Source organism: Paucisalibacillus algeriensis, from assembly GCF_000577245.1.
In the GTDB taxonomy this organism is placed as follows: Bacteria; Bacillota; Bacilli; order Bacillales; family Amphibacillaceae; genus Ornithinibacillus.
In genome coordinates this window covers 173,014-230,684 of the sequence record NZ_CBYO010000016.1, presented here as the reverse complement: position 1 = coordinate 230,684, position 57,671 = coordinate 173,014, and the positions used below count along the sequence as shown (strand labels likewise).

The 57,671-nt window shown below is 36.6% G+C and carries 47 protein-coding genes and 1 pseudogene (2 of these 48 only partly in view); 17 read left to right on the top strand and 31 right to left on the bottom strand.

The window, feature by feature from the left end; all coding sequences use genetic code 11:
* From fdhA to TY11_RS13205, 12 genes are all read right to left on the bottom strand, one after another.
* On the bottom strand, nt 1–1,007 hold the 5' portion of the coding sequence (gene fdhA, locus TY11_RS13260) for a formaldehyde dehydrogenase, glutathione-independent (protein WP_042147132.1). Its footprint begins 244 nt before the window's first position; only the first 1,007 of its 1,251 coding nucleotides appear in the window; it begins with the start codon at nt 1,005–1,007; the stop codon falls past the left edge of the window.
* A 290-nt stretch (nt 1,008–1,297) separates the two neighbouring features.
* The gene (locus TY11_RS13255) at nt 1,298–1,876 is read right to left on the bottom strand and encodes an asparagine synthetase B family protein (protein ID WP_042146906.1); all 579 of its coding nucleotides are present in this window, start codon (nt 1,874–1,876) and stop codon (nt 1,298–1,300) included.
* Nucleotides 1,877–2,019: 143 nt separating this feature from the next.
* Nucleotides 2,020–2,730: a class I SAM-dependent methyltransferase gene (locus TY11_RS13250; protein WP_042146905.1), complete on the bottom strand. Its 711-nt coding sequence runs from the start codon at nt 2,728–2,730 to the stop codon at nt 2,020–2,022.
* 64 nt (nt 2,731–2,794) lie between these two features.
* Nucleotides 2,795–3,742, bottom strand: a complete 948-nt coding sequence (locus TY11_RS13245) for a dipeptidase (protein ID WP_042146903.1) — start codon at nt 3,740–3,742, stop codon at nt 2,795–2,797.
* A gap of 58 nt (nt 3,743–3,800) precedes the next feature.
* Nucleotides 3,801–4,517, bottom strand: a complete 717-nt coding sequence (locus tag TY11_RS13240; protein WP_042146901.1) for a gamma-glutamyl-gamma-aminobutyrate hydrolase family protein — start codon at nt 4,515–4,517, stop codon at nt 3,801–3,803.
* A 73-nt stretch (nt 4,518–4,590) separates the two neighbouring features.
* Nucleotides 4,591–6,006, bottom strand: coding sequence for an SLC13 family permease (locus TY11_RS13235; protein ID WP_052345833.1), 1,416 nt, complete (start codon nt 6,004–6,006; stop codon nt 4,591–4,593).
* Nucleotides 6,006–7,502 carry a tripartite tricarboxylate transporter permease gene (locus TY11_RS13230; protein WP_042146899.1) on the bottom strand — a complete coding sequence of 499 codons (1,497 nt, stop codon included), beginning with the start codon at nt 7,500–7,502 and terminating at the stop codon, nt 6,006–6,008. The genes TY11_RS13235 and TY11_RS13230 overlap by 1 nt, the downstream gene beginning before the upstream one ends.
* Before the next feature lie 12 nt (nt 7,503–7,514).
* Nucleotides 7,515–7,973, bottom strand: a complete 459-nt coding sequence (locus TY11_RS13225; protein WP_042146898.1) for a tripartite tricarboxylate transporter TctB family protein — start codon at nt 7,971–7,973, stop codon at nt 7,515–7,517.
* Between the two features lie 86 nt (nt 7,974–8,059).
* Nucleotides 8,060–9,064: a tripartite tricarboxylate transporter substrate binding protein gene (locus TY11_RS13220; RefSeq protein WP_042146896.1), complete on the bottom strand. Its 1,005-nt coding sequence runs from the start codon at nt 9,062–9,064 to the stop codon at nt 8,060–8,062.
* Between the two features lie 171 nt (nt 9,065–9,235).
* Nucleotides 9,236–9,910 carry a response regulator gene (locus TY11_RS13215; protein WP_042146894.1) on the bottom strand — a complete coding sequence of 225 codons (675 nt, stop codon included), beginning with the start codon at nt 9,908–9,910 and terminating at the stop codon, nt 9,236–9,238.
* Between the two features lie 10 nt (nt 9,911–9,920).
* Nucleotides 9,921–11,504, bottom strand: coding sequence for an ATP-binding protein (locus tag TY11_RS13210; protein ID WP_369797413.1), 1,584 nt, complete (start codon nt 11,502–11,504; stop codon nt 9,921–9,923).
* Nucleotides 11,505–11,681: 177 nt separating this feature from the next.
* Entirely contained in the window at nt 11,682–11,885 is a 204-nt protein-coding gene (locus TY11_RS13205; protein ID WP_081755920.1) for an alpha/beta-type small acid-soluble spore protein, read from the bottom strand.
* Nucleotides 11,886–12,154: 269 nt separating this feature from the next.
* Between TY11_RS13205 and TY11_RS13200 the strand changes: the two genes are divergently transcribed.
* Complete coding sequence (locus TY11_RS13200) at nt 12,155–14,167, top strand: LuxR family transcriptional regulator (RefSeq protein ID WP_042146892.1); 2,013 nt, start codon at nt 12,155–12,157, stop codon at nt 14,165–14,167.
* Between the two features lie 19 nt (nt 14,168–14,186).
* Here the strand turns inward: TY11_RS13200 and TY11_RS13195 are convergent, their stop codons facing one another.
* The 3 genes from TY11_RS13195 to TY11_RS13185 all read right to left on the bottom strand — a co-directional run bounded on the left by TY11_RS13195 (nt 14,187) and on the right by TY11_RS13185 (nt 17,276).
* Nucleotides 14,187–15,527, bottom strand: coding sequence for an FAD-binding oxidoreductase (locus TY11_RS13195; protein WP_042146890.1), 1,341 nt, complete (start codon nt 15,525–15,527; stop codon nt 14,187–14,189).
* Between the two features lie 290 nt (nt 15,528–15,817).
* Entirely contained in the window at nt 15,818–16,687 is an 870-nt protein-coding gene (locus TY11_RS13190) for a hypothetical protein (protein WP_042146888.1), read from the bottom strand.
* 91 nt (nt 16,688–16,778) lie between these two features.
* Complete coding sequence (locus TY11_RS13185; RefSeq protein WP_042146886.1) at nt 16,779–17,276, bottom strand: hypothetical protein; 498 nt, start codon at nt 17,274–17,276, stop codon at nt 16,779–16,781.
* Nucleotides 17,277–17,501: 225 nt separating this feature from the next.
* Between TY11_RS13185 and TY11_RS13180 the strand changes: the two genes are divergently transcribed.
* Nucleotides 17,502–17,816, top strand: coding sequence for a hypothetical protein (locus tag TY11_RS13180; RefSeq protein ID WP_042146885.1), 315 nt, complete (start codon nt 17,502–17,504; stop codon nt 17,814–17,816).
* Between the two features lie 154 nt (nt 17,817–17,970).
* Here TY11_RS13180 and TY11_RS19885 read toward each other — a convergent pair whose 3' ends face one another.
* Nucleotides 17,971–19,014 carry a C39 family peptidase gene (locus TY11_RS19885; protein ID WP_052345832.1) on the bottom strand — a complete coding sequence of 348 codons (1,044 nt, stop codon included), beginning with the start codon at nt 19,012–19,014 and terminating at the stop codon, nt 17,971–17,973.
* Nucleotides 19,015–19,075: 61 nt separating this feature from the next.
* Nucleotides 19,076–20,929 carry an asparagine synthase (glutamine-hydrolyzing) gene (gene asnB, locus TY11_RS13170; protein WP_042146884.1) on the bottom strand — a complete coding sequence of 618 codons (1,854 nt, stop codon included), beginning with the start codon at nt 20,927–20,929 and terminating at the stop codon, nt 19,076–19,078.
* Between the two features lie 733 nt (nt 20,930–21,662).
* Here asnB and TY11_RS13160 point away from each other — a divergent pair.
* The gene (locus TY11_RS13160; RefSeq protein ID WP_042146882.1) at nt 21,663–22,127 is read left to right on the top strand and encodes an SRPBCC family protein; all 465 of its coding nucleotides are present in this window, start codon (nt 21,663–21,665) and stop codon (nt 22,125–22,127) included.
* Between the two features lie 72 nt (nt 22,128–22,199).
* Here TY11_RS13160 and TY11_RS13155 read toward each other — a convergent pair whose 3' ends face one another.
* The gene (locus TY11_RS13155) at nt 22,200–22,463 is read right to left on the bottom strand and encodes a YciI family protein (protein ID WP_042146881.1); all 264 of its coding nucleotides are present in this window, start codon (nt 22,461–22,463) and stop codon (nt 22,200–22,202) included.
* A 98-nt stretch (nt 22,464–22,561) separates the two neighbouring features.
* Between TY11_RS13155 and TY11_RS13150 the strand changes: the two genes are divergently transcribed.
* Nucleotides 22,562–23,020 carry a YndM family protein gene (locus TY11_RS13150; protein WP_042146880.1) on the top strand — a complete coding sequence of 153 codons (459 nt, stop codon included), beginning with the start codon at nt 22,562–22,564 and terminating at the stop codon, nt 23,018–23,020.
* Nucleotides 23,021–23,275: 255 nt separating this feature from the next.
* Here TY11_RS13150 and TY11_RS13145 read toward each other — a convergent pair whose 3' ends face one another.
* The gene (locus TY11_RS13145; protein ID WP_042146878.1) at nt 23,276–23,518 is read right to left on the bottom strand and encodes a hypothetical protein; all 243 of its coding nucleotides are present in this window, start codon (nt 23,516–23,518) and stop codon (nt 23,276–23,278) included.
* 200 nt (nt 23,519–23,718) lie between these two features.
* Entirely contained in the window at nt 23,719–32,820 is a 9,102-nt protein-coding gene (locus TY11_RS13135) for a carboxypeptidase regulatory-like domain-containing protein (protein WP_042146874.1), read from the bottom strand.
* Nucleotides 32,821–33,117: 297 nt separating this feature from the next.
* Between TY11_RS13135 and corA the strand changes: the two genes are divergently transcribed.
* The 4 genes from corA to TY11_RS13115 all read left to right on the top strand — a co-directional run bounded on the left by corA (nt 33,118) and on the right by TY11_RS13115 (nt 39,354).
* Entirely contained in the window at nt 33,118–34,065 is a 948-nt protein-coding gene (gene corA / locus TY11_RS13130; protein ID WP_042146872.1) for a magnesium/cobalt transporter CorA, read from the top strand.
* Nucleotides 34,066–34,233: 168 nt separating this feature from the next.
* A complete protein-coding gene (locus TY11_RS13125; RefSeq protein WP_231495821.1) occupies nt 34,234–35,823 on the top strand; it encodes a hypothetical protein in 1,590 nt (529 codons plus the stop codon).
* A gap of 116 nt (nt 35,824–35,939) precedes the next feature.
* On the top strand, nt 35,940–38,414 hold the full coding sequence (locus TY11_RS13120; protein ID WP_042146868.1) for a tetratricopeptide repeat protein: 2,475 nt from the start codon (nt 35,940–35,942) through the stop codon (nt 38,412–38,414).
* 154 nt (nt 38,415–38,568) lie between these two features.
* Nucleotides 38,569–39,354, top strand: coding sequence for a hypothetical protein (locus tag TY11_RS13115; protein ID WP_042146866.1), 786 nt, complete (start codon nt 38,569–38,571; stop codon nt 39,352–39,354).
* Nucleotides 39,355–39,391: 37 nt separating this feature from the next.
* Here the strand turns inward: TY11_RS13115 and TY11_RS13110 are convergent, their stop codons facing one another.
* Genes TY11_RS13110 through TY11_RS13100 form a run of 3 tightly spaced genes read right to left on the bottom strand, consistent with a single transcriptional unit; the run spans nt 39,392 to nt 40,803 of the window.
* Nucleotides 39,392–39,649, bottom strand: a complete 258-nt coding sequence (locus tag TY11_RS13110; protein ID WP_042146864.1) for a hypothetical protein — start codon at nt 39,647–39,649, stop codon at nt 39,392–39,394.
* Nucleotides 39,650–39,671: 22 nt separating this feature from the next.
* Entirely contained in the window at nt 39,672–40,286 is a 615-nt protein-coding gene (locus TY11_RS13105; RefSeq protein WP_042146862.1) for a hypothetical protein, read from the bottom strand.
* A gap of 28 nt (nt 40,287–40,314) precedes the next feature.
* Nucleotides 40,315–40,803, bottom strand: coding sequence for an NUDIX hydrolase (locus tag TY11_RS13100; protein WP_052345831.1), 489 nt, complete (start codon nt 40,801–40,803; stop codon nt 40,315–40,317).
* Nucleotides 40,804–40,945: 142 nt separating this feature from the next.
* Between TY11_RS13100 and TY11_RS13095 the strand changes: the two genes are divergently transcribed.
* Both TY11_RS13095 and TY11_RS13090 read left to right on the top strand, forming a co-directional pair.
* Nucleotides 40,946–41,812, top strand: a complete 867-nt coding sequence (locus TY11_RS13095) for a YitT family protein (protein WP_042146859.1) — start codon at nt 40,946–40,948, stop codon at nt 41,810–41,812.
* Between the two features lie 46 nt (nt 41,813–41,858).
* Nucleotides 41,859–42,103, top strand: a pseudogene (locus tag TY11_RS13090) (shikimate kinase); the annotation flags it as partial.
* A gap of 5 nt (nt 42,104–42,108) precedes the next feature.
* Here TY11_RS13090 and TY11_RS13085 read toward each other — a convergent pair.
* Nucleotides 42,109–42,474: a DUF3006 family protein gene (locus tag TY11_RS13085; RefSeq protein WP_042146857.1), complete on the bottom strand. Its 366-nt coding sequence runs from the start codon at nt 42,472–42,474 to the stop codon at nt 42,109–42,111.
* Between the two features lie 295 nt (nt 42,475–42,769).
* Between TY11_RS13085 and TY11_RS13080 the strand changes: the two genes are divergently transcribed.
* The 4 genes from TY11_RS13080 to TY11_RS13065 all read left to right on the top strand — a co-directional run bounded on the left by TY11_RS13080 (nt 42,770) and on the right by TY11_RS13065 (nt 46,260).
* Nucleotides 42,770–44,038 (top strand): MBL fold metallo-hydrolase, encoded by a 1,269-nt coding sequence (locus TY11_RS13080; protein ID WP_042146855.1) that lies wholly within the window; start codon nt 42,770–42,772, stop codon nt 44,036–44,038.
* Between the two features lie 18 nt (nt 44,039–44,056).
* Nucleotides 44,057–44,317 carry a DUF3006 domain-containing protein gene (locus TY11_RS13075; protein ID WP_042146853.1) on the top strand — a complete coding sequence of 87 codons (261 nt, stop codon included), beginning with the start codon at nt 44,057–44,059 and terminating at the stop codon, nt 44,315–44,317.
* Between the two features lie 123 nt (nt 44,318–44,440).
* Nucleotides 44,441–45,232 (top strand): SDR family oxidoreductase, encoded by a 792-nt coding sequence (locus TY11_RS13070; protein WP_042146851.1) that lies wholly within the window; start codon nt 44,441–44,443, stop codon nt 45,230–45,232.
* Between the two features lie 95 nt (nt 45,233–45,327).
* On the top strand, nt 45,328–46,260 hold the full coding sequence (locus TY11_RS13065; RefSeq protein ID WP_042146849.1) for a nuclease-related domain-containing protein: 933 nt from the start codon (nt 45,328–45,330) through the stop codon (nt 46,258–46,260).
* Between the two features lie 562 nt (nt 46,261–46,822).
* On the opposite strand, the gene lhgO is transcribed toward TY11_RS13065, so the two are convergent.
* The 6 genes from lhgO to TY11_RS13035 all read right to left on the bottom strand — a co-directional run bounded on the left by lhgO (nt 46,823) and on the right by TY11_RS13035 (nt 54,559).
* Nucleotides 46,823–48,019, bottom strand: coding sequence for an L-2-hydroxyglutarate oxidase (lhgO, locus tag TY11_RS13060; RefSeq protein WP_042146847.1), 1,197 nt, complete (start codon nt 48,017–48,019; stop codon nt 46,823–46,825).
* 21 nt (nt 48,020–48,040) lie between these two features.
* Nucleotides 48,041–49,486, bottom strand: a complete 1,446-nt coding sequence (locus TY11_RS13055; RefSeq protein WP_231495820.1) for an SLC13 family permease — start codon at nt 49,484–49,486, stop codon at nt 48,041–48,043.
* Nucleotides 49,487–49,681: 195 nt separating this feature from the next.
* On the bottom strand, nt 49,682–51,655 hold the full coding sequence (locus TY11_RS13050) for a TRAP transporter permease (protein ID WP_042146845.1): 1,974 nt from the start codon (nt 51,653–51,655) through the stop codon (nt 49,682–49,684).
* Nucleotides 51,652–52,164 (bottom strand): DUF1850 domain-containing protein, encoded by a 513-nt coding sequence (locus TY11_RS19880; RefSeq protein ID WP_052345829.1) that lies wholly within the window; start codon nt 52,162–52,164, stop codon nt 51,652–51,654. The genes TY11_RS13050 and TY11_RS19880 overlap by 4 nt, the downstream gene beginning before the upstream one ends.
* Nucleotides 52,165–52,183: 19 nt before the next feature.
* Nucleotides 52,184–53,161, bottom strand: coding sequence for a TAXI family TRAP transporter solute-binding subunit (locus TY11_RS13040; protein WP_042146843.1), 978 nt, complete (start codon nt 53,159–53,161; stop codon nt 52,184–52,186).
* A 333-nt stretch (nt 53,162–53,494) separates the two neighbouring features.
* Nucleotides 53,495–54,559: an AbrB family transcriptional regulator gene (locus tag TY11_RS13035; protein WP_042146841.1), complete on the bottom strand. Its 1,065-nt coding sequence runs from the start codon at nt 54,557–54,559 to the stop codon at nt 53,495–53,497.
* A 174-nt stretch (nt 54,560–54,733) separates the two neighbouring features.
* Between TY11_RS13035 and TY11_RS13030 the strand changes: the two genes are divergently transcribed.
* The 3 genes from TY11_RS13030 to TY11_RS13020 all read left to right on the top strand — a co-directional run bounded on the left by TY11_RS13030 (nt 54,734) and on the right by TY11_RS13020 (nt 57,069).
* Entirely contained in the window at nt 54,734–55,198 is a 465-nt protein-coding gene (locus tag TY11_RS13030; RefSeq protein ID WP_042146838.1) for a DUF2243 domain-containing protein, read from the top strand.
* Entirely contained in the window at nt 55,195–56,013 is an 819-nt protein-coding gene (locus tag TY11_RS13025) for a cytochrome c oxidase assembly protein (RefSeq protein WP_042146836.1), read from the top strand. Before TY11_RS13030 ends, TY11_RS13025 begins: the two co-directional genes overlap by 4 nt.
* A 78-nt stretch (nt 56,014–56,091) precedes the next feature.
* Nucleotides 56,092–57,069 carry a proline dehydrogenase family protein gene (locus TY11_RS13020; RefSeq protein ID WP_042146833.1) on the top strand — a complete coding sequence of 326 codons (978 nt, stop codon included), beginning with the start codon at nt 56,092–56,094 and terminating at the stop codon, nt 57,067–57,069.
* Nucleotides 57,070–57,170: 101 nt separating this feature from the next.
* Here TY11_RS13020 and TY11_RS13015 read toward each other — a convergent pair whose 3' ends face one another.
* Nucleotides 57,171–57,671, bottom strand: partial view of an amino acid ABC transporter ATP-binding protein gene (locus TY11_RS13015; RefSeq protein WP_042146831.1) — the 3' portion only. 222 nt of this gene lie beyond the right edge of the window; 501 of the gene's 723 nt are visible here — the last part of the coding sequence; its start codon lies beyond the right edge, outside the window; the stop codon is at nt 57,171–57,173.

The window sequence follows — 57,671 nt, the reverse complement described above, 5'->3', positions numbered from 1 at the left end:
GCAAAACCAAGTCCAAAACGAATTTTCAACGTTCCTTCTTTGGCATCATCATCGCTAGCGCCTGGATCTCCAGTTACATATAAACCAGGAATACCAAGTCGACCACCAGCTTTAGTTACATCCATAATAGAGTTAAGTACGGTCGCCGGAGCTTCACCGGCATCTCTTCCATGGCCACTTGCTTCAAAACCTACTGCATCAATTGCACAGTCAACCTCTGGAACCCCTATGATTTCTGTAATTTGTTCTCCTAGATTATCATGTTCTCTAAGGTTAATCGTTTCACAACCAAAGCTTCTTGCCTGAGCCAATCGTTCTTCAATTAAATCACCAACAATAACGACCGAAGCACCTAATAATTGAGCAGAATGTGCTGCTGCTAAACCAACAGGACCTGCACCAGCAACATAAACAGTTGACCCCATCTTTACTCCGGCACTAACGGCACCATGATATCCAGTTGGAAAAATATCAGATAACATCGTTAAATCCAATATTTTATCTAATGCTTGTTCACGATCAGGGAATTTTAATAGTTGGAAATCAGCATATGGTACCATCACATATTCTGATTGCCCTCCAACCCATCCACCCATGTCTACATAACCATAAGCAGAACCTGGACGATCAGGATTAACGTTCAAACATATATGCGTATCTTGTTTTCTACAATTCACACAACGACCACAGGCAATATTGAATGGTACAGAAACAATATCGCCCTTCTTAATAAATTCCACATCACCTCCAACCTCTATTACTTCACCAGTAATCTCATGGCCTAATACAAGTCCACTAGGTGCTGTTGTACGACCACGAACCATATGTTGGTCGCTACCACAAATATTTGTAGTGATTACCTTCAAAATGACCCCATGGTTACATTTTCGCCCAACATTCAGTGGATTTACCCCAGGTCCGTCACGAAGGACTAAATCTGGATAACCAATATCCCTTACTTCAACCTCGCCTGGTTTGTTATAAACTACTGCCTTGTTACTCACAATACCACTCCTTTTTAATAAATTGGATGTCGTTGTAAGCGCTGACAATCTACCCCAAATATAACATCACACACTAATTAATTCAATAATTGATTTATTTAATATCTTTATAATATTCTTGTTTCTCCGACATAAAATTTCAACTTTTATAAGATTGATATCGAAACTGGGACAACCTTCAAATCATTAATTGGACACTTTAATGGTAAAATATGTAACCACAGAAATTGATCAAATATAATAAGAAGTTCCTCTATAATAGAAAAAAGGCAGTGATCGCTGTCAGTGCCTTTTTACTTATCTAGATTATCCCATTCTGTAATAATTTTATTGAAAAATATCATTGAATGTCCTGCACGCAATTCTCTAATACTCTGTGGAGTTACAGTATGATATTTCTCTAATACATTCTTATCGGTGCCAAATAAGAGAAGACTGTGATGTTGAAAATAATACAATGGTCCATATTGAAAACATGTCATAAAAAGCTCTTGCTTAACATCATCCCAAACAGTAAAAATAAAATTACCATCTAAATGAGTCAAACAATTTTCTTTTGATTCAATATAAGCAGTTAATGCTACCTCTGCTTCAGAAAAATTTTGAAAGGTATGCCCTTTCTCCAAAAGTTTCTTACTTACATCCTCGATATTATCTAAGTTACCACTAAATGCAATAGCGTACATATTCCCATTTGCTTTCTTTTGTACTAACCCATCACCTTTCACACCTTTATAGCCGAACCCAACAAAGGTGCTAAACCAAACATTTGCAGAACCCCTCGTTGTTAACGAATCAGTTATATCCGCTAGTATATCTCGCTTTTCTCTTACGAAGTTTCTTAAATCAACAATACCGGTTATTCCACACATGCTTGCATGTTCCTCCTCACTCAAGTTGTGAAATGACTTTACCGGCATTCCCCTGTAATAAGGAAAAAATGCTTTATTCATCATATGCAACAAAGCGAAATGGCATACCAATTAACATAACAGTATATGACTGGAAACTTTTCCTATGCAGAATTAGTGGACTTGATAATCAAAAACTGTGGTCTCTTTAATAAGACTTCATATTTTTCAGGTGCATACTCTTTAAATGTTTGGGTTGGTTGTGGTTCTATTATTTTTTCTAGTAAAAAATAACGTGATGTTGTATTTATGATGTATTGAAGTGGTCTTCGATAGAAAGGAACTTCATATGTTTTTCCATCCTTGTTCCAGTTATCGATAATTAGCTCCGTAGAATAGTACTGTTTTTCCTTAGTCCAGCTTATATCTGTAAAAGGGTGATGGACTGAAAATAGTAATGTACCATTGGGTTTAAGCACACGCTTAATTTCCTGAAAAGTGTGTTTCCAATCCTTGAGATAATGCAGGGTTAGTGAACTAATAATATAATCAAATGTATTGTCCGTAAAAGGCATGTGTGCTTCCAGGTCCATACATATAACGTTGACATTACCAACTACTCGCCTTTTGGTGGCATTGACCATTTCGGGACTAATATCAATAGCAACAACAGTTGCCCCTCTTTGAATTAATTGCTCTGTATACCACCCTGCAGCACATCCTGCATCCAGTATTTTTTTATTAGAAAGATCCTTTGGCAACTCATTTAACATGGCTGGTCTTTCATACTCTGTATTATACAAGCCTTCCTTATCAACTGTTTTTTCATAAACAGTCGAAAGTTGATTAAATATTTCTGTTACATGTCCTTTCATTTCCTCACCTCTTAAAATTGAAGATGGATAAGGTATAAGGTTAGGACCTTATACCGGTTAATCATTAATTTAAATAGTGATTCAAAAAATTCTGATGTGCGAACCCCTTAACTTCTTCTTCTGAAAAGTGTTTTAGTAGTTCATTAATGAGATTTTGATATTTAGAAGCATTCTCTAAATCCGTAACAAAAGAAGAAATCCCATCAAAATCAGATCCTAGTCCAATATGTTGAATTCCCCCAAGCTCACATAAATAATCGATATGACGAATCAAGTCATCTATTGTAGCGTCTCTTCGCTCGTGATTAATAAAAGGTGGCCAGAAGACAACATGGATCATAGCATCTCGTTCAAACATTGCTTTTATTTGTTCATCATTCAAATTACGAGGATGTTGACACAAAGCAAAAGCGTTGGAATGGCTCGCAATTGGGTACTTTGCAGTTTCCATCACATCCCAAAAAGCTTTTACAGAAAGGTGTGAAACATCTGTTAAAACACCATGTTCATTGTTTAACTGGACTACTTCTCTACCAAAAGAAGTTAAACCAGCACCCCTCGGTTCTTCCACACCATCTGCACATAGATTTGCGTTATTCCAAGTTAATCCAATAGAAAGTACACCAAGTTGATATAGCATTCGTAATTTTACAAGGTCATTCCCAAATGCATCTGCACCTTCCAATGTCAAAACAGCACCTATTTCTCCATCTCTTAAGTCCCTTATTTCCTTCCACTTTTTGATATGCTTCATTTCAGGGTTTTTTCCTAGAATTTCATTATAAAAAATATCAATTTGCTCAAGGGCATGTTGCCATTTTTCGTTAGTAGGGACATCTGGCATCATAAAAATTGCAAAAAACTGTACATTTATCTTTCCTTTTTTTAAATATTGAAGATTCGTGTTTAGCTCTTGTGAATCTTTGAATTGGAGTTGTGTTTTCGAAAATGGTATTCGTTTTAATTGTTGTAGTTTTAATAAAGCATCACAATGAGTATCGATAACTTTCAAATAGATGCTCCTTTCTATTTGGGGTTGTGGTTTCTATTTTTGGGATTATGCTCTTCATTCACGAATTACCTTTACAAGCCTCAATAAACCCATTAAAAATAGCTTCCGAAGCTTCATCATCACTAACTAACATGCTCTCCGGATGCCATTGAACAGCCAAAACAAATCGATGTTTTGTGCTTTCTATGGCTTCGATCACCCCATCACTAGCCAGCGCACTTACTTGAAGGGGATTAATCACGTTACGATTAGCTTGATGATGTCTACTATTTACTTTCATTCTAGTTTTTCCAGTCAATTCCTTCAACAATGATCCTTCTAAAACATCCACATAATGTGACCCATGCATCTTTGGTGCCTTTTGCTGGTGCTGCAGGAGTTCACCGGGTATTTGTGCATAAATATCCTGATACATATCGCCACCAAGCGCAATATTTAATGTCTGACTTCCACGACAAACACCCATAATTGGTTTATCTAATTCTAGTACTCTTTTCATCAGCTCTATTTCAAATAAATCCCGTTCTGGAATAATGATCCCTAATTTTGGATGTGGCTCCTCTCCAAATATTGTTGGATCAATATCATATCCACCGGTTGCGTATAATCCATCTAATTTTCTAGCAATCTCTAAAATATCATCTTTATTTTGAGAATATGAGAGCAAAAATGGAACCCCACCTGCCCTGTTAATAGCATTCACATTATCTTTAGACGTATAGTAAACATCCTGTTCCAAATCTGTAGAAGTAACAACACCAATTAACGGCTTCAATTATGGCATCCTCCTTAGGAATATCCTTTATCTTCTATTCTACCATATGACGCACAAGCTAAATTCATTATCTCTACCAATATAAAAACGCAGTTAATACAGACACAACCATAAAAAATAAGCTAGTTGCTACACCAATTAAATAATGCTCTTTTTTGGTAAAAACACCTGTCTGAAATCCATAATATACCGCAGTTGAATGAATTGGTAGCACCATAACACTCCCCGTTACCATCACGGTAAGAAATGCTAATTTCATAGGTTCTATCCCTAATATATCAGCATATGACATGACAATTGGAAAAATAACAATGATTGCCGAAGACGGGACGATAAAAAAGAAGCGTAATATAAAAACAATACTTGCGATAATCAACAACATTCCTAGTAATTCAATATTATCAGGAACAAATCCGATTAATAACTTAGCCAATTTCGATGCTGTTCCATTTTCCTGAATTAGAATACCCAATGAGAAAGACGCACCAAGCATTAAGAAATTTTCCCAATCAAAATCTCGAATTACCTTATTTGTCACCAGTCCCATCTTCGGAATAGCATAAAAAACCACAAGCAGCATTGGCGGAAGCAAAATAGGGAAATCTTGATCGACTACAATCCATGTTACAATCATACAAAGAAATGCAACGACAACAACCCAAGTTTTGGACGTAATCGTTTCATATTCCTGATTTTGTACACCTAAAGTATCATTCCGTACAAATTTATCTTCATCTGGAGTCGTATATTTCAAAAACTGCCACACAAATAACAAAAAGATTAAAGAACCGATCCACAAAGGAGGTGCAATGATTAAAAACCAGTCTATCCATCCAAAATTCCCTATTTCAAAATCCCGAATTAATTGCGAGGCAAGAATGGGAAATCCTCCACCTGTATAGATGACCATTGTAGCATTTTGATTCATCATCCCAATGATGTAAACACAAAACTTCATAAATAAACTTTTATCCGAATATCCATAAAAAGAATTAAGACGTCTTAGCAGCGGCAATAATATCTTAAATCTTGCTACTGCAGATGGTAATAAAATCGGCGAAACTAACATAAAAAGCGGTAGTCCTATAAAAATAGCCTTTGGACCACCTTTGCTTACCTTGAATAAAAATCGCGCAATAATACGATCGATTCTTACCTTAACTAGAGCTTGACTAATAATTGAAAGCATTAACACAAAGTATAATGCAGAAGTGGAAAATCCAGAAAGTGCGTTTTCGATATCATCTACTAAATGAAATACAAGCATTAACGATAAAATTAATATGCTACTTGCACTACTTGGAATTGGATTAACAATCCACAAGAACATGGCAATAAAAAGTAATACTAATGTCCACTCCTGTTCACTTGAAAATTCAAGGAAGAGGTTGGATTGTTCAAAGCCTAAAAACATAAAACAAGCCATACCTAATAGTAGGTATAGCATTGTTTTTCTATTCAAGTGTAATTCTCTTAGTACCCGTTTCATCATTGTATTCCTTTTCGTTTACGACGGTAATGACCTACAATTGGGAACAAAAATGATAAGAAGCCAACAATCAATAGACTTATAGCAATTGGACTTTCCACAAAAATCATGTAGTTTCCATTTGAAATCGTTAAGGATTGTCTGAACGCTTGCTCCATCATACCACCCAAAATGAAAGCTAGAATAAATGGAGGTGCAGGGAAAGAAAATAGACGCATCAAGAATCCAACTACCCCAAATAACAGTAGCATATACAAATCAAATGTATTAAAGCTAATTGCATATACCCCTATAATACTAAACATGATTACCAACGATATTAATAAAGGACGTGGTATCTTTAGTATTTTTGAGATATAAGGAATTAATGGTAGATTTAAGATTAGTAGAAAAACATTCCCGATATACATACTTGCAATAATTCCCCAGAAGATTTCCGGACGATCGGTCATTAATAATGGTCCAGGTTGTACGTTGAGTACTAAAAATGCACCTAACATGACCGCGGTTGTTCCTGAACCAGGGATACCTAAACTTAATAGAGGAACAAACGCACCACTTGTTGCTGCATTATTGGCTGTTTCCGGTGCTGCAAGACCTTTTATTGAACCCCTCCCAAATTCTTCAGGATTCTTGGAAATTCGCTTTTCCGTTATATATCCTATAAAAGAAGCAATGGTTGCTCCTGCCCCCGGTAACACACCTAATAAAAACCCAAGGAAAGACTGTCTAGTCATTGGACCTCTCATTTCCTTAAATTCATCTTTCGTTATTTTTAAACTTCCTATTTTACGCTTATTTTCAAAGTATAAATCCTTTCGATTAATAATTAATGTACAGACCTCTGCAAGGGCAAATAACCCTAAAGCGATTACTAAGAAATCCAAACCTTCTAGTAGATTTACATTTCCAAATGTAAATCTCTGTGTACCTGTTTGTGGATCAATTCCTATTGTTACGACCATAAACCCTATTACTGCCGAAATTAATGCTTTAATAGTTGATCCTTCTGATAGACTTGTAATAGCAGTAAGACCTAAAAACATTAATGCAAAATATGCCGGTGGGTCAAATGAAATTGCTACGCTTGATAGCATCGGTGCAAACAACATTAATAATATTACACTGACTGTTCCACCAACAAATGAAGAAATTGCTGCTATTGCTAGTGCCTTCCCAGCTTTCCCCTGCTGTGCCATTGGATAGCCATCAAATGCGGTTGCAACAGTTCCAGACACTCCTGGTGCATTTAATAGAATAGAGGATGTTGATCCACCGAATATAGCACCGTAATAAACGCCCGCCATCATTACAAGCGCAGGAGCTGGATCCATCCCAAACGTAATTGGAATCATAACAGCGATTGCACTAATTGGACCAAGACCAGGTAACATTCCAATAAATGTACCAACAAGAACCCCAATCAATACAAATAAGATTCCTTCAAGACTTAAGGCTACTTGAAAACCAGATAAAATACCTTCTATTGATCCCATATTCTCACTCCTTTAAAACGGCAAAATTCCTTGTGGTAGATTTATTTGTAAAAACTTAGTAAACATAATATACATAAATAGTGGAAATAAAATGGATACTAACGCATTGGTGACAGGCTTTTTATACCCTAAAAACCAAGAACAACCAAAGATAAAAATAGCAGTTGTTACAATAAAACCTAATATTTCTAAAAAGAAGATAAATAGAAACACAAAGCCAAAAACTGCTAAAAGTGTACCAATATCTTTCTTCGGAATTTTCCTTCGAGCTTTCTGTTCCTCTGTATCCGAATCCTTGGCAAAAAACAACCCAATTGATAGAGAAATTAGAATAAATCCAAGGCCTTTAGGGACAACGTCTGCATCAATTACCGTATAAGCAAACGAAGGTAACTGATAGGCAAGTACAAGATATACAATTGCTAATACAAGTAAAACAAGACTTATTCGTTGATTTAATGTTTTAAACATATATTCACCACCTATAAAAATCGATTGTTTCCTTAAACAAATGGAAGTCAATGACCTAATATCATTGACTTCTCAAATGTGATCACTTATTGACCTAATCCTAACTCATCAAGTAGTGCCCCTATGGTTTCGTATTGCTCATCTAAGAATGCCTTATATTCTGCACTATCCATGTACATTTCATCCCAACCATATTGGTCACGAATAGCTCCAAATTCCTCGGAATCACTTAATTCTTTAAATTTCTTTTCATAATAAGCAATTGCTGCCTCATCCATGTTTGGAGGGCCAAAGAACCCACGCCAGTTAACAAATGATGCATCGATTCCTTGTTCTATTGCCGTCGGGAAGTCCTTAAGTGTTTCACCAGTTAGTCTTTCCTCTGCCGTAATACCAAGAACTTTGATAGTACCGGCTTTTACTTGTTCAACTGTTTCTGCCACACCTGTTGAAAAAACTTCAACACTACCATTCAGTAATTGAGTCAAACCAACACCGTCTGGATCCGTTACATATTTAATTTTTGTTACATCAACACCTGCAGCTTTTGCAATTTGAACAAATTGGATATGGTCCATACTTCCAGGAGAAGATGTTCCTACTACAGCAATGCTTTCGGGATCTTCTTTCATATCCTCAAATAAATCGTTTAAGCTATCCCAAGGTGCATCTGCACGGACTGCGAAAGCGCCATAATCAGCGATTACGTTTGCAAGTGGAGTAAAGTCATCATAACCATATTCAGACTGTCCGTTTAATGGGACTAAGATAATTGGTGGTGAAGCAACAAATAGGTTATGGTTACTTCCGTCAAATCCAGCAACGTATGCCCAACCTACAGCACCGCCACCACCAGGCTTGTTTACAACACCAATATCCTCTTCAATGATTCCAGCTTCATTAAATACCTTTGTAGCCATTCGAGCTGTGGTATCCCAACCGCCACCAGCTCCAGCCGGTGCTACCATTTCAATTGCTTTTTCTGGCTCCCAATCACCAGATGCATTGTTACTAGGTGCATCATCTGATGAACAAGCTGTAAGAATAACTATTAACATAGCAACTGATATAATTGCCAAACACTTCTTCATGTTAAAATCCCCCTTATTTAAAATTAACTATTACATGTATTCCAATATAATTCACTACTCTCTAAATGTAACCGTTTTCAAAATAATGATTAAAAAGAATAATAAATTCTTTTTGTTCATTTTGTTCACAGCCTAATAAAAAGGGACCGACCCCTTTTGTGATCAGTCCCTCTACTTCACTAGATGATATTTTCTTTCTGGCCGTCCGACAATTCCATACTCTAATTCCGCTCCGACCTCTCCAGTAGATATCAAGTATTCCAAGTATCTTCTTGCAGTTGTTCGTGATACCCCAATCTGCATGCCCATTTCTTCTGCAGTAATCCCTATTTTAATAGTATTGATAATTTCTGAAACTTTCTCAAGGGTTAATGGATCAATCCCCTTTGGTGTATCTTTCTGTTCCCGATTTTCAGAAGTGTACCCAAAATACTCATCTAAAAATGATTGATCAATTTCCTCTTGTTTCTCTAATTTTTGCTTCATTTCATGGTATCGTTCCAGTGTTTCAATAAATCGTTCCATTTTCACCGGCTTTATAATGTAGTCGAATACACCATTGCGTATAATATCCCCAACTAACTCTGTTTCCGTAGCCGCAGAAACCATAATAAAATCAATGCTTGAATTCTGATAACGGATGGATTCGATAATATCCGTTCCTAACATATCTGGTAGGTATACATCTAAAATGACTAAATCTATATTATTATTATTAACAAGTTTAATAGCCTCTTGTCCATTTAAAGCCTTTCCTACCACTTTAAACCCCTTAATCATTCCAATAAATTCTTCATGAATCGTTGCTATCCGAAAATCATCCTCCACAATTATTACATGAATCATCTTTTTCCTCCTAATCTACCTGTTTTGGAATAAATACAGAAAAAACTGCTCCTCCAGTTGGCTGATTATGTACCTCCATTTGTCCTCCAAGGTCCTCAACCGTTTCTTTAACAATGGCAAGTCCAAATCCCCGCCTGGAATCATTTTTGGTAGAGAAGCCGAGTTCAAAAATCTTCTGTACATTCTGATCAGTTATTCCATTACCAGAATCGGCGATTTCAAAAACGATATCATCTCCTAGATCAGTTCCAAAAAATATAATTTCTTTCTTATCTTTCTTTTCTACTGCCTCCATGGCGTTATCCAGCAGATTACCTAGAATTGTAATCATTTTTGCTATATCAATATGCTTTGGTAACTGTTCCAAATAACTATTACTTTCTATCTTAAACTCCACTTTCTTCTCAGAAGCCTTTCCCATCTTTCCTAACAGGATTGCTTGAATCGTTCTATCCTTTATTTGTTCTAGCAATATTTTATTCTGGTTAACGGTTGCCTTTGACTCAATTTGGATTAATTCAATCGCTTCCTTATAATGTCCGAGTTGTAGTAGTCCTGATAACACATAAAGTTTATTGGTGTATTCGTGGGTTTGCGCTCGCAAATCCTCCGAGTATTTTCGTACTTCAGATAAGGTATTAAGCATTTCATTTATATCTGTTTTGTCCCGGAAACTTGCCACAACACCAACAACATGATGCTTTTCATCAAGAATTGGCGTTCGGTTGACAATTACAATACGATTATTTAATATCATTTCATCGTCTTTCATTGGTTCTCCAGACTGTAAAACTTCGTACATTTTCGTATTAGGAAACACTTCTTCTATCCTTTTATTAGTATGACTATCATGGAAACCTAGAATTTTTTGAGCAGACTCATTCATCATCGAGATTCTCCCCTGCGGATCCATCGCAATAATGCCTTCTTTAATAGAGGAAAGAATTGCACTTCTATCCTGAAATAGAGATGCAATTTGATATGGTTCAAGCCCTAGCATGTCATTTCGAATATTTCGGGCTAACATGACGCCACCAAAAAAACCAAGTGCAATGACAACAATTGCTGAACCACTAATTTTCAATAGATTTTTATAAATAATAGATTTAATATCTTCCAACATAAAACCTACAGATATGATTCCAACAATGTCACCGTTATTATTAAAAACTGGAGCTTTGCCTCGTAAAGATGGTCCAAGACTACCAACTGCTTTCGAAGTGTAAAATTCCCCATGAACTAAGGCTTTATCATTGTCACCACCAACCATTTTCTTTCCTATTTTATCAACGTCTGGATGTGCATAACGAATACTATCCACATTCCCAATTACAATAAATTCTGCCCCAATAAATTCTCTTATTTCCTCAGCAATAGGTTGCAGCACCTCAGAAGGATTTTCAAGTTCGAATGCATTAATAACGGTTGGCATGACAGATACGGTTATAGCAGAATTTAGTGCACGTTCTCCAATATGTTTTTCAATATCCTTTGATTCATAATAAGCAAAAATTCCCGTAAGCGAAACCGTTATCAATATAATTAATCCAACAATTAACACAATAATTTTTGTCATTAATGAGATTCTCTGCAATGATGGTCCCCCTATATTTTCATTAGTCTAAATTTAGCATATTTAGGGACTATATGGAAATATCGTACTTATTGATTAAATTAATTCAAGTTTATCCAAAAGTTTATCCAATCCCAATCAAAGATTAGTCAACTATAGGAAAAGGGGCTCCAATAAGGAGCCCCTTCCCAGGGCATGCTATTTATGACCATTTTGCATACTCTGTTCGGCGATTTGAATCATTCGCTTGACCATCTCGCCACCCACAGATCCGTTTTCACGTGCAGTTGTGTCAGCTCCAGGCTGAACACCAAACTCATTTGCAATTTCCTCTTTCATTTGTTCCATTGCATTTTTTGCACCTGGCACTAACAACTTATTCCTATTATTGTCATTGGCCAAACTGATCACTCCTTGTGGGTATTGAACAGATGTGTCTGTTCTTTCCTAGGTTACGAACTTCAAGCGTTTTCTATGCAATTCAACAACAAAAACTGAATCCCTAGAATCTTCTAAATTCAAGGACACAAGGGGAATAAAACTATATTACCATATAATGGATGGCGTATTTTCAACGGTATACCTATATTTGACTTGACAGGGCTTTAGCACTAATCTATATTTTAAATGATAGGACTTTTCAGAATTTTGTAATGTTAGGGGGTAAGTAGTTGAAAACGTTAAAACATGACAAACGTATTAATCAGGTTATACAAGCAGTAGAAGAATCCTCCTTTTTTGGTAGAAAGTACGAGGTAAATTTTTTTCATGAACTAATTCAACATGAAAATCCAGAGTACAAAGTTGTTCACTTGCATGGGGAAGGTGGTATTGGAAAAACCTATTTACTTTATGAATTTGCCATTATTGCCGAAAAGAAAAACATCCCTTTTATCCATTTAGATACCCAGGATTTTAACCAAACCATTGAAGGGTTTACAGACTACTTACATTCCATGCTATCTACTCATCTAGATGTTGGTGAAACTATTCCAAAAACTTTACAAGCTTGTATTCAACTAATTAATAATTTTGGACAGAAAAAAAAAATTATTATCGCCGTTGATACCTATGAACAAATAGATAATCTTAATAGATGGTTTCGAAATGTATTTATTCGCAAGCTCCACCCTAGTGTTTCCGTAATACTCGCTGGAAGAAGGGGATTAACTGGGGAATGGCAAGAATCACCGGCTTGGAGACGAATTACAAAGCAAATAAAGATTACTTCCTTTAACTTTGATGATACATATGATTTTTTACAAAAAAACGGGATAACTTGTGAAGCCTCTATAAAAAAAATATGGCAATTCACAAATGGAAATCCATTGTTATTATCATTAGCAACTATAAGTGATGTTGTGGGTGCAGAAAATAGTAATATCTTCAAAAATAAAACTGAAGTATTAAGTACGTTAACAAATAGGTGGTTAAATGAAGTAAAGGATGAGAGCTTAATTAATTTAATTGAGGTTGCTGCTTTGTTAAACCATTTTAATCAAAGTACGTTATCACAAATACTAAAACAAGAAATCTTAACTAATACGTTCCATGAACTAACTTCCTTCTCCTTCATTCGAAAATCACAGGAAGGATGGAGTATACATGAGTTAATTCGTGATGCAATTCGAATCGAGTTAAAGCACAGAAACCATGAACGATATAAACAATTAACCAAACAAATAATTTACTACTATTATACTCGAATTATTACACAACCCAGTACAGATGATATTGCCTCTTTCTTTTATCATCTTGGTGACGATGTTATTCAGTCTGTATTCTTTCAAGATACCTTAATCGATCATTCTATGTATCTAGAACCGATTGAAGAATATAATTTTCATGAAGTAGAAGATTTTTTCATATATTTAAATAATAATCTGACCGTTAGCAGAACGAATTTTTATAACCGTACTACCGATACTACCTTCCAATTTGATGCATCATTAGAACATAATCAACTAGAGTATGAATTCATAGGGCCAAAGTACATAAAAAAAATGGGCTATAATGGTTCAAGCTTACTAAAAAGAGATGGTGAAGTTATTGGGATATCTATTAATGTTCCAATCAATGAACAGACATTACCATTTCTGGCAAGTGAACCTGTATCTAGAGCATATTTTTCAAATTTATCGAAAGAAGAAAAACAATACTATCATGTCCCTGTTGAGAAAACAGCAGGTTATTTTATACGCTACCAAGAGTATAAAGACCCAACTGACAACGCTGCCCGTGCATTTTTATTGTATAGTCTATTTCCTTTAATATTTTCTGGTGGTAAGCTAGTTGCATCAACACCTTTAAAGCTTTTTCAAGAATTATTATATAAATTTGGATTCCAAACAGTAGACGGGGCATCTCATCTTGATTACCGAGAGAAAGTACCAACACCAACATTCCTATTAGACTTAAGCGGTCCCAAACTAATACCTTATTTGAAACAATTTATAGCTGGACTAAACACAGATAAGATGGATATACTAACCCAAGAATTTTCTTTAACGCCTAGGGAGCAAGACATCATAATCTTGTTAATAGAAGATAAGCCAATCCTTGAAATTGCAAAAGAATTATACATTGCTGAGATTACGGTAAAAAAAGCATTAAGTCGTATTTATCAAAAGGCAAATGTTAAAAACCGAATGCAGTTTATGAAGCGAATAATGGAGATTACATGAAAAAGGTAAGCGGGTGAGCTTACCTTTTCCTATCTAGTAATCTATGTTCAGAGCAGAACAGATTACCTGGGTCATATTCTTCCTTCAGTTTAACTAATTGATCTTTGATACACTTGTATGAATTTTGAATAACTGCCTCACTGACCTTTGAACTACTCAAATAGGAAACTTGTTTATACGAATAAGGTAGAAGTTTTTCATACATATCGTGTACCCACAATTTAGTATCAATAGGATTATCACCTAAATCAGCATCAATGACTAGCAGATAGCTAGCGTCTCGAATCGCAAAAGCTGTATCGTATTTAGAAATGCGATTTACTTTACCATGTAATTCTAGTAAATGAACGTTGACTAGAAAATCTGCTTTCTTCAAGCCCTCGATTAAAATTTGTACAGCTTCATTATTTAACTCTTGAAAGAAAAGTGAGATTCCTTCAATTGCAAAACTATTACCAACCAAAGAATCAAATTTTCTCTGCATATCGATATAAGGTACAATCTCTGTATTATCAACAATTGGTGTAGCAAAATCCAGCAGTGGTTGAATAACTTCCCTTTCCACCCACAAATTCAATTCCCCAATATACATACCGATTAATCGTAACTGTGCCTGTCCGTTATTCCCTTTCGAAATGGCAAAGTTAAAGGATATTTCATCAATAGCTGTTTGCCGGTACTTTTCTACCTTTATTAATATTTGTTGTAAATCTTTGAAATCATATATGACATCAATTCCTAATATATGTCGATCAACAGAATGAAGCTTCAACTCAAATTTCGTTACGATACCAAAATTTTCACCCGCACCACGTATTGCCCAGAATAATTCAGAGTGGTTCAGTCGATTAACATATAGCAACTTTCCTTCTCCTGTTACTAGGTAAACTCCGACAACATTATCACAAGTTAAGCCGTATTTACCCCGCAAATAACCTAATCCACCACCCAATGCTAATCCTGAAACACCAATATTAGAAACCATCCCTAAAGGAATAGCTAATCCATAATCCTGAGTAATTTCATCTACTTCATACGTTTTTGCCCCTGCTCCCACTGTTGCAACCTTACTAATCTCATCAATATGAACTTCATTCATATGTGATAAGTCAACAAGAACTGCTTTATCTTTAACTGACTTCCCTGCAGGATGAAATCCACCACCACGAACGGTAATCTTTAATCCATTCTCATTTGCATAATGAACTGCTCTTATGACATCTTCGTTACTCTTACACTCAAAAATTACAGCTGGATACCTGTCAACCTTTGAGTTCCAAACCTGCCTTTTAAAATGATACAACGGATGATTACACTCAATTTTCTGGCCATACATCTGATTTTTCACTTCATGACCCATGAAAATTCCTCCATTATTAATAAATTGGTGGGGAACTCTTTACCTTACTAATTATCCTACTATTCAATTTATCTTTTAAAAATTATAGTAAGCTTATCATAGACTAGGCATTTTGTAATGTATACGTAGGTATACATCTATCAATAATTCTACTAATATGGAGTATTTTTTACTTTTATTGATTAACTTAAGGAATGTGCCCCAAAATATTTCAAGGAGTTATTTGGACTTTCTACAAGTTTAAAAAGACCATAATCTCTCATGGTCTTTTTACGCTAGTATTAGGGAAACTATTTTTTAAGACCATCTGAATTAATAGTTTTCCACGTTCGTGCAAGCCCGTTGACTATCAATTGAATGACTTCCTTATCCGTATCATACTTTAGATGGGAAAGTGGGTTCCAGTTTGTAAACATACCACCTGCATTTACTTCAATATCTTCGGTAACCGCTTGTTTATATGCTTCATTTATACCCTTTATTGGAAATGCTATCACATCATCCTTATCATAAAAGTTTAACCATTCGCCCTCTAGTTCAGGATAAAATGTTTGTAAAAGTGGGGATGGAACATCTATTGGAGATCCAAAATCAATATAGCGAAGAGACCACATCGCCATTGGACTTCCCAACGTATAGAACAGTGTGAGTGTATGACCTTGCTCGATTGGAATATTACTAGTACAGGATTGTGTTTCTGTTCCAATATTCTCTTGCTTATATTGTAGATCGTAAAAGTAATTACTTGCGATGATGGTGCCAAGACTATGGCTAATCACACATAATGGTGCTTCTTCCCCTGCCTTTTCACGTAATCGCTGAATCGATTTTGCCACAAGAGAATGTACTTTATCATAATTTTGATTACCTAGTCTAGTAGGTTGATATGCAACAGCATCTGCCAGAAATTCTAGTACAAAACGTCTTAACCTATCAAAATCCAAATCCCGATATTCCCGAAGTTGATTCCATAATTTAACTTGTTCGGGCGCAAAAATATTAGACCAAAATACCGTCTCAAAAACTAATTCTGTTGCTGTTCTTTTCTTTGATAGTTTTTTATCAAAACCCACTTTAACCCTATCGATCAACTTATCTGCAAAATCTTCCTTAGGAGTGCCTGCACCATGAAGAATCAAAACCGCGATTTTTTGACTCATCACTCTTCCCCCTTCACTATTAAATGACCTTATGGACAAGTGTTGTCATTATCATACGGGAAAGGTAAAAAGATTATAAGGTGAAGATTACCTAATTTTCATCTGGTTCTATTGAAGTTTCTGATTTTTTGTAATCCCAAAGTATGGTCCATTCCCCATCTAGGTTGGTTACAAACACATCTTGTACAATAGAAAAATTCCCATACTTTCCTTGATAATACTGTGTAACGGGAATATGATAAACTTCATCGATTGTTTCAGCATCCTCTTCTATTTGCCAATCATGTATTACTTCCGCATGCTCTATGGAAAATGTAAAAGTATTTACACCGAAATGATTTAAAAACACATGGGCACGGTCTTGTAAATAATATCCTTTTTCAAATCGTTCCTTCATGTACGGGTGAAACATTTCCCATGAGTTGGAAAAAGCACCTTCTTGTTCGTATGTATAAAATTCCTCTACCGCATCTTCAGCTTGATTGGAAGGGGTATTAAGAAAGAAAGTATAAATAAAATAACAGCACACTAATAGGACAACTAGTAGAAGAAGTACAGCAAACAATGGTCTATGATTTTTTCGTTTCATCCTGTAACCCTCCTCCTGAAAAGTTGGACTACTATATAAATATTCATAAATCTTATAAATATAATTAGTTCATTAAATCTGTCAAATTTAAACTAGCAAACTAGGACATTTTCCCTTGAAAATTTTACAAAATTTTGTCGACATAGGTAAAAAGTTGTGCTATTATTTTAATGCAATAATTTTTTTTTTACAACATACATATATGTAGTGCCGGGGGTGAAATAAATGTCAACTTCAAGAATTCTGAAATGGGTAACTGGTGCTTTAGAAGCTTTACTAGGTATTCCTGTACTAGGTGGAGCAATTATCGTGAGTTTACTTTGGACTCCACTACTTATTATGCTAATCCTTCATATCATTACACTAGTCCTAACTAAAAAAGACGGTGGTGCATCTACAGGAAGCATTCTAGGTATCGTTACTTCATGTATCGGTTGGATTCCAGTTGTAGGTATGATTATGCATATTCTTTCTGCAGTCTTCCTAATGGTAAACGCAGCCAAAGAAGACAACGCTTCAAACGGAGTAATATCCGGATAATGAAGATGAAAAAGACTCTGACAAGAGTCTTTTTTCTTTGTATAATTCCTGTAGATGGGTTTTCCCTATTTTCTTCTACTAGTGAATGAAGGGAAGCTAAATAATTAAACAAAAAACCACAATCAAGATTTCTATCCTGATTGTGGTTTCACTATTACCGAATGACCATCGCATGACTACCGGCCTTCTCATATATCTCAAAAAATCTTTCCTTTGGGTATGCAATATTCCCTTTTAACGGATCCATTACATAAACTTCAGTTTCACTGTACCCAGTTAAAACGACTGTGTGTGAATTTCGAATCACATTAATTGAGTCTTTTGTTCCCCTGATAATCCAAGAATAATCAAACAGGGGATCCTTTTGATTAATGGTTGTCCAAACGATTACCGGAATTCCTTCACGGATGTATTCTAACAATTTCTCCGGTGTAGTCCCTGTTAAATCATGTGGCTTGTGTATACCATTTACATCACCAAAATACTTGTTAGCAGTCTCCATTATTGGTGGAACATAACTATAAAATCCTTGATTTTTACTTCTTGGGTCCCCTGCATATGCTTTATTGGGATTGGCTCCGTATAATTTCCCGTCATTAACCTCAAATGGTACTTTTGGAAGGTAATCATCAGCAAGCACAGTTTTCTCAACCTCATAGCCATAATAGTGCAAAACAGAAGCAAGTGTCGTTACCTCACATCCGTTTGGAAGCTCTGGCTTCTGCATAATAGTTTCTACCGGAAGATTCATTTCCGTAACAACTATTTCATCTTTATCCGTTCTTTTATAGGTATTAACCGATGGAAAAACACTATTCTCAAAGGTAACTTGATCTCGTTCTGAAAGTAACTCAATTGTTTTAGGCTCCGTTATTACTTGATATGGAGCTTTTACTTCAGTTTGGACTATCTGGTAGGATTTACTTAGCGGGATGTTCTCAACTCGAACTATCCCATCAAGATTCGTAACAAGGTCCTTATGAACTACCTTATTTGTTTCCAAATCAATTAGCTGAAACGTTGCCTCACTAATTGGATAACCAGCTTTAGCATCTACGCTAACAATAGATAATACCCCTTTATTCTTATCAAACACCTCATAAACGAACGCATAAATTCGATCATGATTTGTGGTAATAAGAATGGTGCTGACGAGTATTAAGAAAAAAAGTAATGAGTTTCTTATAATTAATTTCACCTGTTAGCTACTCCCTATCATGATTCACTTAAGCTCCTAAGGAATCGAATAATAGCAATACCTAGTCTTCCATATCCACAAAGAAACGTTTATACCAAACTAAAAATACATATACAGTCCAAATATAACGGGCATGGTTTGCTTGTCCTTGATAATGTTCTTCTAGGAATTTCACAATCTCATCCACGTTGAAGAATTCTTTGGCAATATCAGATTCAAATACATCACGAACTAAGTTATAATATTTTTCTTTTTTGATCCAGTCACGGAATGGTACAGGGAAACCAACTTTCGGACGATTTGCCCATTCATCTGGTAAAACTTCATTTGCTGCTTTACGTAATACATACTTTGTATCAATATCATTCACTTTTAAATGTGCTGGGATTTTACCGGCCATTTCCATAACTTCTTTATCCAAAAACGGAACACGAAGTTCGATGGAATGTGCAGAACTCATTTTATCGGCTTTTAACAGAATATCTCCCGGTAACCAATGCTTCATATCTACATATTGCATCTTAGATACATTATCTTTCCCAGCAACCCTTTTATAAGATTCACTAACAATTTCCTCTGGTGTTGGCGCATCTTGATAATCAGCTTTCAAGACTTTTGAAGCATCTTTCAAATCAAAGATTTTTGCCTGACCAATAAACTTCTCTTCAACCTTTTGACCACCTTTTACTAAGAATGTCGTAATGCGGTTTTCGGGAAGCTTTTTAGCGGTATTGGAAGCGATTCGGCGCATGAAAAATGGGATTTTTTCATATAAACGCATCTCTTTTGATGTTTCATACCACGCATATCCACCAAAGATTTCATCCGCACCTTCACCGGAAAGAAGCACAGTTGCATGTTTACTCGCAAGCTCAGCTAAGAAATATAGCGGTACAGATGAAAGATTAGACTGTGGTTCATCCATATGGTATTGAACTGTTGGGATTACATCAAAGAATTCATCTGCACTAATAATTTTCTTGTGGTTTTCAATTCCAAGTTGTTTGGAAAGGTCAGCTGCGATGTTTGTTTCATTGAAAATACCTTCATAATCTTCGAAACCAACCGAGAACGTCTTATCTGGTTTTAAAAGTGCAGTAATATAACTAGAGTCAACACCACCTGATAAGAAAGAGCCAACTTTAACATCACTAATTCGGTGGTATTTCACAGACTCTTCCATTGTTTCTTTAATTTTTTGCACATAAAATTCTAAGCTATTTTCTTCTGTATCAAATTGAACATCCCAATATTGTTTAATGTCAATTTCACCGTTTTTGTAAATCATATAATGTCCTGGTCTTAGCTTATAAACACCTTTAAAGAAAGTTTCATCCAGAACAGAATATTGGAAGGTTAAATATGGCTTAATAGCCTTCTTATTTAGTTCTTTTTGGAATTCAGGAAAATTTAAAAATGATTTTATTTCAGATCCAAACAAGAAAGAATTGTCAGTGGTATTTTGTGTATAATAAAGTGGTTTAATACCAAAGAAATCTCTTGCAATAAATAATGACTCTTCTTTTTTATCCCATAATGCAAATGCAAACATTCCACGAAGCTTTTGTAGTATTTCAACACCATATTCTTCATAGCCGTGAATGATTACCTCTGTATCACTTTGACTTTTAAACACATGGCCTTTTTCTTTTAAATCATCCATCAAGGATTGATAATTATAAATTTCCCCATTGAAAATTAATGAAATATTATTATCTTCATTAAACATTGGCTGGCTAGCATCAGTAGTTAAATCAATAATTTGAAGTCTTCTAAATCCCAGTGTGACGTTATCATCCACAAAATAACCGTCACTGTCTGGCCCTCTGTGTCCAATGGTATTCATCATTTCTTGTATTACACTTGCTTTATCTATATCATTTGAATTTGTTGAAAAGCCAACAAAACCACACATAGCATGATCTCCTCTTAATTAGGTTTGAATTACAATTCTACTAAGTTACTAAAAAGCTATTAAAAAATTCATACCTCCTAATTTTATCAATTTCATAGAACAATCTCAAGGAGAAATCACGACAACTTTCATCATTTTTCTATTTTTTATTCATAAAGTGGGATAAGGATCCGTCCGGGGATGGACGAATCCTTATTATGTTAACGAGGTGAGGATGCCTTTCGGGGATACTTGAGGGATTTTGTTGTTAGGGGAGGTGATTTAACAGTGGATTTCATGTCTGATAAGAGACGATTTGTTGCAGCTAGAATCTCCATTAATTGGACTATTGTCTTCTCATGTTGATCCACTTTCCTCTTTAACTCCAAAAGCTCATTGCTTTGCACGAATAATTCCTCCTTCTAACCTGTTGCCTCTATCATAATCATAAAGAACTATAAAATCCAATCTGCATTTTTTAAATTTTAGACTAAATTCGACATAAAAAATGAACAGAAATAGAATTATCAAAACAAATTTTATCCAAATATACCAATTTGAAGGGGAAAACAAAGATAAAACGTAAAAATTTTCTTTTGTTCGACATAATTCTACAACTGTGAAAATTCACCTACAAAAGAAGGAGTTGATTTTTTATGTGGAATTTTCCGTAACAAGATTTCACCAAATTTTAATGTATAAAGAATGATATTGCTAATATACTTTTTAACATGAGTAAAAGGAGGTTTTTTGCATGCCTGGAGGTTCATTTACAAAGGAAGTGGATTTACCAATTGAGGCCATTTGGAATTTTGTAAGTGATATGAATAATTGGGCACCGTTAGTTCCCGGTTACTTAGATCACCAAGTTCTAAATGACAGACAATCCACCTGGAAATTTAAAGGAGATGTTGGAAAAATCCAAAAGACAGTTAGTATGCGAATCGATATAACCGAATGGAAAAAACCAACAACTGTGAGGTTTACCTTAACAGGAATAAGCGAAAAAGTTTCCGGCAAAGGTTCTTTTGAAGCAAAAAGTATTACTGATTACCAAACGAAAATGACCGGAAATCTAGATATGACCGCAAAAGGACTCATGGGACCGGTCATTAATCCAGTATTAAAAACAGTCATTCCCAAAACAGCCAAACGTTTAACAGAAGCGGTAGTATATAAAATAATAGAAAATCAGCGTGTTATAGCTAGGGGATATTAACCGAGATAACCTTTTATATAGAATAACAAGAAAGGACCAAAAACGTAAACTTTTCGCTTTGGTCCTTTCTTGTTATTCTTGAGACATTGCCCATTCGTGAATTTCATAACCTCTAGCATCATAAGCGACATAAGGGTCCTGTTTCACCATTAACTCTACTTGTTCGAAGCTCTCAGCCTTATAAATAACTAGTCCACCTGTTCCATCAACAAATGGACCTTTAGCAAAAACATTTCCTGCCTCAAGCTTTTGTTGTAAATAGGTTAAATGGTCAGGTCGATAAACTCTACTTTTCTCTTCATCCCTCATTGGTAAAAATACTGCAAAATATCTCATATGTATCCCCCTAATTTGTTTATTCCTTGTATACATATCATATTTTCTTGAATATAGACAAATACTAACAAAAAATATGTTCCTGAAAGGGTGTTACGATGAATCTAAAAGCAATTGTCATCAAGCTCATTGCAACCATGATTATTGTTTTCTCAATTTATGGCATATTCTATGATGTTTCCTTTTTCAATTTGTTCTTGGTTGGTATTCTAACAACAACTATCTCCTATGTTGTTGGTGACTTGTTCATTTTACGACGATATGGAAATGTTGTAGCCAGTATTTCTGATTTCTTTTTAGCATTTTTAACATTATCAGCTCTTGGGTATCTTTTCATTGAAACAGCTATGCCAATTGTTGCTGCGTCCTTGTTTGCCGCATTTTTCATGTCATTAGTTGAACCATTCTTGCATGCCTATATGCAAGAACAAGATGTAAACGAGAAACGAAACGAATATCGTACTCCTATTGGAAATCTCCAAACCGAGTTTGCTGAGGAAACAGAAGCACAATCAATTAATAGGAAACGGGATCCTAAAAGGGATAATACGAAATAATATAATTATCCGTTAAAAAGGGCATCCACAATTGTGAATGCCCTAAAGTGTTATTCTGTAATCTCAAATGACCTACGAAATGCTGGCATTCCAGAACCCGGTTGTTTAACACTTTTGTTTCTTCATCAGAATTGGTTGTTGTCTGCTCAATTGTTGAGGATTCTTCTTCCGACTTTTTCGTATCTGAATTACTGCATACAGCTATCATTAGAAAAAGAACTGCAAAAAGTGCCAATAAACTAAGTAGCATTTACATTATTCATGTTGATGTTTTACACTATGATTTATTTCATCTAACGTCGTTTCTGATTTTGTGTGACCATGGATATCACAGTAATAAACTACTGTCTTTATACGGTGAGAAATGTGACAAGTACGGGAATGTTTCATGAAATTTTTCCAATAGCTGAATTCATGTTCCCCTGCTTCTATAACATGGTAATCTACACTTGATTGCTTCCAATTATGCCCCTCATGGTTATGAGGTGTTCTCTCCATGGGACTCTCTGCTGCTAATACCATTACATTTCCAAGGATAAGGGGGAGAATAAGTAAAATTCCTAATATTAACCGAAAGGATTTAATCGTTATCACCAGACCTTATATACTTTTAGTTAAATCATTACCTAAATTATTAAGATTATACAAAAAAAACGCCGGTACTCCGTCGAGTAAACGAAATACCGGCACACAACTGTTTAGTTAGCTGTTGCTTTTTCTTTTGAGTGAACGACTACAGTCATAACATTTTCACTTTGCGAAGCACCGTCTTCATTTACTGCTTCAGCGATGAGGGTGTATTCTCCTTCTGGTAGATTCAACTTCACTTGAAAAATACCACCCTTATTTGTCATTGTCTCTGCCAATAACGTTGTTCCGTCATAGACACGAATCATTCTATTTCCTTCCGCTCTACCACCAACAACGATAGTACTTCCTGCTTTACCTTCCTCATAATCCTTTTTCCAAACCGGTGGGTCTGGAAGTTTCCCTACACCATCTTTTGCCCACAGAATAGACTGTGCGAAGAGCTTTTTACCGTCTTCTGTCCACCCTCGTTCAGGACCAACCATGTTGTTTACTGCAAATGCAGATAGTAGAAGATGCATATGTTCGTTACTTCGGAATGTATAAGCAATTGAAGTTCCTTTGTCTTCCTCGTTCACTTCCAGATTACCCAGATTCGTTCCATGATAATTTGTAAAAGTAGCATATGGACTATTTTCTGCCAAAATCTTTATTCTATCTGTTTCAAATTCGTTAAATATTGGATGGTCCTCATTCTCGACATCCATGTATACTTCTCCTTCGTTATAACCTTGTTCCTGCAAGGTTGGATATCCGAATACTTGCTCCAATAATGATATAGAACCAGTTGTCCCCCATGTATCTAGGAACACCAAGCTCGTTTGCTGCTCATCACTTGCTTGAATCAGTGCTTCCACTTCAGAGGATTCCGCTTTACTAGCGTTTACGATAATCACATCATATAAGCCTGCGTGTTCAGTTACTCCCCAATCAACTGATTCTGCAGCCAGGTCATACTCGTTTAGTAAGTTGGAAATTTCCCCTTTAAAATCACCTAATACCGCTATATTATAGGTGCTAATGGAAACATTCAATTCTTTGTTTTCCCCATCTGCAATGGAAATAGTCTCCATAACAGGGTGGAAGCCGTCCTTTTCAAACGTTATCTCGTACTCTCCAGCTAATAGGTCTGGTAGCTGATAATTTCCATCAGCATCAGTTAAAGTTGTATATTCCTGTAAACCTTGCCCATCTTTCGCAAGAACAGCTACATCAGCTAATCCCTCTCCTGTTGATTGATTCAGAACCTTCCCATAGATGGACATTCTTTCAGAAGCTTGTAAAGTAACATTAAGTTCAACGACATCACCAATATTTTCAACAACTACCGTTTCCTGTTTGGAAGCATATCCAATTGCAGAAATAGTTACGGTATGTTCTCCAGTACTTACACCTACTGAATAACGTCCTTGATCATTGGTTTGAACCGTAATATTTTCATTCTCAAGCTTGACTGTTGCACCTTGGATAGGCTCACCATTCTCATCTGAAACAACACCAGAAATTTCGCCTAATGATGCATTAATTGCCCAGTCAATTGCATTAATATAAATATTCTTCGTATCCTCTGTCCAACGATCCTCAGGATGACCATAACTACTAACGGCAAGACTTCCTAGAAGGAGATGCACATGACCGCTAGAACGGAAGTCATACGCAATACCACTACCAAGTCTTCCTTCCACTGAATGGGTAAGATCAGCAACTGTCGTACCACTGTACTGATCAAATACGCCATATTGTTGATTAGAGTCTGGTCTTTCTAGTATGGTAATTTGATTGCCAACCTCATATCCCCTGAAAATTGGATGATCAGATAATACTTCATACTGAATTGCATTTGGTAGATAATCCGTATCCGTATAGCTCGGATCTCCTAAATAATCTCGTAAGTGGTTAATGGATCCTGCACCGAATTGATTTGCAAAAATCATACTTACCTGCGCTTCATCAGATGCTTCAATCAGACCAAGAAAATCGGTTTCGCTCATTTGATTACCCGAATCATTAAAGATTACAAGCGCAAAGTCTGTGATATTTTCAGTTAATAGACCTATCTCATCACGGTCATAATAAGCCACTTCATAACCATACGACTCAAGGAATGGAGTAATTCGGCTATTGCTTAGTGAAGAAGCTATCACTGCTATCGCCTGGGAATCATTTAGCATAACATTAACATTGGAAGTTTCACCGGTAGTAATGGATACCGTACTCATTTGTGGCTGATAACCACTAGAAGTTATCCGAATGTCATAGCTGCCTTCTGGAACAACCATACTAAATGTACCTTTTTCATCTGTTACCGCTCGTAATGGGGTGCCAATAATTTCAATATTTGCTCCAGCTATTAAATCACTAGTATTACTAGCACGCACAACACCATGTAATTCTCCAACAGCTTCCGCTTCTAGCTCAAATGTTTCCCGCAATACTTCTCCGTTAACAACTTGCACATCAAATTCATTCGATTGATGTCCAAACCCACCAATTTGTAAAGTATACGTACCTTCTGCAAGTGCGACAAAGAAGTTTCCATCACTATCTGTTTGAACCGTTTGATTAGTCTCCAGTACCGTTACAGTTGCCTGAATCGGATTACCGAGATTATTAATTACTTGACTTCGAATTTCACCTGCATAACTACCTTCATGGTCAATGGCCCAAAGGATTGTATTATTAATAATTTTCTCACGGTTCTCATCAAACCTACTATCGCCAGGATGGAAACCATATCCGAAGGTCATTCCACCAAGTAAAATTTCTACACTATTCATGGTGCGACCTTTGAATCCAATCATATACCCTTCTTCGCCAACGCCTTCTATCTCAAAATCCGCTAGCATGGTCCCAGAATAATTATCGAATCCATAATAGTAACCACGATCTGGAGATATGGTAAACGTATCTGGTACTCCTTCAAAAATTGGATGTTCCTCTAAAATGGTGACAGTTTGGGTTATTCCTCCACTGCCACGATACTCTACTCCTGGATCACCTAGGAACTCATACAGATAACGGATACTTCCTTTCCCACCGTTTTGACCAGTCCAAATGATAGAAGTCTCTGTTTCATCCATCGCCTCTATGAAACGCTTGAAGGTCTCGGCATCAGGTATTAAATCGTTATTATAATCGGAATTTGCAAATACAACGTCGACCTGTTCTAGCATATCTAGGTCATCGAAAAACATTGGAACCGTGTTATAACCTTTATTACCAAGATATTCTTCTAGACTTACATAGGAAGAAGATTGAACGTCAACAATAACTCCTACTGTTGGTGAAGGACGCAATGCTGTATCGTAAGTCTTCACCTCACTCGGACTGATTTCGATAGTCAATGTCTCTACTAAAAATCCGTCCTTCTTAATTTCTACTTCATAGGTACCAGGTTCTATATGATCAATCTGGTAATAACCTATTGAATCAGTATACGCTTCCCTTGGATATCCAATAATGTTGACATGTACATCCTCAATTCCATTAAGTTGTGCTTTATTTGTTATATGCCCTTTTAGTTGGCTTACATCCTCCTGTAAAAGCAACACTATATTCATAGGCTCCAAGGAATCATTAACATTAAGTTCAATGGTCTCTGTTTGATAACCATAAGCCGAAACGGTCACCACTGCTTCACCATCTGGTGCTGCAATTTCAAACTCCGAATTATCCTGTGTTGTACTTGCTGATAAGGTTACACCGTCGATTTCCATGCTCACTTTAGCCTCAATGGCTTCTCCATTTTCATCGGTAATATTTCCTCGGAAAACATTGAAGTTTTCATATGCAGCCCAAATGACCGAATCAACAAATAACTCTAAACCTTCTTCTGTATAATCTTCTCCATCATGTTCAATGGCTGCACTATGACCACTCATGAGAAGTTCCATACTATCTCCAGTTCTTGGTTTATACGCAATCCCATGTCCGTGTACTTCCGACTCAGCGTGTTTAATATCTGCTAAAACAAACCCTGAATAATGATCAAATGCAGAAACACGACTACCATCTGGAACTAGTATTTCGATGACGTCTCCTACTTCCCTATCACCGAATAATGGGTTCTTGTTTTCAACAACATATTGTGCAGCGCTAGATCGAATATTAATTCGATCCCTTGAAACAGGATCCTTTCGAACTGAATTTAATGTGTAAATACCTCCACCACTAAAGTATGAATCACCGTAAATGATACTAACACCATTATCGTCTGCAGCTACTTCAAACGCATCAAACGTTGCTTTAGTAATGCCGCTTTTGTCATTATAGAAAACAACATCATAGTTTGCTATTTCTTCGGTTAATGTTTCCATGGAGGAATAGTTTGTTACATCAATATGGTATTCTGCAAAAATTCCCTCCAGGTTTTTTCCATACGAACGGTCCCCTAATATTGCTAGTCTTGGTTCTGGAATCAATGTTTTATTTAGCTCTAATGGTGGCCCTGTTATCTCAATTTCATCTTTCGCAAGTACATAATTATCATGGGCGTACTCAAGACTATAAACCGCTGCTGGTAGATTTGAGAATTCGTAACTACCATTACTATTCGTTACGGCTTCATCAACTAATTCTCCAGCCGAATCTCTCAATTTGATTTGCACATCAGCTACTGGATTCGTAGTTAGTGAATCTGTCACAATACCAGAGAGCTTACCTTCCATAGAAGATACAAGTTCAATAGTCCCAGTTGCTAAGCTTCCATTTTCAAAGGTAACTTCAACTACTTCCGTTTCATAACCAGTTAGTCGTACTTCTACGTTATAGGTTCCTTCATCATGGAATAGCGTAAATTGCCCAGAATCATCCGCCTTTATAGAAGCTCTAGTCTCTAATACCTGGACCGTTGCTTGTAGTGGATTCCCTGATTGGTCAACTACCTGACCGTTCATTTCTCCAAAACTAGCATCCTCGAGTAAATAATTCATGCTATTGATTAGCAATGTATGCTGGTCCTTTGGCCAATGCTGAGTCGGTAGATTCCAAGAAGCTGTAGAGTTATTGGCAAGCAGTATATGAGCACTATTCTGTGAGACGGCTTTAATCCCGATTCCCGTCCCTACTTTACCGAGTCGACTACTATGAACAGTGGCTAAATCCTGACCAGAGTATCCTGTAAACCAGCTAGCTTTTCCGCTATTGAGTATCTTAATCGTATCTCCAACTTCAAATCCTTCAAATATTGGGTGATCTCGTGTAACTTCTAATGAAACCATAGCATCCGTATAGTCACTTTGTAATACCACAGGGTCCTGATAATGTTTTACAAGATCCGAAATCGACCCATAACTTGGCCCCCAAGCGTCCGTAAACACCATACTTACATCTGCTTCAAGTGCTTCATTTAATAAGGAATCCATATCTTCTTTATCTGGTGTCCAGCCACCAGAAGTATAGGCACCATTAAGATACAGGACGTTGTAATTTTCAACATTACCTGTTATTTCTTCCCATGTCACTTCCTCGGCCGGAATTCCATTAACAGTTAATAATTTGGTTATAGTAGATTTATAGTCGTCTAGCACTGCCACATCAATTGGATCTAAAGATGGGGTTAATTTAGTTTCCATATCCTCTTCAATCGTAACCTGGATACTACTATCTACATACCCACTACCTTGGAAGGTAACATCATAACTTCCAGCATAAATGGATTCAAAGTGGAAATAACCATTTTCATCTGTTGTAGTTTCAAGTGGAGTGTCCTGTACTTGAACTAGAATATTAGATATAGGATTGCCACTTCGTTTATCTTTCACTGTACCCGATAGTTGACCGGTTTCCACTGCTTGTAATGTATAAGATTGATTAAATTCATAGCCTGATCTAACGCTAAAACGTTGTTGAATCTGCTCTAGCCCATATTCACCAATCCGTACCTCATATTCGCCTGGTAATACGGATAGTTTATAATTACCATTCTCATCAGCATCAGCCTTCATATCTGTACCAACAATTCGAACTGTTCCTGATACCGGATTTCCGTCACCATTTTGTATTGTTCCAGATAGTATTCCAGGTGCAGTAAATACAGTCAATCCTCTTTGCGTTGGAACAATGACCTGTCCTGCAGTAATAGCAGGTGTTGAAGAACTGGAACCAGCTAAAGTCCATTGTCCTACCATTTCACCAGTAAACACATCAATTGCTTTTAGACTATATGTGCTATCAACAATGAAGAATATTCCATTACTAGCTACCACACCATTATTGACCGTCGTGCTAACATTCTTATTTGCCCATAATAACTCTCCTGTTTGACGATCAAATGCTTTCAGTGTTGGAACAGACGCCGAACTCACCAATACAATATCTTCATATACAACTGGTGTGGCAGCCTGTGTATCACCGATTCCCTCAACCTGCCAAACTTCCTCCCCAGTCTCTGCATCAATAGCCCACATAACTCCTCTATTTTCAAAGTTAGTAGAAAAAGCATAAACCGTATTTTCAACCACTACAGGTAAAGATGCAAATCCGCTACCAGTAATAGCAAACGTCCAGTTAACTGACCCATCGTCTTTAGATATCGCAGTCATTTTTCCATCTTCTACAGTACCGATAAATAATTGTTCACCTGCAAGAGCTGCACCGGAATAACTGCTAGCTGGAATGTCAGTAGTCCATATTGTTTGACCATTACCTGCATCTAGGGCGTAAACTTTTGTTGCCCCATTAAAGCTCGAAGTAAGGTACAGTACTCCATTCTCGTATATAGGAGACTCATAAACTGGTAGATTCCCTATTTTCATACTCCAATCCACAACACCGCTATGGATGTTCAACGCATAAAATGTCTGGTCTTGACCACCAGTTACATACACATGATCATTGGCGATTGTTGGTGTGCTACGATTCATTCCTCCAGTCCGAAAACTCCATTTCTTCTCACCGGTCTCTATATTATGAGCCTCCACATTTCCACTTTCTGTAACAATTACCGCCGTATCCTCATTAACAACTGGAGAAGAAAAGACAATATTGCCACTTATCGGGATTTCTAATGCTTCCTTCAAATGGCTAGTTGAGATATCCTCATTTGATATCGCATTTCTACTAGGATTGTTGTTTCCAATTGTCCAGTTCTCATCGGAAATAAATGTACTTTCGTTAACTGTAAATTCTAGATTTAAATCTGCATTAACTGTGATTGTTTCATTTTTACTGGATAATCCATTACCAGAAATCGTTAACTGATAATCCCCTTCAGGAACTCCATCAAATGAGAATTCCCCATTATCATTCGTTCTTGCGACAGATAGTGGTGTATGTTGAAGACGAACATAGGCGTATGGTACCGGATTATCATCTGAATCAGTGACAACACCATGAATGGTAAACTGGTCCGATTTCGTTAACTCCCAATTAACCTCCACCACCTGCTCTTTTTCTACAGAAACAGTAAAAGTATTGGCTTGATAACCAAAGGATTCCACTTCAACTTCATGGGTTCCTTCCCGTAATATAAACTCAAATATGCCATCGTCTGATACGGAAACATCCACATTTTCCTCTTCTACCCGAATCGTAGCAGCAATTGGATTACCATTCTCATCGGTAACTGTCCCTTGAACAGTACCGGCAAATGCTGCAGACGTTACTGCCTGATACGCATCCACAATACCAGTTCCATATAAATCATTAGGTAGTGGACCCATATGAATTTCTGTTCTAGCTGTTTCCTTCAGCAATGCCGATACATCATCAATCTTTAAATCTGGATTAGACTGTAGAAGTAAAGCGATCACACCAGCGACATGAGGTGTAGCCATAGATGTTCCACTTTTCACACCATAACCATTCCCAGGAACAGCGGAATAAATTTGATGACCTGGAGCAGAAACATCAGGCTTTATATATCGTTTATCACCCCAATAAACTGGGCCGCGACTTGAGAAATAAGCAATTTGATCATTGATATCTGTTGCCCCAATAGCAAAAGCCTCTGGAAAACTTCCCGGGGCACCAATGGAATTGGAACCAGGCCCATCATTACCAGCAGCAAACAAAGGAAAAATTCCCGCCGCTACCCATGCTTGAACATCTTCCCGGAAAGTTGTATCTCCTGTATTTGAATTCCCCCATGAATTATTGACAACATGTGGTGCCATAGCTGGGTCTCCACCTGGGGCCATAAACCATTGAAAAGCTTGGTGAATACCAGATTCTGTTGCAGAACCTCTATCATTGAAAATTTTTGCAGCAATCCATTCTGCTCCAGGGGCAACACCAATTGGTTCCCCTTCTCCACCACCCACAGCAGATCCAGCAACATGGGTACCATGTCCATTTCCATCTTGTGGGGTAGAGTAGCCGTCTCCTGAAAAGTCAGCCCATGAATACTGATGTCCCCCATTACGCCCACGATAATTATGAGCTAATGCCTCATGACTTACTTCAACTCCTGTATCCATAATCCCGACAACAATTCCTTCTCCATCAATACCGTAACGAGACCATACGTCGGGTGCGTAAACCTTCTCCAGTCCCCATTCTGGTAATCGCGGTGAAGTTTCATTGATAATAACCTCAGGTACTTCAAAAACTTTCTCCATTAAAATTTTTTCAACATCTTCACGTTTCTCTAACTCTTCTATAGCTTCCTTTGTCACACTTGCTGCTATTCCATTAATAATCCATAGTGGAGTAATCTCCTTTGCTATTCCTTTTTGAGAGAAACTATCCAATTTCTTCAGTACTTCAGATTGGGATTTTTCTGCAACTGATTGCAGATGATTTTGAACCATCATTAATCTTTCATGACGATTGTTATTTTTAGCTACATCTTGGAACATAGTTGCTTTCTTTTCGCTGTCCGATTTCATATGAATAATGACAGGAACCATTTCCTCTTTTTCAAATGATTGAAATATCTTTTTCTCCACTTTACCTTCCATGATGACCTTTTCTTGAGTAGTGTCTTTTGCTTTGTCGAATAAAGGCTTGTTCACCTCAAGACCATCGTGTACTCTCGGTAAACCATCAGGACCAGAAGCCTCCAGCTCGTAATCTGCTGATTCTTCTTCTTCATTTGAAGCCACATCTTCTAATTCTTTTTCTAATACAAGATCTTCTTCCAGTGTAGTTAGATCAAGAATTTGTGCTTGAGATTCCCCGTAAGATATTGTAGGTGTAAATAGGGAAAAGACTAGTAAAAGAATTGTCAAACTAGCCCATATTCTGCGAAACTTCCTTTGTTTCAACCTCATTTCATCCCCCTGCTTTCAATTAAATATTCAGACTTTTAACAATAGTTTAAAATTAGGTTATCACTACTTGTTTTATCTAACAATAACTCTAGGGTGAAATGAGAATAATAACCTATGAAAGTTGGTTATAAAGTATTAATGTCGAATACAAATCCTTTGTTAGTCCTAAAAAAGCTCACTTTTTGTCTATAAGCAATTTATATATGACCAGCAAAACTAAAAGTATTACATATTTCCCTAACTTTTACGTCAAACTTATAGGACATAGTTTAATTTCTAGATTGAGGAGAACTTACTTTGATCCAAGTAATTGCAATTACAAATGAAAACAAGCGAATAACAAATCTAACCATAGATGGTGTCACGTTCAGTGAATATAAATGGTGGTGGATTGACTTTAACAACCCTACAGAAGAGGAAATTACAAAACTTGATACCGCTCTTCAATTCCACCGGTTAGCAATCGAAGACTGCATCTATGGTCAACAACGACCTAAGCTGGATTATTATGATGATTATTCTTTGGTTGTTACCCATACTCTTGGTCCGAGGGATTTTGATCAATTTGAGATTAACTTCTTTATAGGAGAAAATTATATTGTCACGTTTCATCAACAAGATTTGATGGAAGTAAATCAAGTTTGGAATACTTTTCTAAAAATCGAGGACATTGCGGATTGGGATGCGTATCGTATACTTTATGAGGTTTTTGATAAGATAGTCGATAATTTTTTCCCTATTATTCATCAGTTAGAGGATCGTATCAATGCTTTAGAACAAAACCCCAAACAGGTTTCCTTACATATTCCATTGGATATGCTTTTTGAACTAAGACATCAACTTCTGAAATTAAGGCATGCCATTCACCCAATTAGGGATTTGCTTTATCGTATCTTAAATTCACATCACCTTGATATTAAAGAACACCGGGAATACTTCATGGATATTTATGACCACTTACTCAAACTTTCGGAAATGGTTGATTCTAATCGCGACATCACAAATGATATTCGAGATAATTTCATTTCATTAAATTCCTATCAACAAAATAAAGTTATTCAAATATTAACCGTGATTACATCCATCTTTGCTCCTCTCACCTTTATTGCTGGAATCTATGGCATGAACTTTACCAATATGCCTGAACTGAGTTGGCGTTATGGCTACTTTGTCATTGTGGCGTTCATGCTAACCGTGAGCATTCTAATGATTCTTTGGTTCAAAAAGAAGGGCTGGTTTAAATGAACGTTGTCTGACAATTGACTAGTATTATAACTTTAGGCATAGATATTCTAAATGAAAAACAGCTATCACTACTTTTGAACGATTTTTTAACTTTCCCAACCCCATTTTTTCATCAAACGCTTATTGTTGAATAAGATTTGATGAATATAAATGGGGAGGAAACTAATATTGAAAAAGTTAGTCATGTTGTTCTTGAGCATTATGCTTTTATTTAGTTTTTCGATTCCGCTTTCTGCTACAGAAGGAAAAGTAAATTCAACCTCAATTCCTGATCCAATTCTCTTTAAAGAAGAAACCCTCCAATCAATTTCCGGTAAAGCGAACAATGGAAATAACGAAACTCCAGGGGAATGGTATATTGGCACGGCCCCTTCCAACCCGGTAGCAAATGCTCCTGTATTACTGTTTGTTCCCGGGCTGAATAATGTTGCACAAGTGTTTTGGGAAGACAATGATATGTATCAAACCGCTGTAAATGCGGGCTACCAAACAGCTTTTGTTCAGTTATACGATGCAGGCGGTGCCTCAGCTGATATGTGGAATAATGGAGTTTTGCTTGCTGACAAAATTAGGGAAATCTCTAACTACTTCGGGAAGCCTATTACGATTGTGGCCTATAGTAAAGGCGGCGTAGATAGTCAAACCGCCTTAACGTATTACGGTGCTTGGCCATATGTACAAAACGTGATTACCCTTTCGAGTCCACATCATGGGTCACAATTAGCTGATTTAGCTTACAGTTCCTCTGCTGGATGGCTTGCAGATTTAATTGGTGCTAAGGGGGATGGAACTTATTCCATGCAAATGGCTTATATGGCAGATTACCGTTCTCAAACAGATGGCCAATCGAGGGCTTATTATAATGATTACTATACATTAGGTGGTACCGGCTGGGGAAGTGCCTTTTCATCTACCTGGTATGGAGGAATGTATTTATCCCAATATGGTTCCAATGATGGCGTTGTAACAACTGTCAGTAGCAGATTACCAGGTGGCCAACAGGTAGCCATTGAGAACTGGAACCACACTTCCATTCGAACTGGAGTCACTTTTCCTGTATATGATAATTATTTGTCAGATAATACTTACTATGGAAATAAGTTGATGAATACAATAGACGAGTCTACTGATAAAATAACTCCTAACCATAATCAATGGGTCGATGGCGGACCATTACATGCTGAGAAAGAAACAGACATTCTAATTACAGTTGAAGATCATGTTCAAGAACTTAGCCTTAATTTGATGACTTCAAGTGATATAGCAGATGTGAAGTTAATTTCACCTTCTGGAAAAGTTATTACGCCAAATATTCAGTCCAAGAAATTGGAAGATGGAATTTTCCTTGGAGCATTAAATACAACGATTTCCGTAAAGAAGCCTCCTGCTGGGAAATGGAAATTGGAACTAACACCAAAAGAGGATGACGCTTATCTATTGGTAGCAAACTATGAAACTCCTAATAAACTACTTCATAGCAATCAATCACCTATTAAGGACTCTGCAAAAATTAACTACCAGGTAATTTCCAATATCGACCTACTTCAGGAAAAAACGCTTAAAGCAACGTATACCGTTGCTCAATCTAGTAATCCTTCCAATAGTAAAACTATACTTGCCAAAGAAAACCTATCAAAAGTTCTTACCTTTGAGCATTCAAAAGAGGTCTACAATATTACGATTGAAGTAGAGGGAATCACGAAAAATGGCAACCCATTTAAACGAACGATCATTGATTCTGTATACATTCCAGAATAATATATTGTACATCTTGGTGCCAAGCTCCTTAATGTAGGGGCCTGGCATCCTTTTTTAATATTCCCTATGGTACTAGGACCTTTGACCGATTATAATGCTAATATGGGGGTGTATTTATGCCAATTCAGCCAAAGTTTCAAATTGGAAGAAAAGAACGTCGATACTTTGCAACCAAAACGTTTACCGACCGCGAATTACCGAGAGAAGTCTTCTTTAATCATTTAAGCAATATTAGTCAACGACCTAGTCACACGGATGAGTACGACGTTATCGTGTACTATGGTGTCGGAGGTATTGGAAAAACTAGTTTACAAAAGCAGCTAAAATTAGAGCTAACAGACTACGACGCCAATGCACTTTATACTTCAATCGATTTTAGGGACACAGCATTTCATTCACCAGCACGGGCACTACTTGAGCTAGTCAGAGAAATAAAATATCAAAAAAAGATTTCGTTTCCTCATTTTGAACTTGCCTATTCTCTTTACTTTTACAAGAGGAACCCGGATACCTCATACAATGAGAAAAAGTTTCGTTTTGCAAACGAACTATCAATCCTTGGGAATATCATTGGGACGTTAGATGGTCTAGGAATTGCTGGCTCTATTACGGGGATTGTTGGAAGAATATACGATTCAGGTAAAAAGTGGAACCTACATAAAGATGTAAAAGAACAACTGGTAGAGTTAGAGAATTGCACGATTCAAGAAATTGAAGAGAGACTCATCGCATTTTTTTCCTATGATTTACTACAAGCAATAGAGAAATACAAGATAAAAAATACTGTAATCTTCATAGATACATTTGAAGCGTTATGGGCAAGTGTGACCAATAAACTCACCATCCATTCAAAAGACAAGTGGGTACGCGAACTGATTGGATCACTACCAAATGTATTATTTGCCATCTGCGGAAGAGAATATTTAGAATGGGAAAAATATGATTCTGATTGGAAAGATATTCTTGATCACCATATTATTGAAAACCTTTCTACTAAGGATGCAGAAAATTTTCTGGTGAATTGTGGAATTGAAGAGAAGGATATTAGAGATAAAATCATCTCCTCTAGTGGTGGACATCCGTACCATCTAGATTTATCTGTAGATACATATTTTGAGATAAAGAACCGCGGAGAAGCAATGGAAGTTAGTAAATTTGGTTCCAATCAGCGGGAAATATTAGATAGATTCCTTCAATATTTGACGGACGAAGAAATCGAGACCCTAAAAGTCATGACGATTCCAAGATATTATACGGAAGAAATATTTAGCTATCTACTTAATGTACATCCAACAGGATATGCAATTACAAGATACCATGATTTTAATAAGTTCTCCTTTATATCAAAAGAACAAGAGAAGCTATTTATTCATGCATTAATGCGACAAGGTATACTAGATTATTCCAATAAAGAGTTGGTAACCAAAGTCCATCAATCACTCGCTAAATATTTTGATGGTCTTGTAATGAAATATTCTACAGCTAGCCTGAATTCTGAAAAAGAAATTCAAGCACTTGAGGAATCCATATTCCACCATCAAGCATATATGGAAAAAGAGCAATTTCTCAATTGGCTTTCCTCAACTTGTTTACAAACACTTAAAAAGCTGCAATTACGTGGAGAAACTAGCTTTCTTCGCCAAGTATTAGAACAGCTATACCAAGAGCACGGAGCAAATTCACTCGGAATCTCCTTAATGCAAATATTAATTGATATGGTTCACTTAAATGGTGAATACGGATCTGCGATAGCAATGATAGAGGAATTATTTGCCAATCAGGATATTCTCGAAATTTTGGCTTCCAAAGAAAAAACTCATCTGGTAATTCGCAAAGTCCATCACCAGATGTTTTCATTGCCTGTTAAGCCATTAATTCATGAGCTATTAAGCTATGAAAACATTTTAAGAGAGAAAAAATGGCATGAGGAATATAATGAATTATTGTTTATGCTTGGTGGTAATTTAGGAGTTTTATCAGGAGATTTAACATTTAGCAGAAAATGGTTAGTAGCATCGATCCGTTATGCCCAGGAAACAGGGATGAACAATTATTTGGTAAGGGCTCTCCGAAAGTATGCGGATATTCTTAAAGTAAATGGACATCATAAATGGGCTATAGATTTTTGTGAGATTGCCATCGATATTGCTCGAAAAGGTGGGTATGAACGATATGAGGCTATTCTAGTTTGTACATTAGCCGATATTTATCGTATGAAAGAGGAGTACACATTAGCTGAGGATTTATTAAATGAAGCAATGAAACTTATTAAAAAGGTAGGAATAAAAGGCTGGGAAGCTCATGTTTACTTATCAAAAGGAGAGACTAATCTCCAGAAAGGTCTCTTGAAAGAAGCAGCCCATTACTTTAACCTGGCAATTGATATTTATCAAACCATCCAACAGGAGTGGGGATTAATTCAAGCAAATATCGGACTAGAACGTTGCCATATTAAAGGTGGAACTGGTTCCGGAGAGCCGATCAGCCTTTGGTCCCAGAAAGCAAAGCATTTAAACTACGAATTGCAAGAAAAACAAGCCGTGCAAACAAGCCTAGGCAATACTGATATTATTTCTTTACCATTTCTATAATAAAATCAAAGGTGCGGGAGCAATTCTAAAATTGCTCCCACACCTTTTTCTTTTAACCAAACTACCCTTGATCTCGCACGTTCATTACAAACATATAACAATGGTATAGGACAATTCACTTCCTTCATAACCTTTAGAAACAAGAGGGAAAGGATTGATAAAATTGGATTTTATTAAGATTGAATGGGTTCTATTTCGAAAAATAAAAGCTCGACACACATCTTCCCAATCCCTCACTCGTCATTCCTATCACAAATACACATCAGCCAATATTCCATATGTACATGTCATTCGAAATAAACATGGGGAGCTACTTTTACATAAAGGCATTGAAGCTTATAACAAGTTACTATTAAATCATCCTATTAAAATTGTTCCGGTATTTATATCCGATTGGGAACAGATTTCTGAGCTTGAATGGACGTTCCAATTGTTTCAGTCTTGCATGGCGGAAAATGTGAAGTACGAATTAAAACACGAATACCTGGCAATTTTATTGAAGGAAACAAAATATGATGTTAAGAAAATTTGTCAACACACTGGTTGTAAGAAACAAGACGTATTCAGTCTTATTTTCAATGAAACAATACCAGAGAAATACATGGATCTAGCAATTAAGCATAATCGTATACATATCGTGAATGAAATCGCTAAAAACCCAGTGTTGCAACATTACAGATCCGTACTATATACAGCCGTTTTTCAAAGAAAGGAACGACTGACATTTGAAAAACTAAAACTCTTCATTACCTACCTAGAGGCTGGATACGAACTTAACATGAACTCCATACTTGCCCTTGAGAATTTTAACCAAATAGTAGATCGTGAGGAAGCCTTAAAATTTTACTGGGATCACTTGCATTTCCCAGATACACAGATTATGGAAGGTGTCTTTTATTATAAAGGAGATAAGAATTCTATGATAAATGTGCGGTTGTAAAAAGGAGTTTGGATAGTCCAAACTCCTTCAATTTCCTCTAAAACAACCTCGGAACAAAGATTATAAATAGAACAACTATAATGCTAGTATCTGCAATAATACTTTTGTTTTCTTTTCTTTTTTGAATGAGAGATAAGACTTTCCCTAATAAAAGAAACCCAATTGCTATATTAGTAAATAATAAATGCCATGTCAGCCCATAGTTCTCATCTGTTCCTAACGTAATCAGAACAGGAACAACTAACAATAACAGTGCAAGTATATAGAGTACTAGACTATATTTACAAAGATTCATCATAACGTCCTTCTTTTCTATACTAGTATATTAGATAATCACCTAAGGAAACTTTAGAGAAACTCCCCTGAATTCCTTTCTTGTTCAGAAAATAGTCAACTGCCTCTTCCCATGTAAGTCCAAGCTCCATTAACCCTTTTGCAATAACGGACAAGTATGCGGAAGATGGCTTCGTAAACAAAACCGAGTTCAACGAATAACTACTTGTAAACGTGAAAATCGGGGATCCATTCTGTTTTCCTAGAAATACAACTCGGTTATACCAGCCATTATGTATATCAACAAACCCATTTTTCTCCACTTCAATAAGATCAATTTGTACTTCCATTCCATTGTTTTCTTGGGAAACAACATCACGGAATTGTTCTTCTGTGATTAGGTACATTCTTCCAATTGTGTTTTCCGTTTCAGATTGCTCGGTTCCAATAAACGCAACTCCGCCTTTCCCCCATTTGGATCCTTCTTTGGAAAAATAGAGGGGATACTTAATATCAATCCGTCCACTCTTTTTGGGAGCAGTTTTATCATGACACCCTCGTTCCAATTGTTCAGAACCTTGCACTATTCCACCATGAATATAAGCCATAAACCGTTTTTCCATTATATTAGAGCCGTAACTTGCGTACCAAACATCCATTTCATATGCTCCTTTCTAGCAGAGTGAATCACCCTAAATCGTCCATCTGATTAATTGTCAAGAACACCGGATGTTCGGGAAGTTCTCTTAAATCTTCTCTTAAGAATTCAGGATATAGCTCTGTTCCTGGAAGTTCCGAAATATCAAACCACTTATAAATTAATACATCGTCTCCTTCCATCCCCGTAAATTGACTCTCGCCACAATAGATGGTGTGAGAATCTTGTAATCTTACTAAATAATAATCTGCTACCTCATGAAATTTCTTATCTTCAAATGGAAAGAAGTTTTCCGTATGCCACAGCAACCTTTCCACGACTACATCGACACCTATCTCTTCTTTTAGTTCGCGAACCGCCGTCTCAGAGCTACTTTCAAACATCGACACCCTTCCACCTGGCAGCGCCCAAAAGGTGTCATGCTCCTTTTTGTGCAACAAAACTCGGTCACCATCAACCAAAATAACCCCTGCCCGAAAATTAAATATGCCATTCCCAATAGGTACCGAAATATCCAATTTATATTCCCCCGTTAAGTTTTTTTGAATTCTAACTAGAAAAGTATGGTAACAAATAGTTTAGCACAACATAGAATATCCATTTTCATGTATAATCTAAAAGTACCATTTTTTTCATTTTTTTCAAAGAAGGTGTATTGATATGGGAAAACAGCATAAAAAGGAATCTATCGGAAGTATTATTACACGTTACATTATGATGCTCATTGGGGCAACACTAGCAGCAGTTGCACTTGAACTTTTCTTAATACCAAATACCATTATTGATGGTGGAATCATTGGTGTATCCTTACTTACTAACAATCTTACAGGACTGAATTTTGGTATCCTAATTTTCATCTTCAACATTCCGTTTTTAATTGCAGGGTACAAATTTATAGGAAAAAGCTTTGTATTGGCATCGCTTTTCAGTATAGTCGCCCTAGCTCTTATTGAACCAACTCTTCATACTATCTTACCTGCTACAGATGAGCCATTATTAGCTACAGTTTTTGGCGGATTAATTCTAGGAATTGGGGTAGGTATCGTCATACGTAATGGTGGTGCATTAGATGGTACAGAAATCTTAGGAATTCTTTTATCTCGAAAATTGCCCTTCTCCGTGGGTGAATTCGTTATGTTCATTAACATCTTTATTTTCGCGTGGGCGGGATTTGTGCTAGGCTGGGAACAGGCCATGTTATCCATCATCACCTATTTCATTGCATCTAAAGCAATCGACTTTGTTGGACAAGGATTAACCGGTGATACAAAAGCAGCCCTTATCGTTACAGATGAATATGATGAAGTTGGCGAAGCGATTCAGCATAGGCTTGGACGAATGATTACAAACCTATACGGAAAAGGTGGCTATGAAGAAAAGGACAAAGAAGTTATCTTTGTTGTTCTAACTCGTTTAGAAATTGCAAAATTAAAGTCCATTGTCCACGAAACTGATCCAAAAGCATTTATAACCATAGTCGATGCGCAAGAGGCACATGGTGGGAAATTTAAAAAGGCGATCCATTAAGATAACAGCTCCGATTTTGGAGCTGTTATCTTTTTTTGAACTAACGTATTTAATTGAACTTGAAGCAGAACTAGATGAAAGGTTAGTAAGAAATAAAACACCCCTTAGACTTGGACATAAGCCAACAAAACAGAATATAGAGTGGTCCGAAAAGGATTTAACAAACTCCATGAAAAAATATCGTTTATATTCTTTGCCAGGGGAAATTAAACGAATTACATGAGAATTAATAATACAACTATCAATGCAAAAGAAGTAGCAAAAATGGTTAAGGAACAATTTGGATTATAAAGAAATCAATCCATTTCTTCTTTTATTCCCTTCATTAGTTCCTTAATCTCCTTCTCCCTTTCCTGTGTTTTTTCCACATTTATGGTTAACTCCTTTATTTCCTTTCCCACTATGATAAGATCAACCCAAACATCCCGGGCTAATTTAGTATCAATGTCACTTGTATTCACTACAAATTCTGACTCCAATTCTTCCACTAAAATGACCGCCAACTCCCCATTCTCCATACGATCGACCATGCCTGTCACGCTAATAAAATCTATAGACTTCCCTTCCTTTTCAAGTGAAATTTTTTCAGCAAAGATTGTAACTAAGCCATTACAAACCAATAAAAAGAATAAAAAGAAAATCAATATGTTTCTAATGTACATGACTTCCCCTGTCCTCTCCCCTTTTTTGACTAAGTATGGCAATATTCTAATCTCATGTCATCTTTACAAAATGGATTTTTACTAGTAGAAATTGGGTAGAAATCAGATGATCAATATTAACAAATTTGTATTTACTTATCAATTTGCTATAAAAAATAGAATTTCGATTAAAAATAACCAAATTGAGTTCTAGCACATCGTCTAAACCTCTCTAATTGATTGATCATATAGATATCTTCTTGCTATTTTGATACGATTAGTAAGGAAATTATTTAACTACTAATGGGGGAATACAATGTATAAAAGACTCATACTACCCATGTTTATGGCCATTTTCTTAGTTGCATGCGGCCAAGGAGTGGAACAGGAAAGAAGTGATCATTTAGCGAATGAGGTAGAGAAAAAGGAATCGGTAGTATCGCTTGAAGAGGAAAACGCTGAAAATACAACGGAAGAACAAAGCAAATCCGCTAACGAAGAAACCTCACAAGAAACGAAGCAAGATACTACCAAACAAGTAGAAAATCTTGGAGAACTTCAAGTTCACTATATTGATGTAGGGCAAGCAGATGCTACCTTACTTCAATATGAGGAACATAATATTCTATTTGATGCTGGTGATTGGCGTGGAGATGAAGTTGTGAATTATCTTCAATCACAAGGAGTAACAAGTCTAGATTTAGTCATCGGCAGTCATCCAGATGCAGACCATATTGGACAGTTAGCAGATGTTATTAACGAGTTTTCCGTTACGGAAGTTTGGCTTTCGGGTAATGAAAGTACATCTAACACATTCCAACGTGCTTTAGAGGCTGTTCTAACGAGTGGAGCAAACTATCACGAACCAAGAACTGGTGAAGAATACGATATTGGACCTATGAATGTTAAAGTGTTGTATCCAAACTCCATCACCGGTGCTTCCAATGAAGAATCCATCTCGCTACTTTTCACATACGGAGAGGTAACATTCCTATTTACCGGAGATGCTGATCAACGTGCAGAGAATTGGATGATGAATTCCGGTCTCAGTGTCGATGCAGACATTCTTCAATTAGGACACCATGGATCTAGTACGTCCAGTAATCAAGCCTTTGTAGAAGCAGTTAGTCCAGAAGTTGCTATCTACAGTGCCGGTTCAGAAAATAGTTATGGACACCCACATCTAGAAGTTGTTTCTCTAATACAGAATCTTGGGATTCAATTATATGGTACCGATGTTCATGGCACGATTATTGTTAGAACGGATGGTAAAGACTATTCTATAAAAACTAGAAAAGATGGTACAGTAACACCAAAAAGTACAGCATCTAATAATTCAGGTTCCAATCAAAATTCAAGTTCTAATGCCGACACATCGAATAACCAATCGAATGGTAGCTGTATCAATATTAATACCGCTTCTTTGGAAGAAGTACAGAGAATTAAACATATTGGCCCTGAACGGGCACAGGATTTAATCGACTTACGACCATTTAGCTCTGTAGAAGATTTGGACCGTATCAATGGAATTGGACCAGCTAGAATAAAAGATATTGTTGCAGAAGGTGTTGCATGTGTTAATTAATTGTTCGGAGGGATAACCATGAGAGGTGTACTAGACAGGTTTGAAGGCAATCAAGCAGTGATTTTAATTGAGGAAGATAAAGCGGAACTCGTTGTTTTAAAAGAAGAACTACCTGAGGGAAGTAAGATTAACACAGTATTTAAAATAGCAAACGAAAATGGCGATTATCAAATCCTAGCCATTGACCAGGAAGCCGAAAAAGAAGCAAAAGAAACTACTGCAGATTTACTTGCTAAACTTAGGGCAAATAGTAATGGAAGTAAATTTAAGAAAAGCTAATGGAAATGTCAGACAGCCAATACAGGTAGTCTGGCATTTTTATAATAGTTATTACATTCTTTTCTGACTATTGCGATAGTATGTTATAATCTTCTTAGTGGAAATTTTAAGGAGGTAATACATATGGATCTAGGATTAAAAGGCAAATCAGTAATCGTCATGGCTGCGAGTAAAGGCCTAGGTAAAGCAACAGCATCTCAGTTTGCTCAAGAAGGTGCCCATGTTGTTGTTTCTAGCCGTAATGAAGAGGATTTAAGAGCGGTAGTTGCGGAAATTCAAGAAAGCACATCAAACCATAATGTGACGTATAAAACCTGTGATGTAACCAACCCAAATGACATAAAAGGCCTCGTTCAATTTGCTGCTGATAAACACGGAACCGTCGATGTTCTTGTCAACAATGCAGGTGGACCTCCAGCTGGTGGATTCGAAAACTTCGATGATGTAGCATGGCAAAATGCTTTTGAACTTAATTTACTTAGCTTTGTCAGGGCAATCCGCGAAGTCCTACCATATATGCAGAATCAACAACGCGGACACATCATTAACTTTACATCATCATCAATCAAACAAACCTTAGATAATCTTATTTTATCCAATACATTTCGTGCAGGTGTAGTCGGTCTAGCAAAGAGTCTTTCCCAAGAGCTCGCGAAAGATAATATTCTAATCAATACAATAGGGCCAGGAAGAATTGCCACCGAACGGGTTGCACACCTTGATAAGATACGCGCAGATAAGTTAGGTGTCTCTTATGAAGAAATAAAAACCTCCACAGAAGCAAGTATTCCAATGCGACGCTACGGTAAACCTGAGGAATTTGCTAAACAGGCAGTTTTTCTTTGCTCCTCTGCCAATACATATGTAACTGGACAGACATTATTGGTTGATGGTGGGCTTGTGAAAGCATTATAGAAGCAGATTTCAGTCAAATATTGCGGAATAAGGGAATTAATTCTCCCTTATCCCGCTAAAGTTTTAATAACTTAATCCTTCAAAGGAAGTGGAAAATGGAAGTGAAAAAAAGAACTCCATCAAGGGAGTTGCAAATTTTGGAAATTCTATATCTTCGAGGCAACTTATCTGAAGAAGTTAGGCAGCACTATTTCAACTTAAAAAAAGGGTATGAAGGAGAGTTATTATTTGATAGGATCCTAGATAATCAACTACAAAACGATTGTCTCATCATAAAAGATTTACTTCTTAAGATGAATAACACCACCTTTCAAATTGATACCCTAATCATTTTTCAAGAATTTATAAAATTATTTGAGGTGAAAAATTTTGAGGGGGAATACACTTATGATAATGACAACTTTTATAAGTACCCAAAATACAAAATAACAAACCCAGAACACCAATTAGATCGCGCAGAAACATTATTACGGCAACTACTCAGCAATCACGGTCTCCATCATGCAATAAAATCTTCTATAGTGTTTGTCAATCCTGAATTCACTTTGTACAATGCCCCTGCAACTAAACCCTTCGTCCTCCCTAGTCAAATTAACACCTTAGTCAAAAAGTTAAATACCAATCAATCTAAATTGACGAATCTGAGCAAATTAATCGCAGACAAGCTCATCTCACTCCACCAGAAAGACTCTCCTTACTCTAAATTACCAACCTATTCATTTAGTCAATTAAAAAAGGGAATTAACTGCAAAAGTTGTCATTCAATTTCCATAAGCGTGCAGGGTCATTACTGTTATTGCAATACTTGTGGAAAAAGAGAAAAATTAGCTGATGCCGTTATACGAAGTACCAGAGAATTAATTCTATTATTCCCTAAAGAAAAAATAACAACAAGTATGGTACATGAGTGGTGCGAATGCATTTCTTCAACACAAAGAGTACAGAGAATACTTATGAAAAAGTTCAAATTTATAAGTAATAAACGCTGGTCTTATTTTGAATACAGTGGGTCTGGGCCTGGTAAGTGATAGCTTACCAGGTCTTTTTATGTGATTAATCTATTAGCAGGGTTAACTAATCAGCAATAATGCCTTTATTATTATAAAAATGTAGATTACTGGTCTTCTATTTTGCATTTCATCCTGCTTTCTTCTCTGAAATGAAGATTAGGACCTTTCTATTCTGCATTTCAACCTGCTTTCTTCTCTGAAATGAAGATTAGAACCCTTTTATTCTGCATTTCATCCTGCTTTCTTCTCTGAAATGAAGATTAGAACCCTTTTATTCTGCATTTCATCCTGCTTTCTTCTCTGAAATGAAGATTAGAACCCTCCTATTCTTCATTTCATCCTGCTTTCTTCTCTGAAATGAAGATTAAAACCCTCCTATTCTTCATTTCATCCTGCTTTCTTCTCTGAAATGAAGATTAGAACCCTTCTATTCTGCATTTCAACCTGCTTTCTTTTCTGAAATGAAGATTAGAACCCTTCTATTCTGCATTTCAACCATCTTCCTCTCTGGAACAATAATTTCAGCCCTCCAGTCATCATACTCAACAAAAAAAAGGCCATCTGGCCCTTTTCAAAACAGCTACACACCCAATCTAACCCCTATCCTCCCTGCTATCTCCTTTCCAATCTCAAGACTTGCCGTTGCTGCTGGGGAAGGGGCATTGCATACATGAACACTATTCCGTCCATTAATAATAAAGAAATCATCGAATAGCTCCCCGTTACTTCCCAATGCTTGTGCGCGGACACCTGCTGGTGCTGGCATCAAATCATCCTCATCAATACTAGGAATAAGTTGCCTTATGTTTTCCGTAAATCGCTTCTTACTGAAGGAACGACTCATTTCATCAAGTCCTTCTTTTGCATATGTAAATCCAAGTTTCCAAAATCCGGGATAAGATATAATTTCACTAAAATCCTTCCAATTAAATGATGTCTTCCAATATGCTTCTCGTTTAAATCCGGGAACCGCATTTGGTCCTACTTCTACCTTCCCATCTATCATTCTAGTTGCATGTACACCTAGAAAAGGAAAATTAGGATTAGGAACCGGATAAATCAAGTTATTCACAAGATGCCGCTTTTCCGGACGCAATTCATAGTACTCTCCACGGAATGGGAAAATTTTAACATCAACATGATAGCCTGCCATTCTCGCAATCCGATCACTATGTAATCCCGCACAATTCACCAGAAATTTCGTTGTGTATGTTTTATCTTTGGTATCCACAATGACAGCATTCTCACGTTCATCCACCTCGGTAACCTCTGAATCCGTAAGAATGGTTCCACCCTTTGAACGAATTTTCCATGCCATGACACTTGAAACAGTCTTATAATCAACTATTCCAGTTGATGGTAAATAAATAGCTTCCACCCCATTAACAAAAGGTTCCTTTTCCATCAATTCTTCCCGAGATAACCATGTTGCCTTCAGTCCATTCTGATATGCCCGCGTAAATAACTTTTCTAACTTCGGTATCTCTCCCTCATTTGTTGCAACAATCACTTTTCCACATATATCATGGGAAATCTCATGTTCTTCACAGAATCTTCGCATGCTCTCATTGCCTGCTTTAGCGAATCGTGCTTTGTAGCTCCCAGGTTTATAATAAATTCCAGAATGAATGACCCCACTATTATGTCCAGTCTGATGTTGCGCTATATCTTCCTCTTTTTCTAAAATGGCAAGCTTTACCCCTGGTTGCCTTTCCAATAATGTCATTCCAACTGATAATCCAACGATTCCCCCGCCAATAATTAAAAAATCATACATTAGAAGCCCTCCTAACATGTATCAAATAAACCCAATCAATTGCCACCATGTCAGGGCAACGATAATAGTGGCAATCACCGTTACCAAGGTCGCAAGAATTCCCGGAACTAAAAAGTCTCGTTGACCTATAAAGCCCGTACTGTGCACTAATAAATTTGGCATTGTTTCTACCACTAACAAGAACCCATATAAACTAGTTACTCCGGCAATAAACGCTAGTGGCAATGGATCAACCCCAGCATTATCCGCTACACTAATCATAACTGGAATCAATGTTACAACTGCAGCAGATACATTTGATAGTAGTTTATGGAAAATTTGCGTTAGAATGATTACTAAAATCGCTGCGAGTATCGGGTTCTGTATACTCTCTAAGAACCAATCAACACTTAGATAATCCCCTATTCGGTCTACTGCACCTGAATCGATTAGCCCATACCCCATTGACAATGTCACACTGATTAGTAGAACCGTATTAAAATTGATTTTGACAACACTTTCCCATTTCGCAAAGCCAATACCTGGTAGTGTCATGATAAGTGCGCCAATCAATGCAGGAACACTTGGGTGCATACCATGATATGGCTCGGTAATCCACAGCCCTACAATAGCAAGTAAAATTAATAGACAGCGAATCTCCTTGGTACTAACTGATCCTAATTCCTTCATTTTCTTATCCATTTCACCCTTGATATGTGGAAAACTCTTTTGTTCCTCTTTCAATGGATAATATTTATATAAAAGAAGCCAAATTGCTGGAATCAAAATTAACCATAATGGAAATGTATATAGGAACCATTCAAAATATGTAATATTAATACCTGCATAGCGATTCAATAATTCTACTGTTAAAATATTCCCAACTGCAGCTGGTAAAATCGCTGTACCACTGATGTTCCCGCCAAATGCAACACCCACCATAATCATTTTTCGCAGATTACTACCAGATTTTGCACCTACTGTTTTAACAATTAAGGATGAAATCGGTAAAACTAATGTCGTGCGAACTGCAGTAGAGGGGATAAAGAGTGCTTGAATCTGTTGAACGATGATAACACTTCCAAGTAGCCCCTTAGCAGTTGCACCCCATTTTCTCACAATAAAATAGCTGATACGCTTCACTAATGCTGTTTCATTTACAGCTTGAGCAATCATCATTCCTCCAACGACTAGGTGTGTTGCGGGAGATGCAAATCCACTGTAAATAATTGATGTGTCAAATATATTGAAAGTTAGCATGAGTACTAAAATAAGTAAGGCAGTTAGTCCAATTGGAATGGGTTCAAGTGCCCAAAGGATAACACCAAAGGTTACAATTGCTGTCATTAATTTTGCTTCATAGGAAAAGGTATCTGGTAATCCATACAAAAGTAATAAAAACACGACAGCTGCCACAAGAAAGCTAATGAACTTTTTCATTTTCTCTTGGTCCATGGGTAAAGAACGATGAATCTCTGATTCTTTCATTGTTGTCTCTACTCCTTATTAAGTCAAACCATGATAATAAAAAGGGAAGAGGCTGGGAAATAACTAAAAGATTAAGTTTAAAAAAACCTGAACATTCCGTTGCTGGGCCATGTACTTATCATATTAGTTCGGGTTTTCTTTAACTAAATCTCTTTTGTCCCAACCTCATCCTACTTTCTCTTTCCTGACTAAAAATCAGTTTGCAATCTTATCTTGTTCAATAGTATTTTTGTTTCTCTTTTTTGCCAATACTTGGATGATCAATACAATAGCTAATAGGCCAATCCCTATTCCATCTGTGATAGTTCCAGGGATTACTAGTGTGATAGCACTTGCCATGGAAATAATTCTAATTAGCCAAGCCATATCAGCAAATAAGTATCCTTCTAAACCAGCTCCAAGTGCAATTATTCCAATTGCAGCTGTAATTGCTATCCATATAATATCTCCTGTACTTGCATTTTGCATTAATAGTTCAGGTGAGTAAACGAAAATATATGGTACCAACACCCCTGCTGCAGCAAGTTTGAGAGATATAAAGCCGGTTCGATTTGGATTTCCCCCTGAAATTCCAGCACCCGCAAAAGCAGCTAAAGCTACTGGTGGTGTTAAGTTTGCAAGAATTCCAAAGTAGAATACGAACATATGGGAAACAAACGGTTCAATTCCAAACTGTACTAACGCTGGTGCAGCCATTGAAGAAGTAATAATATACGTCGGAATAGAAGGAAGTCCCATACCTAAAATAATAGAAGCGATCATGGTAAAGAATAGTGTCAAGATTAACGTATCCTGACCCAATACTAGAATTGCTGTTGTCATCTTTAAACCAAAACCTGTTAGAGATGCAACCCCAACAATAATCCCAACCATTGCACAGGCCATTGCCACCCCAACGGCACTTCTCGTTCCATCTTCCAGTGCTTGGATAACCCCTTTAAGACTCAAGCGAGTTTTTCTCCTTAACATGGCAACAACAACCGTAGAAATGATTGCCCATGCAGCAGCATAAATAGGTGTAAACCCACCAAATAACATATAAATTAACACTACTAAAGGAATAAGCAAGTGTCCTCTTTCCTTTAATACATCGATGATACGGGGCAGTTCTTCACGCGACAGGCCTTTTAATCCACGCTTCTTTGCCCGTAGGTGGACAACCGTAATAACACCCATATAATAAAGAATACCTGGAAGAATTGCTGCTATCGCAATATCCTTATAAGGCATCCCCAGGGTCTCAGCCATGATAAACGCTGTCGCCCCCATAACAGGAGGTAAAATTTGACCACCAACAGAAGCCGCGGCTTCAACTGCACCAGAAAAGTTCTTAGAATAACCGGTTCTCTTCATTAATGGAATAGTAAACGAACCAGTGGTTACCACGTTAGCAATAGCTGATCCATTAATTGAACCAAGAAATCCACTAGATAGAACAGCAACTTTTGCAGGTCCACCAGCTGTATGCCCAGAAATAGCTAGTGCCGAATCATTAAAAAGTTGACCAAGCCCGGTCCGATTTAAGAACGAACCAAACAGTACAAATAAGAAAATATAGGTAGCTGATACCCCAATTGCGGTACCAAATATTCCTTCTGTAGTTAAATACATATATGTCGTAATATCTTCAATCGAATACCCTCGGTGAGCAATAATCCGAGGAAGATAAGGACCAAAGTATGCATAGAGCAGGAAAAGTGAACTTAAAATGGTTAAACCCATTCCAACGACACGACGTCCTCCTTCAAGCACAAGGATTACGATTAGCAAACTAAATACAAAATCATTCGTATTCGGTAAGCCCGCCCTGTTTACAATTCCCATATAGTCAATGAAAATATAGGCGATCGTCGAAAGTGCCATGATAGCAAGCATAAAGTCAATGGCAGATGCCCGATTCTGAGGTGCTTTTTTACGAGATGGATAAAGTAAGAAAACGAGAACTAATATTACACCAGTATGTAGTGCACGATGTTTCAAGGTAACTAAAGGTCCTGCAAATGATGTGTACAAATGAAAAAGTGCTAATCCAACGGCAAAGAATGTCACAAGTCGAACCATCCATGGAATATTAAAATTACGGAATCTGGACTCAGCATCAAATTTTTCAAGGAGCTTCTTTTGCTCATCAACAGACAATTCTTCTACTGGTTTTACAGCTTCACTCATTTGGTCCACCCCTCCCTGCTATGAGAATAATGTAATGTAAGCCATTCAAATAAGTTTAATTCTTCATAATGAATTTGAACATGATTATAATCTGGAACATATTTTTTTAGAGGATATTGCGTAGTACCATCTTCAATGTAATACTGTGAAATTGGTACATAATAAAGTGAATAATAAGGTATTTCTCGTATTATTCCAGTAACTCGAATAAATCCATCCTTAAGAATCTTAACCTTTCCATCCGTATCAGGCGTTCCAGCACCATAGGATTTATAGGTAGTAGATTCCAAGGTTAACTTGTGATCATCCAATATTTCATAAGTTTCTTTCCATGGCGTCAATTCTACAGAATGACGCCAACCAACTGTAACCGTATTACTTTGCCAACTAAAAAAGTGATACGGTTTCCCTTCAAGGTTGGTTATTAATATTCCAGATTGCACTGGAATCAAGAAGATTCCAGTTGCAATCAAAATTACAATCACCATGATGATTACTTTTCTACGCATGTATATTCCTTCTTACATTTTATTCAGATATACCCTGCTCATCAAAATATTTCTTTGCACCAGGGTGAAGTGGCGCAGGTAGGTTTTTCAAAGCATTTTTGATATCAATATCCTTTGCAGCGTTATGGGTATCTTTTAATGTATCGAGATTTTCAAAGAATCCTTTTGTTAATTCATAAACTACTTCGTCTGATACGTCACTATGTGTTAGAAGTACATTGTTAACCCCAATAGTAGGAGTATCAATATCTAACCCATAGACATCAGCCCCAACTGTTGCCGGGAAGAATGAAGGGTAATTCTTTTGCATTTCTAACACTTTTTCCTCTGCGATTTCAACAACTACAATATCATTCGTAGTTTGTAGTTCCATGACACCAGCATTTGGTAGTCCTGAAGAAATCACAACTGCATCAATTGTGCCATTCTTAATTCCTTCCACACCTTCAGCGAATGAAAGAAAATCTTCATTAATATCGTCATAACTCATTCCATAAGCTTCCAAAACACGCTTCGCACTAATTTCTGTACCAGATGCAGGCGCACCTACAGCAACGTTTTTATCTTTTAAATCTTCAATGGTTTTAATACCGGAATCTGCAGTAGCAACGATTTGTAGATAGTTTGGATATAATGAAGCAATAGAACGGATATTTTCTTGAGCACCTTGTTCTTCAAAACTATCAATACCTTTATATCCATCCTCAGCAGCATCCCCCATAGAGAATCCAACCTCAGCGTCCCCTTTATTTAACGTTGTGATATTTGCAGCTGAGGCAGCTGTGGATTGGCTATTCGCGTTTGCTCCCATCTCTTGATAAATTTTTGCCATTGCACCGCCTAGTGGAAAATACACCCCTGATGAACCACCCGTTAGAACTGTAACGAATTCACCTTCTAAAGAAGAGCCGTCATCAGATCCACCAGTCTTGTTACTGCAAGCACCTAATACAAGAATAAGTGCTACAACCAAGCTAAAGCATAAAGTCTTTTTCATTAATTTCCCCTCCATTATTAATTGATATATTAATTCCTATATATATTAGGACTTAATAAAACAGGTTGTTGCGCACCGCTAGAAAACGCTTACATATATGAACAGAAAAAAACACCAAAAAGTAAGATCTCATTTCCATAGATGTCTTACCTAGGTGGTTTTTAAACATAACGAATAATTACAAAAAACTTTCGGAAAACCGTTTATTTATTTCATATTGTTCATAATAATACATTTATTTGGAATTGTAAATAATATTTTGCCAACTTGTTTCAAAAAATAAAACGCATCTTGATTTTAGGTGTGCTTACCCTATTGATAGATGTGTTAAAGTTATTTTGATGTGATTTTAGGGTTTGTTTTTCTACTAAACCACCATTTTAGTATAATAGGTACGAGTAAAACAATTAACAATATTCTCGAAAGTTGTAGAGCACTCACAACTGCTGGATCCCCTCCAACATTATATGCAGTTAATACCATCTCAAAAAATCCACCTGGGGCTATGCCCAGCATAGCAGTTGCTAAATCAAGTGATGTAAATGTTGCTAATAATGCACCTAAACCAAAAGATATTCCGATTATAGTAATAGATAGGCCAAAATATACAAAAGTGTATTTTCCTCCTACTTTTAAATCCTGAAACAGAATATTTTTTCCAAGACTTGCACCTACCGCTATCTGACCTGCATTCATAATGAGAGATGGTATTGAGGCTAGTTCTATTAGGCTAACATTAAGCAGTGCTGTAACACCTAAAGCACCAATAATGATTCCAGCAGGAATTTTATTCCGCATAAGAACAGAAACAACCACTGGTATTAAAAACCATAAGTAATCCATAAAATCCGTCGCTGTCGTATAAACTACTTGTTGATAATTCCTACCCCCAGTATTACCAAGAAAGTAAACCATAATTGGTGGTATAGTAAATAGCACTGTAACTAGACGAATTGTCTGAAAAATAATTACTAAAGATACGTTTCCTTTTAGCGACTCACTTGCAATGGCCATTTCAGATAAACCTCCTGGGATACAGGAGAATACACTGGTAACCTTGTCAACCCGGATCCACCTAGTTACCAGCATACCCAGTATGATACATGCTAAAATTAACAGACAGGTCACACCAATATATGGAAGCAAATAGGGAATCACCATTTTGAGTGTTTCCTTTGTAAAATATAAACCAAAGTAGATTCCTAGAATAATAAACCCGGAATCACGAATGTAATTTGGAATGTCCAATATTCTTTTCGTGAAACCTTGCCAAAGGATGACAAAGGTTAAAGGACCCAAAATCCATGGAAGTGGAGTATTTAGTAATAAAAATATGTACCCACCAACAACAGCAATAAGGGCTGCTTCTATTAGTGAAAAGATAACTTTGAATGACATTGCCTGAAAAGACCCCTTTAAAGTGAAATAAATATCCATCTTAACGTATCATGTTAATCTAAATTGAACAAGATTAGTTCAACCAAAATCTTTACCGTGATTTTTCTGAATATCACTGATAATTGCAGACCATAATGGATAACGAAAATACATTATGTTGAGAGGGAATAATTGATGGGAAAAGAATTAAAAAAAGTCTATTTAAATCGAAATATAGTGTCAGGGATTCTTTTCGGATTAGGGCTTGTTGCATTTCTAGATGAAGCGATTTTTCATCAAATACTTCACTGGCACAAATTTTATGATAGGTCCACAACGAGTATAGGGCTCATATCCGATGGAATTTTCCACGTTTTTAGCTGGTTTGCAACAGTCGGTGGATTATATTTAGTAGCTGATTTAAGAAGGAGAGATGCGTTTTTATATCCATTATGGCAGGGGAGTGTTTTATTAGGAGGTGGCGCCTTTAATTTATATGATGGAATTATTCAGCATAAAATTATGCGTATCCACCAAATCCGCTACGTAGAAAATCTAATCGTATATGATGTCATTTGGAACTTGCTTGCAGCGGCGATAATGCTTATTGGAATTGCCCTTATTATAAAATCAAAAAGTAAAGTAGCAGATAAAGAATGAATACACATCACCATCTCCCAGAAGCAATCCATTTTCTTGAAAAACTAATGGCGATTCCATTTATTGTTGGATTCATCGGCTACCTTCTCGCAGTATATTATTCCAATAGAAAGTTTAAAAAATGGCCATTCTATCGTATTATTTTCTTCACTCTAGGGATTCTGTGCGCCTTGTTATCCATTACAGGCCCATTAGCTAAACTTGCACATCAAGATTTTTCCATACATATGATTACCCATCTATTTCTTGGAATGCTGGCACCATTACTTTTGTTATTAGGTGCACCTATGACCATTTTTCTTCGTTCAATTTCTACGCATAATGCTAGAAAAGTAACGACTTTATTAAAAAGCAAACCTATTCAATTTATGCACCAACCTATTATCGCTTCGGTCCTGAATATGGGTGGATTGTGGCTTCTATATACAACAAGTCTATATTCATCCATGCATGAGAATGCTCTATTGTATCTCTTAATACATGTACATGTATTTCTGGCGAGTTATTTATTTACCATGTCTATGATTTACATCGAACCAACCCTGCAACGTCATACCTATATGTATCGTTCTATCATACTAGTAATTGCTTTAGCGGCACATGCTATCCTAGCCAAATACATCTATGCTTTTCCACCAAAGGGTGTACCACAACCTGAAGCCGAATTAGGAGGAATGTTGATGTACTATGGCGGAGACGCTATAGATCTGATTATCATTATTATTCTATGTCATCAATGGTATAAGGCTTCGAGACCTAGAATAAGAAAATCAACCGATTACTCCCATAGCAATCAAACTAGCGATATATTGTAGACAATATACAAGAAGTGACAGAAAACATCTTTTTCCGTTATAATAAAAGAAAAAGTAAAAGAAAATGAGGTATGAATAATGAACTTAAAAGATTTCTTCATTGGTATGTCACAAAATCAATTCTTAAATACTACTGCGAAAAAATACGGTTTAAAACTAGGTGCCCAATCTGTAGTTGCTGGTACTAATATTCAAGATATGATTCAAAGTGTAAAAGAATTAAATAACAATGGCATCTCTGCAACAATTGATAACTTGGGAGAATTTGTATTAGAAGAATCCGAAGCTCTTAATGCGAAGAACCAGATCTTAGAGGTAATTGAAGCAATTCATACAAACAATGCCGATGCCCATATTTCTTTAAAACCAACACAACTTGGGCTTGATATTGACTATGAGTTTTGTAAGCAGAACTTAAAAGAAATCGTTTCCAAAGCGAAAGAATATGATATCTTCATCAATTTTGACATGGAAGACTATGGCCATTTAAAACCCTCTTTTGATTTGATTGACGAGCTTTCTGTTGAATTCGATAATATTGGAACTGTTATTCAAGCGTATTTCTATGATTCAGTAAAAAACATTGAAAAATATAAGGACTATCGCCTACGCATTGTTAAAGGTGCATACAAAGAACCTGAATCAGTAGCATTCCAAGATAAAAAGGATATTGATAATAACTTCTTAAAACTAATAGAGTATCATTTACTTAGTGGAAAATTCACATCCATCGCAACACATGATCACAGAGTCATTAATCATGTGAAGGAATTTGTAAAAGAAAATAATGTTTCATTAGATAAATTTGAATTCCAAATGTTGTACGGATTCCGTAAAGATATGCAATTAGAATTAGCAAAAGAAGGCTATAACTTCTGTACCTATGTTCCATTTGGTGATGACTGGTATGGCTACTACATGCGTCGTCTAGCCGAACGTCCACAAAATATTAATCTCATGGTTAAACAAGTATTTAATAAGAGAACTAATACTGTATTAGGAGTTGCTGCAGGAGCATTTGTTTTAGGTAGATTGACTAAGAAGAGAAAAAAGTAAATTAATATTCCTCCAGCAACATTTTCTTGCTGGAGGATTTTTTGTATTAAGAATAATAGATAAAGCCTTCCATTCAAGAAGGACTTCCATCTAAAAACCTTTTAAAGCACTTTACTCAAGAAATCTTGAGTTCTAGTACTCTTTGGTTGGCCAAATACTTCAGAAGGTGTACCTTCCTCCATGATGATGCCTTCATCCATAAATAGTACCCTGTCACCCATTTCCCGTGCAAAGCCCATTTCATGAGTAACCACAACCATTGTCATACCATCCTTAGCGAGTTGTTTCATAACATCTAGCACTTCTTTTACCATTTCTGGGTCCAACGCAGATGTTGGTTCATCAAATAGCATGACCTTTGGTCGCATTGCCATAGCTCTCGCAATGGCTACACGTTGCATTTGTCCACCGGAAAGCTGTTCGGGATAAGCGCTAGCCTTATCTCTAAGCCCAACCTTCTCCAACAACTGGTACGCCAAATCATTCGCTTCTATCTCATGCATTTTTCTAATTCTCTTTGGGGCAATTGTGATATTTTCTAACACATTCATATGGGGAAATAGGTTGAATTGTTGAAACACCATCCCTACTTCTTTACGTAT

What these genes read in the sequence shown, in the direction of transcription:
- TY11_RS13255 (WP_042146906.1), bottom strand. Translation starts at nt 1,876, where the DNA reads ATGTGTGGAATAACCGGTATTGTTGATTTAAGAAACTTCGTAAGAGAA.
- TY11_RS13250 (WP_042146905.1), bottom strand. Translation starts at nt 2,730, where the DNA reads ATGAAAGGACATGTAACAGAAATATTTAATCAACTTTCGACTGTTTAT.
- TY11_RS13235 (WP_052345833.1), bottom strand. Translation starts at nt 6,006, where the DNA reads ATGAAACGGGTACTAAGAGAATTACACTTGAATAGAAAAACAATGCTA.
- TY11_RS13230 (WP_042146899.1), bottom strand. Translation starts at nt 7,502, where the DNA reads ATGGGATCAATAGAAGGTATTTTATCTGGTTTTCAAGTAGCCTTAAGT.
- TY11_RS13225 (WP_042146898.1), bottom strand. Translation starts at nt 7,973, where the DNA reads ATGTTTAAAACATTAAATCAACGAATAAGTCTTGTTTTACTTGTATTA.
- TY11_RS13220 (WP_042146896.1), bottom strand. Translation starts at nt 9,064, where the DNA reads ATGAAGAAGTGTTTGGCAATTATATCAGTTGCTATGTTAATAGTTATT.
- TY11_RS13215 (WP_042146894.1), bottom strand. Translation starts at nt 9,910, where the DNA reads ATGATTCATGTAATAATTGTGGAGGATGATTTTCGGATAGCAACGATT.
- TY11_RS13195 (WP_042146890.1), bottom strand. Translation starts at nt 15,527, where the DNA reads ATGGGTCATGAAGTGAAAAATCAGATGTATGGCCAGAAAATTGAGTGT.
- TY11_RS13190 (WP_042146888.1), bottom strand. Translation starts at nt 16,687, where the DNA reads ATGAGTCAAAAAATCGCGGTTTTGATTCTTCATGGTGCAGGCACTCCT.
- TY11_RS13185 (WP_042146886.1), bottom strand. Translation starts at nt 17,276, where the DNA reads ATGAAACGAAAAAATCATAGACCATTGTTTGCTGTACTTCTTCTACTA.
- TY11_RS13180 (WP_042146885.1), top strand. Translation starts at nt 17,502, where the DNA reads ATGTCAACTTCAAGAATTCTGAAATGGGTAACTGGTGCTTTAGAAGCT.
- asnB (WP_042146884.1), bottom strand. Translation starts at nt 20,929, where the DNA reads ATGTGTGGTTTTGTTGGCTTTTCAACAAATTCAAATGATATAGATAAA.
- TY11_RS13160 (WP_042146882.1), top strand. Translation starts at nt 21,663, where the DNA reads ATGCCTGGAGGTTCATTTACAAAGGAAGTGGATTTACCAATTGAGGCC.
- TY11_RS13155 (WP_042146881.1), bottom strand. Translation starts at nt 22,463, where the DNA reads ATGAGATATTTTGCAGTATTTTTACCAATGAGGGATGAAGAGAAAAGT.
- TY11_RS13150 (WP_042146880.1), top strand. Translation starts at nt 22,562, where the DNA reads ATGAATCTAAAAGCAATTGTCATCAAGCTCATTGCAACCATGATTATT.
- TY11_RS13145 (WP_042146878.1), bottom strand. Translation starts at nt 23,518, where the DNA reads ATGGAGAGAACACCTCATAACCATGAGGGGCATAATTGGAAGCAATCA.
- TY11_RS13135 (WP_042146874.1), bottom strand. Translation starts at nt 32,820, where the DNA reads ATGAGGTTGAAACAAAGGAAGTTTCGCAGAATATGGGCTAGTTTGACA.
- TY11_RS13120 (WP_042146868.1), top strand. Translation starts at nt 35,940, where the DNA reads ATGCCAATTCAGCCAAAGTTTCAAATTGGAAGAAAAGAACGTCGATAC.
- TY11_RS13110 (WP_042146864.1), bottom strand. Translation starts at nt 39,649, where the DNA reads ATGAATCTTTGTAAATATAGTCTAGTACTCTATATACTTGCACTGTTA.
- TY11_RS13105 (WP_042146862.1), bottom strand. Translation starts at nt 40,286, where the DNA reads ATGGATGTTTGGTACGCAAGTTACGGCTCTAATATAATGGAAAAACGG.
- TY11_RS13095 (WP_042146859.1), top strand. Translation starts at nt 40,946, where the DNA reads ATGGGAAAACAGCATAAAAAGGAATCTATCGGAAGTATTATTACACGT.
- TY11_RS13085 (WP_042146857.1), bottom strand. Translation starts at nt 42,474, where the DNA reads ATGTACATTAGAAACATATTGATTTTCTTTTTATTCTTTTTATTGGTT.
- TY11_RS13080 (WP_042146855.1), top strand. Translation starts at nt 42,770, where the DNA reads ATGTATAAAAGACTCATACTACCCATGTTTATGGCCATTTTCTTAGTT.
- TY11_RS13075 (WP_042146853.1), top strand. Translation starts at nt 44,057, where the DNA reads ATGAGAGGTGTACTAGACAGGTTTGAAGGCAATCAAGCAGTGATTTTA.
- TY11_RS13070 (WP_042146851.1), top strand. Translation starts at nt 44,441, where the DNA reads ATGGATCTAGGATTAAAAGGCAAATCAGTAATCGTCATGGCTGCGAGT.
- TY11_RS13065 (WP_042146849.1), top strand. Translation starts at nt 45,328, where the DNA reads ATGGAAGTGAAAAAAAGAACTCCATCAAGGGAGTTGCAAATTTTGGAA.
- lhgO (WP_042146847.1), bottom strand. Translation starts at nt 48,019, where the DNA reads ATGTATGATTTTTTAATTATTGGCGGGGGAATCGTTGGATTATCAGTT.
- TY11_RS13055 (WP_231495820.1), bottom strand. Translation starts at nt 49,486, where the DNA reads ATGAAAGAATCAGAGATTCATCGTTCTTTACCCATGGACCAAGAGAAA.
- TY11_RS13050 (WP_042146845.1), bottom strand. Translation starts at nt 51,655, where the DNA reads ATGAGTGAAGCTGTAAAACCAGTAGAAGAATTGTCTGTTGATGAGCAA.
- TY11_RS19880 (WP_052345829.1), bottom strand. Translation starts at nt 52,164, where the DNA reads ATGCGTAGAAAAGTAATCATCATGGTGATTGTAATTTTGATTGCAACT.
- TY11_RS13040 (WP_042146843.1), bottom strand. Translation starts at nt 53,161, where the DNA reads ATGAAAAAGACTTTATGCTTTAGCTTGGTTGTAGCACTTATTCTTGTA.
- TY11_RS13035 (WP_042146841.1), bottom strand. Translation starts at nt 54,559, where the DNA reads ATGTCATTCAAAGTTATCTTTTCACTAATAGAAGCAGCCCTTATTGCT.
- TY11_RS13030 (WP_042146838.1), top strand. Translation starts at nt 54,734, where the DNA reads ATGGGAAAAGAATTAAAAAAAGTCTATTTAAATCGAAATATAGTGTCA.
- TY11_RS13025 (WP_042146836.1), top strand. Translation starts at nt 55,195, where the DNA reads ATGAATACACATCACCATCTCCCAGAAGCAATCCATTTTCTTGAAAAA.
- TY11_RS13020 (WP_042146833.1), top strand. Translation starts at nt 56,092, where the DNA reads ATGAACTTAAAAGATTTCTTCATTGGTATGTCACAAAATCAATTCTTA.